This window comes from Streptomyces sp. 7R007 (genome assembly GCF_054850255.1).
Window position 1 is genome coordinate 1 of record NZ_JBTWMV010000012.1, and the last position, 56,739, is coordinate 56,739.

The 56,739-nt window shown below is 72.1% G+C and carries 49 protein-coding genes (1 of these 49 only partly in view); 21 read left to right on the forward strand and 28 right to left on the reverse strand.

The window, feature by feature from the left end; genetic code table 11:
- Positions 1-243 precede the first annotated feature (243 nt).
- Entirely contained in the window at positions 244-1,251 is a 1,008-nt protein-coding gene (locus ACYF6T_RS17615) for a stage II sporulation protein M (RefSeq protein WP_461697439.1), read from the reverse strand.
- A 127-nt stretch (positions 1,252-1,378) separates the two neighbouring features.
- On the opposite strand from ACYF6T_RS17615, the gene ACYF6T_RS17620 reads away from it, so the two are divergent.
- The gene (locus tag ACYF6T_RS17620) at positions 1,379-2,347 is read left to right on the forward strand and encodes an RDD family protein (protein WP_461697441.1); all 969 of its coding nucleotides are present in this window, start codon (positions 1,379-1,381) and stop codon (positions 2,345-2,347) included.
- A gap of 22 nt (positions 2,348-2,369) precedes the next feature.
- Here the strand turns inward: ACYF6T_RS17620 and ACYF6T_RS17625 are convergent, their stop codons facing one another.
- Both ACYF6T_RS17625 and ahcY read right to left on the reverse strand, forming a co-directional pair.
- A complete protein-coding gene (locus ACYF6T_RS17625) occupies positions 2,370-2,984 on the reverse strand; it encodes a hypothetical protein (RefSeq protein WP_461697442.1) in 615 nt (204 codons plus the stop codon).
- A 163-nt stretch (positions 2,985-3,147) separates the two neighbouring features.
- Positions 3,148-4,605, reverse strand: a complete 1,458-nt coding sequence (gene ahcY / locus ACYF6T_RS17630) for an adenosylhomocysteinase (RefSeq protein WP_461697444.1) — start codon at positions 4,603-4,605, stop codon at positions 3,148-3,150.
- 322 nt (positions 4,606-4,927) lie between these two features.
- Here ahcY and lepB point away from each other — a divergent pair, with 322 nt between their 5' ends.
- A complete protein-coding gene (lepB, locus tag ACYF6T_RS17635; protein ID WP_461697445.1) occupies positions 4,928-5,602 on the forward strand; it encodes a signal peptidase I in 675 nt (224 codons plus the stop codon).
- Positions 5,603-5,656: 54 nt separating this feature from the next.
- Here the strand turns inward: lepB and ACYF6T_RS17640 are convergent, their stop codons facing one another.
- The 7 genes from ACYF6T_RS17640 to ACYF6T_RS17670 all read right to left on the reverse strand — a co-directional run bounded on the left by ACYF6T_RS17640 (position 5,657) and on the right by ACYF6T_RS17670 (position 13,759).
- Complete coding sequence (locus ACYF6T_RS17640) at positions 5,657-6,637, reverse strand: cation diffusion facilitator family transporter (protein WP_461697446.1); 981 nt, start codon at positions 6,635-6,637, stop codon at positions 5,657-5,659.
- Positions 6,638-6,759: 122 nt separating this feature from the next.
- On the reverse strand, positions 6,760-7,911 hold the full coding sequence (gene manA / locus ACYF6T_RS17645; protein WP_461697448.1) for a mannose-6-phosphate isomerase, class I: 1,152 nt from the start codon (positions 7,909-7,911) through the stop codon (positions 6,760-6,762).
- A gap of 68 nt (positions 7,912-7,979) precedes the next feature.
- On the reverse strand, positions 7,980-9,107 hold the full coding sequence (locus ACYF6T_RS17650) for an SIS domain-containing protein (RefSeq protein WP_461697449.1): 1,128 nt from the start codon (positions 9,105-9,107) through the stop codon (positions 7,980-7,982).
- A gap of 204 nt (positions 9,108-9,311) precedes the next feature.
- The gene (locus ACYF6T_RS17655) at positions 9,312-9,482 is read right to left on the reverse strand and encodes a Trm112 family protein (RefSeq protein WP_007382472.1); all 171 of its coding nucleotides are present in this window, start codon (positions 9,480-9,482) and stop codon (positions 9,312-9,314) included.
- Between the two features lie 672 nt (positions 9,483-10,154).
- A complete protein-coding gene (locus ACYF6T_RS17660) occupies positions 10,155-11,519 on the reverse strand; it encodes a phosphomannomutase/phosphoglucomutase (RefSeq protein WP_461697456.1) in 1,365 nt (454 codons plus the stop codon).
- Between the two features lie 112 nt (positions 11,520-11,631).
- Entirely contained in the window at positions 11,632-13,248 is a 1,617-nt protein-coding gene (locus ACYF6T_RS17665) for an L-lactate permease (protein ID WP_461697801.1), read from the reverse strand.
- A gap of 133 nt (positions 13,249-13,381) precedes the next feature.
- Positions 13,382-13,759, reverse strand: coding sequence for a DUF3499 domain-containing protein (locus ACYF6T_RS17670; protein ID WP_461697458.1), 378 nt, complete (start codon positions 13,757-13,759; stop codon positions 13,382-13,384).
- A 332-nt stretch (positions 13,760-14,091) separates the two neighbouring features.
- Between ACYF6T_RS17670 and ACYF6T_RS17675 the strand changes: the two genes are divergently transcribed.
- Positions 14,092-14,541 carry a metallopeptidase family protein gene (locus ACYF6T_RS17675; RefSeq protein WP_461697803.1) on the forward strand — a complete coding sequence of 150 codons (450 nt, stop codon included), beginning with the start codon at positions 14,092-14,094 and terminating at the stop codon, positions 14,539-14,541.
- A gap of 62 nt (positions 14,542-14,603) precedes the next feature.
- On the opposite strand, the gene ACYF6T_RS17680 is transcribed toward ACYF6T_RS17675, so the two are convergent.
- The 3 genes from ACYF6T_RS17680 to ACYF6T_RS17690 form a co-directional block, all read right to left on the reverse strand.
- Complete coding sequence (locus tag ACYF6T_RS17680) at positions 14,604-16,115, reverse strand: DUF5719 family protein (protein ID WP_461697460.1); 1,512 nt, start codon at positions 16,113-16,115, stop codon at positions 14,604-14,606.
- The gene (locus ACYF6T_RS17685) at positions 16,112-19,762 is read right to left on the reverse strand and encodes a glycosyltransferase (protein ID WP_461697461.1); all 3,651 of its coding nucleotides are present in this window, start codon (positions 19,760-19,762) and stop codon (positions 16,112-16,114) included. The genes ACYF6T_RS17680 and ACYF6T_RS17685 overlap by 4 nt, the downstream gene beginning before the upstream one ends.
- A 162-nt stretch (positions 19,763-19,924) precedes the next feature.
- Positions 19,925-20,188 (reverse strand): WhiB family transcriptional regulator, encoded by a 264-nt coding sequence (locus ACYF6T_RS17690; protein WP_003975777.1) that lies wholly within the window; start codon positions 20,186-20,188, stop codon positions 19,925-19,927.
- Positions 20,189-20,837: 649 nt separating this feature from the next.
- Between ACYF6T_RS17690 and ACYF6T_RS17695 the strand changes: the two genes are divergently transcribed.
- Genes ACYF6T_RS17695 through ACYF6T_RS17710 form a run of 4 tightly spaced genes read left to right on the forward strand, consistent with a single transcriptional unit; the run spans position 20,838 to position 24,759 of the window.
- Positions 20,838-21,347: a cysteine dioxygenase gene (locus ACYF6T_RS17695; protein WP_461697509.1), complete on the forward strand. Its 510-nt coding sequence runs from the start codon at positions 20,838-20,840 to the stop codon at positions 21,345-21,347.
- A gap of 57 nt (positions 21,348-21,404) precedes the next feature.
- Positions 21,405-22,364, forward strand: a complete 960-nt coding sequence (cofD, locus tag ACYF6T_RS17700; protein ID WP_461697511.1) for a 2-phospho-L-lactate transferase — start codon at positions 21,405-21,407, stop codon at positions 22,362-22,364.
- Positions 22,361-23,695 (forward strand): coenzyme F420-0:L-glutamate ligase, encoded by a 1,335-nt coding sequence (locus tag ACYF6T_RS17705; protein WP_461697512.1) that lies wholly within the window; start codon positions 22,361-22,363, stop codon positions 23,693-23,695. Before cofD ends, ACYF6T_RS17705 begins: the two co-directional genes overlap by 4 nt.
- A 59-nt stretch (positions 23,696-23,754) precedes the next feature.
- Positions 23,755-24,759: a DNA-3-methyladenine glycosylase family protein gene (locus ACYF6T_RS17710; RefSeq protein WP_461697514.1), complete on the forward strand. Its 1,005-nt coding sequence runs from the start codon at positions 23,755-23,757 to the stop codon at positions 24,757-24,759.
- Positions 24,760-24,905: 146 nt separating this feature from the next.
- Here ACYF6T_RS17710 and manB read toward each other — a convergent pair whose 3' ends face one another.
- Complete coding sequence (manB, locus tag ACYF6T_RS17715) at positions 24,906-25,988, reverse strand: mannose-1-phosphate guanylyltransferase (protein ID WP_461697515.1); 1,083 nt, start codon at positions 25,986-25,988, stop codon at positions 24,906-24,908.
- A 132-nt stretch (positions 25,989-26,120) separates the two neighbouring features.
- On the reverse strand, positions 26,121-27,545 hold the full coding sequence (locus ACYF6T_RS17720) for a peptidoglycan recognition protein family protein (protein ID WP_461697517.1): 1,425 nt from the start codon (positions 27,543-27,545) through the stop codon (positions 26,121-26,123).
- A 128-nt stretch (positions 27,546-27,673) separates the two neighbouring features.
- On the opposite strand from ACYF6T_RS17720, the gene ACYF6T_RS17725 reads away from it, so the two are divergent.
- The 5 genes from ACYF6T_RS17725 (at position 27,674) to ACYF6T_RS17745 (ending at position 35,148) form a co-directional block, all read left to right on the forward strand.
- Positions 27,674-28,423 carry a TIGR03089 family protein gene (locus tag ACYF6T_RS17725; protein WP_461697518.1) on the forward strand — a complete coding sequence of 250 codons (750 nt, stop codon included), beginning with the start codon at positions 27,674-27,676 and terminating at the stop codon, positions 28,421-28,423.
- 110 nt (positions 28,424-28,533) lie between these two features.
- Complete coding sequence (locus ACYF6T_RS17730; RefSeq protein WP_461697520.1) at positions 28,534-29,670, forward strand: LCP family protein; 1,137 nt, start codon at positions 28,534-28,536, stop codon at positions 29,668-29,670.
- Between the two features lie 224 nt (positions 29,671-29,894).
- The gene (locus ACYF6T_RS17735; protein ID WP_461697522.1) at positions 29,895-31,637 is read left to right on the forward strand and encodes an LCP family protein; all 1,743 of its coding nucleotides are present in this window, start codon (positions 29,895-29,897) and stop codon (positions 31,635-31,637) included.
- Positions 31,638-31,785: 148 nt separating this feature from the next.
- The gene (locus tag ACYF6T_RS17740; RefSeq protein WP_461697524.1) at positions 31,786-33,384 is read left to right on the forward strand and encodes an LCP family protein; all 1,599 of its coding nucleotides are present in this window, start codon (positions 31,786-31,788) and stop codon (positions 33,382-33,384) included.
- A gap of 201 nt (positions 33,385-33,585) precedes the next feature.
- The gene (locus ACYF6T_RS17745; RefSeq protein ID WP_461697805.1) at positions 33,586-35,148 is read left to right on the forward strand and encodes an LCP family protein; all 1,563 of its coding nucleotides are present in this window, start codon (positions 33,586-33,588) and stop codon (positions 35,146-35,148) included.
- A gap of 28 nt (positions 35,149-35,176) precedes the next feature.
- Here ACYF6T_RS17745 and ACYF6T_RS17750 read toward each other — a convergent pair whose 3' ends face one another.
- On the reverse strand, positions 35,177-36,205 hold the full coding sequence (locus ACYF6T_RS17750; protein WP_461697526.1) for a glycosyltransferase family 2 protein: 1,029 nt from the start codon (positions 36,203-36,205) through the stop codon (positions 35,177-35,179).
- A 116-nt stretch (positions 36,206-36,321) separates the two neighbouring features.
- Here ACYF6T_RS17750 and ACYF6T_RS17755 point away from each other — a divergent pair, with 116 nt between their 5' ends.
- Both ACYF6T_RS17755 and ACYF6T_RS17760 read left to right on the forward strand, forming a co-directional pair.
- Positions 36,322-37,782 (forward strand): LCP family protein, encoded by a 1,461-nt coding sequence (locus ACYF6T_RS17755; protein ID WP_461697528.1) that lies wholly within the window; start codon positions 36,322-36,324, stop codon positions 37,780-37,782.
- Between the two features lie 172 nt (positions 37,783-37,954).
- Positions 37,955-38,317: a four-helix bundle copper-binding protein gene (locus ACYF6T_RS17760; protein WP_461697529.1), complete on the forward strand. Its 363-nt coding sequence runs from the start codon at positions 37,955-37,957 to the stop codon at positions 38,315-38,317.
- Positions 38,318-38,350: 33 nt separating this feature from the next.
- On the opposite strand, the gene ACYF6T_RS17765 is transcribed toward ACYF6T_RS17760, so the two are convergent.
- Both ACYF6T_RS17765 and ACYF6T_RS17770 read right to left on the reverse strand, forming a co-directional pair.
- A complete protein-coding gene (locus ACYF6T_RS17765) occupies positions 38,351-38,983 on the reverse strand; it encodes an HAD family hydrolase (protein WP_461697531.1) in 633 nt (210 codons plus the stop codon).
- Positions 38,976-40,274 carry an LCP family protein gene (locus ACYF6T_RS17770; RefSeq protein ID WP_461697533.1) on the reverse strand — a complete coding sequence of 433 codons (1,299 nt, stop codon included), beginning with the start codon at positions 40,272-40,274 and terminating at the stop codon, positions 38,976-38,978. The genes ACYF6T_RS17765 and ACYF6T_RS17770 overlap by 8 nt, the downstream gene beginning before the upstream one ends.
- A 119-nt stretch (positions 40,275-40,393) precedes the next feature.
- Between ACYF6T_RS17770 and ACYF6T_RS17775 the strand changes: the two genes are divergently transcribed.
- Entirely contained in the window at positions 40,394-40,951 is a 558-nt protein-coding gene (locus ACYF6T_RS17775) for an acyl-CoA thioesterase (RefSeq protein WP_461697534.1), read from the forward strand.
- A gap of 62 nt (positions 40,952-41,013) precedes the next feature.
- Here ACYF6T_RS17775 and ACYF6T_RS17780 read toward each other — a convergent pair whose 3' ends face one another.
- Positions 41,014-42,171 (reverse strand): acyl-CoA dehydrogenase, encoded by a 1,158-nt coding sequence (locus tag ACYF6T_RS17780; RefSeq protein WP_461697536.1) that lies wholly within the window; start codon positions 42,169-42,171, stop codon positions 41,014-41,016.
- Positions 42,172-42,344: 173 nt separating this feature from the next.
- Here ACYF6T_RS17780 and ACYF6T_RS17785 point away from each other — a divergent pair, with 173 nt between their 5' ends.
- Complete coding sequence (locus tag ACYF6T_RS17785) at positions 42,345-43,688, forward strand: UDP-glucose dehydrogenase family protein (RefSeq protein WP_461697537.1); 1,344 nt, start codon at positions 42,345-42,347, stop codon at positions 43,686-43,688.
- Positions 43,689-43,773: 85 nt separating this feature from the next.
- On the opposite strand, the gene ACYF6T_RS17790 is transcribed toward ACYF6T_RS17785, so the two are convergent.
- Positions 43,774-44,280 carry a CGNR zinc finger domain-containing protein gene (locus tag ACYF6T_RS17790; protein ID WP_461697539.1) on the reverse strand — a complete coding sequence of 169 codons (507 nt, stop codon included), beginning with the start codon at positions 44,278-44,280 and terminating at the stop codon, positions 43,774-43,776.
- 121 nt (positions 44,281-44,401) lie between these two features.
- Here ACYF6T_RS17790 and ACYF6T_RS17795 point away from each other — a divergent pair, with 121 nt between their 5' ends.
- Positions 44,402-44,761 carry a VOC family protein gene (locus ACYF6T_RS17795; protein ID WP_461697540.1) on the forward strand — a complete coding sequence of 120 codons (360 nt, stop codon included), beginning with the start codon at positions 44,402-44,404 and terminating at the stop codon, positions 44,759-44,761.
- Positions 44,762-44,786: 25 nt separating this feature from the next.
- Entirely contained in the window at positions 44,787-45,176 is a 390-nt protein-coding gene (locus tag ACYF6T_RS17800; protein WP_461697542.1) for a VOC family protein, read from the forward strand.
- A 1-nt stretch (position 45,177) separates the two neighbouring features.
- On the opposite strand, the gene ACYF6T_RS17805 is transcribed toward ACYF6T_RS17800, so the two are convergent.
- Both ACYF6T_RS17805 and ACYF6T_RS17810 read right to left on the reverse strand, forming a co-directional pair.
- On the reverse strand, positions 45,178-46,296 hold the full coding sequence (locus tag ACYF6T_RS17805; protein ID WP_461697543.1) for a dipeptidase: 1,119 nt from the start codon (positions 46,294-46,296) through the stop codon (positions 45,178-45,180).
- 155 nt (positions 46,297-46,451) lie between these two features.
- Positions 46,452-46,811, reverse strand: a complete 360-nt coding sequence (locus ACYF6T_RS17810) for a MerR family transcriptional regulator (RefSeq protein WP_461697545.1) — start codon at positions 46,809-46,811, stop codon at positions 46,452-46,454.
- Positions 46,812-46,864: 53 nt separating this feature from the next.
- Between ACYF6T_RS17810 and ACYF6T_RS17815 the strand changes: the two genes are divergently transcribed.
- Positions 46,865-47,992: an alkene reductase gene (locus ACYF6T_RS17815; RefSeq protein ID WP_461697547.1), complete on the forward strand. Its 1,128-nt coding sequence runs from the start codon at positions 46,865-46,867 to the stop codon at positions 47,990-47,992.
- Here the strand turns inward: ACYF6T_RS17815 and ACYF6T_RS17820 are convergent.
- From ACYF6T_RS17820 to ACYF6T_RS17830, 3 genes are read right to left on the reverse strand one after another with little or no spacing between them, the layout of a single operon-like run.
- Entirely contained in the window at positions 47,941-49,119 is a 1,179-nt protein-coding gene (locus ACYF6T_RS17820) for a dipeptidase (RefSeq protein WP_461697549.1), read from the reverse strand. The genes ACYF6T_RS17815 and ACYF6T_RS17820 overlap by 52 nt on opposite strands.
- A gap of 5 nt (positions 49,120-49,124) precedes the next feature.
- On the reverse strand, positions 49,125-49,649 hold the full coding sequence (gene purE / locus ACYF6T_RS17825) for a 5-(carboxyamino)imidazole ribonucleotide mutase (RefSeq protein WP_461697551.1): 525 nt from the start codon (positions 49,647-49,649) through the stop codon (positions 49,125-49,127).
- Positions 49,646-50,839 (reverse strand): 5-(carboxyamino)imidazole ribonucleotide synthase, encoded by a 1,194-nt coding sequence (locus ACYF6T_RS17830; RefSeq protein WP_461697552.1) that lies wholly within the window; start codon positions 50,837-50,839, stop codon positions 49,646-49,648. Before ACYF6T_RS17830 ends, purE begins: the two co-directional genes overlap by 4 nt.
- A 210-nt stretch (positions 50,840-51,049) precedes the next feature.
- Between ACYF6T_RS17830 and ACYF6T_RS17835 the strand changes: the two genes are divergently transcribed.
- On the forward strand, positions 51,050-51,577 hold the full coding sequence (locus ACYF6T_RS17835; RefSeq protein ID WP_461697807.1) for a GtrA family protein: 528 nt from the start codon (positions 51,050-51,052) through the stop codon (positions 51,575-51,577).
- A 21-nt stretch (positions 51,578-51,598) separates the two neighbouring features.
- On the opposite strand, the gene ACYF6T_RS17840 is transcribed toward ACYF6T_RS17835, so the two are convergent.
- Both ACYF6T_RS17840 and ACYF6T_RS17845 read right to left on the reverse strand, forming a co-directional pair.
- The gene (locus ACYF6T_RS17840; protein WP_461697553.1) at positions 51,599-52,870 is read right to left on the reverse strand and encodes an ATP-binding protein; all 1,272 of its coding nucleotides are present in this window, start codon (positions 52,868-52,870) and stop codon (positions 51,599-51,601) included.
- 45 nt (positions 52,871-52,915) lie between these two features.
- Complete coding sequence (locus ACYF6T_RS17845) at positions 52,916-53,593, reverse strand: response regulator transcription factor (protein WP_058928367.1); 678 nt, start codon at positions 53,591-53,593, stop codon at positions 52,916-52,918.
- Between the two features lie 310 nt (positions 53,594-53,903).
- Here ACYF6T_RS17845 and ACYF6T_RS17850 point away from each other — a divergent pair, with 310 nt between their 5' ends.
- Positions 53,904-55,400: an oligopeptide:H+ symporter gene (locus ACYF6T_RS17850; RefSeq protein ID WP_461697556.1), complete on the forward strand. Its 1,497-nt coding sequence runs from the start codon at positions 53,904-53,906 to the stop codon at positions 55,398-55,400.
- Between the two features lie 67 nt (positions 55,401-55,467).
- Here the strand turns inward: ACYF6T_RS17850 and ACYF6T_RS17855 are convergent, their stop codons facing one another.
- Positions 55,468-56,739: the 3' portion of a hypothetical protein gene (locus ACYF6T_RS17855; RefSeq protein WP_461697558.1), read on the reverse strand. It continues 51 nt past the right edge of the window; 1,272 of the gene's 1,323 nt are visible here — the last part of the coding sequence; the start codon falls outside the window, past its right edge — the gene reads right to left on this strand; the stop codon is at positions 55,468-55,470.

Here is a 56,739-nt window from a genome sequence, read left to right on the forward strand (position 1 = left end):
GGCGGTTCCGACTTTATCAGAAGTTTCGAGCCGGTCTGACCGGCCACTGTTTTCCGATTCATCGGGAAGGGCTTCTTCGAAATCAATGTTCCGAGAAGCGAGTAGATCCTCACTGCTGCCGACCAGATCGACGTATCGACGCGGTTCCAGGCAACTGCTCGAATCTACCTCCCCACCAGCTCCGTGTCAACGGCTCCCGTGGGGCGAAGAAGACAATAACAGCTCCGCGGGCGTGCCCGCACATCAGGCGGCCGTCGGCACCGTCGCGCTGCGCTCCGCCGCCTCGACGTCGCCGGTCTCGCCGGCGCGAGCCGCCCGGCCGCCCAGGACGAAGACGTAGGCGAGGAAGGTCAGCTCGGCCGCGATGCCGATGCCGATGCGGGCCCACGTGGGCAGGCCGGACGGGGTGACGAAGCCTTCGATGGCACCGGAGACGAAGAGGACCAGGGCGAGACCGATCGCCATGCCGATCGCGGCGCGCCCCTCCTCCGCCAGGGCTGTGCGTCGGGTGCGCGGGCCGGGGTCGATGAGGGTCCAGCCGAGCCGGAGACCGGTGCCGGCGGCTACGAAGACGGCGGTCAGTTCGAGCAGGCCGTGCGGGAGGACCAGGCCCAGGAAGGTGTCCAGTCGGCCTGCGGAGGACATCAGGCCGAAGCCGACCCCCAGGTTGAGCATGTTCTGGAAGAGGATCCACAGGACGGGAAGTCCCAGGAAGACGCCCAGGATGAGGCACTGTGCGGCGGCCCAGGCGTTGTTCGTCCAGACCTGCGCGGCGAAGGCCGCCGCGGGATGGCTGGAGTAGTACGTCTCGTACTCGCCACCGGGGCGGGTGAGCTCGCGCAGTTCGCTGGGGGCGGCGATGCTCGCCTGCACCTCGGGGTGGGTGCCGATCCACCAGCCGAGGAGGGCGCCGATCGCGGTGGAGATGAGCGCTGTGGGCACCCACCAGTGACGTGAGCGGTAGACCGCGGCCGGGAATCCGTACGCAAGGAAGCGGGTGACGTCTCTCCAGGAGGCGCGTCGGGTGCCTGTCACCGCACTACGCGCGCGTGCCACCAGTTGGCTGAGCCGTCCGGTCAGCTGGGGGTCGGGGGCGCTGGACTGGATGAGGGAGAGATGGGTGGCGGTGCGCTGGTAGAGGGCGACGAGTTCGTCGGCCTCGGCCCCGGTGAGGCGGCGCTGGCGGCCGAGCAGGGCTTCGAGGCGGTCCCACTCGGCTCGGTGGGCGGTGACGAAGACGTCGAGGTCCATCGGTCTGCCTGCTCCTGGGCTGTTCGTCGGCGACTCGTGGATGTCAGCTTGTCGTACTGGCGCGCGATGCGCCCTCAGCTTGGCAGACTGGCCGTTCTCGGGGCAGGCCAGGGAAAGGACGACGGGTGTGAGTGAGCTGGTGACGGGCGAGGCGGTGGCGTTGGAGCTGCGCCCCGCGAGGCTGCCCAGCCGGGCGCTGGCGGTCTTGCTGGATCTCGCCGTGGCCGTCGTCGTCTACATCGTCGTGACCCTCGGTCTGGTGGTGTCCACGGCCTCGCTGGACGAGGCGGCCCAGGTCGCGGTGTCGATCGCGGCGTTCGTGCTGGTGCTGGTGGGCGGGCCGATCGCGGTCGAGACGCTGAGCCGTGGCCGTTCGCTCGGGAAGATGGCGTGCGGGCTGCGGGTGGTACGGGACGACGGGGGGCCGATCCGGTTCCGGCACGCGCTGGTGCGCGGCGGGATCGGGGTGATCGAGATCCTGATGACGTTCGGGGTCGTGGCCTGTATCGCGTCCCTTGTCTCGGCGCGCGGGCGGCGGCTCGGTGACGTCTTCGCCGGGACTCTGGTCGTACGGGAACGGGTGCCCGTGGCCCGGACGGGCTTCCTGCCGCCGCCTCCGCCGTGGCTGGCCGGGCGGTTCTCGGAGCTCGATCTGTCGGCGGTTCCCGACGGGCTGTGGCTTGCCGTGCGCCAGTACCTGACGCGCATGCAGCAGCTGGACCCGCAGGTCGGCCAGGTCATGGCGGAACGTCTCGCCTCGGACCTCTCGGCGCGTACGGGGACTCCGGTGCCGCAGGGGGTGCCGCCGGCGGCGTATCTGGCGGCGGTGGTGCAGGAGCGGCAGGCGCGTGAGGTACGGCGGGCGTTCGCCAACGGTGCCGGTGCCGGGCATACCGCCGGGGCGGCTGACGCCCCTGCCCCTGCCCCTTCTCCCGCTCCCGCTGGTTGGCCAACGGCTCCGGCGACTCCGCCCGCGGCTCCTGCCGCCGTGCAGCGCCCGGTTCACCCGGCCGGGAACCGTCCCTCTCACGGCCCTTCCGCCGATGGTCGTTCCGCCGACGACCGTCCCGCCCACGGCTTCGTGCCACCCGCCTGACGCCTCGCGCCGCCTCGCCGGCTCAGGTGAAGACGGACGGTGGAGATTCGAGGTCCTCCAGCTCGATGCCGGGCGCCGCGAGCACCACGTCGCCGGCGATGTGCACGGTGTGCTGTTCGCCCGTGTCCAGGGCTGTGACCTGGTATTCGTCCACGGTCAGAGGGCCGTTGTCAGTGGCGTGTGCTTCGCTGTTCACCAAGGCCCAGGACTGGTCCACGGTGCGCGGGGCGAGGACGGGGTCCGTGAAGGCCACGAGGCGTACGCGGGTCGCTGATGCGGAGGGGGTGAGGCGTAGGAGACGGGTCGTGGCGACGAGGAACGCGGGGGATGTGCCGGTGAAGGCGTGGGCGCGCACGTTGCCTTCGGTGGCCTGACACCCCGTGGGGTCCGTACGGACCCAGGTGACGCCGTCCAGGGCGGCGCCGCGGACCTGCCAGCTCGCGGCGTGGAGTTCGAGGCGGATGGGGCGGCCGAGTTCGTCGAGGGCGAGGTCGACGGAGCCGCTGTGATCGCCCGCGGGGGTGGTCAGCTGGGAGACGTAGCGCCAGCCGGACGGGCCGGGGGCGCAGTGGAAGTGCTCTTCTGCGAGGGGGGTGTGATCGTGCGGATCGTGGAGCGAATAGCGGCCGCGGGGCATGGGGGTCCTGGGTCTTGACGGGCTGGTCCGGCCGCGGCGGCCAAAGGGGCAGGCCCCCGGCACGGGGGTGCGGGGGCCTGCCTCGGAGGACCTGCCGGGCGGACCTGCCGGTGAGGGGTGCGTCAGCGCACCGACGCACTCGTCACCGGCTGGATGGCGCCGCTCAGTAGCGGTAGTGGTCCGGCTTGTACGGGCCCTCGACGTCGACGCCGATGTACGCGGCCTGCTCGGGGCGCAGCTTGGTGAGCTTCACGCCGAGCGCGTCCAGGTGCAGGCGGGCGACCTTCTCGTCGAGGTGCTTGGGCAGCGTGTAGACGCCGATCGGGTACTCGGACTGCTTGGTGAACAGCTCGATCTGGGCCAGCGTCTGGTCCGCGAACGAGTTGGACATCACGAAGGACGGGTGGCCGGTCGCGTTGCCCAGGTTGAGCAGGCGGCCCTCGGACAGCACGATGATCTTCTTGCCGTCCGGGAAGGTCCAGGTGTGGACCTGCGGCTTGACCTCGTCCTTGACGATGCCGGGGACCTTGGCGAGGCCGGCCATGTCGATCTCGTTGTCGAAGTGGCCGATGTTGCCGACGATGGCCTGGTGCTTCATCTTGGCCATGTCGCTGGCCATGATGATGTCCTTGTTGCCGGTCGTGGTGATGAAGATGTCGGCCTTGTCGATGACCTCGTCGAGGGTCGTGACCTGGTAGCCGTCCATGGCCGCCTGGAGCGCGCAGATCGGGTCGATCTCGGTGACGATGACGCGGGCGCCCTGTCCGCGCAGGGACTCCGCGCAGCCCTTGCCCACGTCGCCGTAGCCGCAGACGACGGCGGTCTTGCCGCCGATGAGGACGTCGGTGGCGCGGTTGATGCCGTCGATCAGGGAGTGGCGGCAGCCGTACTTGTTGTCGAACTTCGACTTGGTGACGGCGTCGTTGACGTTGATCGCCGGGAAGAGGAGGGTGCCGTCGCGCTGCATCTCGTACAGGCGGTGGACGCCGGTCGTGGTCTCCTCGGTCACGCCGCGGATCTCGGACGCGAGCTGGGTCCACTTCTGCGGGGTCTCGGCCAGGGTGCGGGTGAGGAGCTCCAGGATGACCCGGTGCTCGTCGGACTCGGCGGTGTCGGGCGAGGGGACCTTGCCAGCCTTCTCGTACTCGACGCCCTTGTGGACGAGGAGGGTGGCGTCACCGCCGTCGTCCAGGATCATGTTCGGGCCGCCGGTGGGGCTGTCCGGCCAGGTCAGCGCCTGCTCGGTGCACCACCAGTACTCCTCCAGGGTCTCGCCCTTCCAGGCGAAGACCGGGACGCCCTGCGGGTTGTCGGGGGTGCCGTTCGGGCCGACGGCGATGGCGGCGGCCGCGTGGTCCTGGGTGGAGAAGATGTTGCAGGAGGCCCAGCGGACCTGCGCGCCGAGGGCGACGAGGGTCTCGATGAGCACGGCGGTCTGCACGGTCATGTGCAGGGAGCCGGTGACGCGGGCGCCGGCGAGGGGCTGCGCCTCGGCGTACTCCTTGCGGATCGCCATCAGGCCGGGCATCTCGTGCTCGGCGAGGGTGATCTCCTTGCGGCCGAACTCGGCCAGGGAGAGGTCGGCGACCTTGAAGTCCTGTCGGTTCTCGACAGTCGTCATTGCGAGCTGCTCCTCGGGGTTGGGGCGAGGTGGGTACGTCTGGTCTGCGCGGCGGCGGACACAGGGGTGCCCGAAAGAGGACACAGGCATGCCCGCGTGCGCGCAGCGCAGTCCGTCGGAGGCCCTCTCTCCCTCGGCCGGTCCGCGTCGGGACCGCCCGACCGCCATCAGCAGCGACGTCTGGCTCTGTTCCAAGCTACACCGGACGGCCCGGCCGCCCCCAGTCCGCCTCCGAACAGATCACGCCGATCGGAGCCCGCGAACCGGCACAGGTGGCTCACAGATACCCTCTGCGCCGGCGGACGGTCCGCGTGGGGAGGGAGTGGCGTTGAGCAGGTCGCGGAAGCTGGGGATCGCTGCGGGGGTGTCGGGGGCGCTGGGCCTGGCGCTGATGGTCGTGGCGCTGGTGAGTCTGTGGACGGGGTACCACGGGAGCACGGTGACCAGCGACAGCATGTCGCCGACGTACACGCAGGGGCGGCAGCTGGTGTACGAGCGGATGGACGGGAGCGGGGTGCGGCGGGGTGACGTGGTGCTGTACCGGGCGCCGGAGCGTTATCAGGGCGCGCTCGTCATGCAGCGTGTCATCGGGGTGGGCGGTGATCACGTCGTCTGCTGCACGGGGGAGGGCGACGACGAGCGGCTCGTCGTGAACGGCAAGCCTCTCGACGAGCCGTACCTCTCGGACGGCATCGCGGACGGAACGCAACGGCCCTACGACGTGACGGTGCCGAAGGGCAGGCTGTTCCTGCTCGGTGATCACCGGCTGAACTCGCGGGACTCGCGGTTCTTCCCCGACGACCACGAGGGGACGGTGCCGGTGAGCGCGGTCGAGGGCCGGGTGACCGACGACTACACGGTGCCGGTGCTGCTCGGTGTCGGCGCGCTGGTGGGGTTGCTGGCGGCGCTGACCGGGCTCGGGCTGGGGATCGCGGCGGTGGCGTTGCGCAAGCGGGTGGTGGTGCCGCCGCCTCCGCCGTGGGCCGTGCAGGTGTGACGACGGGCCTCGCCGAGCGTGTTCGGCGAGGCCCGTGGCAGTGCGTGGCGTGGCTCAGTGGCCGGCGGGGTGGGGGGCCGGGCCGCCGGGGGTGGCCTCGCGGTCGGGGCCCTTGGCGGCCTCGGCCTCGCTGTAGATGTCCGGTTCGAGGTAGATCACGCGGGCGATGGGGACGGCGGCGCGGATGCGGGCCTCGGCGGCGTTGATGGCGGCGGCGACCTCGGCGGCCGTGTCGTCGTGCTGGACGGCGATCTTGGCGGCGATGAGGAGTTCCTCGGGGCCGAGGTGCAGGGTGCGCATATGGATGATGCCGGTGACCGTGTCGCCGTCGACGATCGCGGCCTCGATCCGCTTGACCTCTTCCAGGCCCGCGGCCTCGCCGAGCAGCAGCGACTTGGTCTCGGCGGCGAGGACGAGCGCGATGGAGACGAGCAGCACACCGATGCAGACCGTGCCGATGCCGTCCCAGACGCCGTCGCCGGTGAGCAGGGCCAGGCCGACGCCGCCGAGGGCGAGGACGAGGCCGATGAGCGCGCCGAAGTCCTCCAGGAGGACGACCGGCAGCTCGGGTGCCTTGGCGCGGCGGATGAACTGCGACCAGGAGAGCTTGCCGCGCAGTTCGTTGGACTCCTTGATGGCCGTGCGGAAGGAGTAGCCTTCCATGAGGATGGCGAAGACGAGCACGCCCACCGGCCAGTACCAGTGCTCCAGCTCGTGCGGGTGGCGGATCTTCTCGTAGCCCTCGTAGATGGCGAACATGCCGCCGATCGAGAACAGGACGATGGAGACGAGGAAGGCGTAGATGTACCGCTCGCGGCCGTAGCCGAAGGGGTGTTGCGGCGTCGCCTCGCGTTCGGCCTTCTTGCCGCCGATGAGGAGCAGGAACTGGTTGCCGGAGTCGGCGAGCGAGTGCACGCCCTCGGCGAGCATCGACGAGGAGCCGCTGAACGCGAACGCCACGAACTTCGATGCCGCGATCGCGAGGTTGGCGCCGAGTGCCGCCACGATCGCCCTGGTGCCGCCTGACGCGCTCATGTGTCCGCGTTGTCCCTTCGCCTTCGTACGTGTACGCCGAACAGGCCTTTGCCCGTCCTTTGCCGGTGGGCCATTCTTGCAGCCCCGTCCCCGAACGGCTCGTCAGGTATCCACAGGCCCGGTCATACGATCACAGTGGCCCGGAAGAGCGTGCCCGTGCCGGACACCTCGGCCTTCTCGCCGGCGGGGACGAAGACCGACTGGCCGGGCGCCAGTTCGTGTTCCCCCGCCCGTACCGAACCGGCCGTGCACAGCAGGATCTGCGGGGTCTCGCGGGTGAGGTCGCGGGCCGGGCCGCCCTCGGGCAGGACGTGGCGCGAGAGCCGGAACTCGTCGATCGGGGTCTCGTAGACCTCCTCGCCTTCGAGGGACGCCTCCGGGCGCAGGACGCCGGGGTCGCTCGCCTCGAAGCGGACGACGCGCAGGAGTTCGGGGACGTCGACGTGCTTGGGGGTCAGGCCGCAGCGCAGGACGTTGTCCGAGTTGGCCATGATCTCGACGCCGAGGCCGCTGAGGTAGGCGTGCGGGATGCCGGCGCCCAGGAAGAGGGCCTCACCGGGTTGCAGGCGGACGTGGTTGAGGAGCATGGCGGCGAGGACGCCCGGGTCGCCCGGGTAGTGGTGGGCGATGTCGGCGTACGGCGTGTACGCGCCGCCCAGGCGGGTGCAGGCGGCCGCGGTCTCGGCGACCGTGGGGCGCATCTTCTCGGGGTCGGCGGTGAGGACCGCCGTCAGCACCTCGCGCAGGGCGGCGTCTTCGGGCCGGGCCCGCAGCAGGTCGACGTAGGGCTTGAGGGAGTCGATGCCGAGCCCTTCGAGCAGGTCGGCGGTCTCGCGTGGGTCGCGGAAGCCGCACAGGCCGTCGAACTCGGTGAGCGCGCAGATCAGTTCGGGCTTGTGGTTGGCGTCCTTGTAGTTGCGGTGCGGGGCGTCGACCGGGATGCCGCGGCGCTCCTCGTCGGCGTACCCCTCCTTCGCCTGCTCCAGGTTCGGGTGCACCTGGAGGGAGAGCGGGGCGCCGGCGGCGAGGATCTTGAGCAGGAACGGCAGCCGGGGGCCGAACCGGGCGACGGCCCGGGGTCCCAACTCCCTTTCGGGGTCCGCGTCGATGACGTCCACCAGGGTGCCGCGTCCGGTGCGCGAGGGGGCGCCGGGGTGGGCGCCCATCCACATCTCCGCCTGGGGCTCGCCGCTCGGTTCGACGCCGAGCAGCGCGGGGATGGCGGTGGTGGAACCCCAGGCGTAGGGGCGGATGGTGTTGTCGAGGCGGTCCATGGGGCTCTTTCTGCCGGTTCTCGTACGTGCGGGGTGCGCCTGCGGCCGTCGGGGCGCAGGCGTCCAGATCAGGCCCCCGAGGCGAGCGCCAGGTAAACGGCGGCGAAATCCGTGATGGCGATCAGTTCGGCGAGGGTCTCCAGCTCGCCGCCCTCCTCGGGCTCCAGCTCGCTGATCGGCGTGTCGTGGCTCAGGGCCAGGTCACGGGCGGCCGGGGCGGCGCTGAGGCCGCCGATCGGGCGGTCACGGAGGAGCACCACGCGTGCGTGCAGGGCGGGCGGCTCCTCCACGCGGTCGCGGAAGAAGTCGTCCGGGTCGGCGCTGGCGGCGAGCGGGCCCGCGAGAAGGGCGCTGTGCGCGGCGAGGGCCTCGGGGAGTTCGGCGACGACGGCGGGCGTGCCCGACAGCTCCGCCAGGGCGGCGGCGAAGCGGCGGCCCGCGGGGCCCGCGGAGGTGCCCTCGGTCCAGACGATCGGCAGCGCGTCGGCGAGTTCGGCGGCCAGCGTCTTGGCCGGGTTGCTGTAGGTCGCGATGGCCGGGCCACAGCGTTCGGCGACATGGTCGAGCCGGTCGGCGACCTTCTCCAGGGCGTCGGGCGTGGCGGTGAGCAGGCCGGTGCGGTCGAGGATGGCGAGCAGCGGGGTGAGCAGCGCCCACAGGACGCCGGGGGCGGAGGCGGCGAGCGGTTCGTCCTGCTCGTACGGGGCTGTCGCGAGCGGTACGAAGAGGCCGTAGGCGCCTGCGACGGCCTCCTTGAGGGGCGTGTGGGCGGGGGCGACGGCGACGACCGTGCAGCCTCGGCGGTAGGCGGCGTCGGCGAGCAGGGACAGGCCCGGTTCGGTGCCGTCCGGGGTGGCGATCAGCAGCAGGTCCACCGAGCCGACCCAGCCCGGGAGTTCCCAGCGCAGGGCGCCCGCGGCGGGGGCGACGCCGGTGGGGGCGAGGCGGGTGACGGGGCTGCCGGGGCCGGCGAGGGTGCCGAGGAGGTCGGCGACGCTGGTGGCGGCGGCGCCGGGGCCGGCGATGAGGACGGCGCGGGGGCGGCCGTCGGGCTTGAGGTCGTTGACGCCGGCCTCGGCGGCGTGGCGGGCGGCGGTGCGGACACGGGCGCCGGCTTCGGCGGCGCCGCGGAGCAGGCCGCGGTGGTCGGCCTCCGAGAGGGCCTCGGGGGTGTCGAGCAGCGATTCGTCGAGCATGGGCGGCAGCCTCCTCGATCGCCGGGGGCCTCTTGCCGGCGCGGTGTTGCGCCGTGTTGCGGCGTCCCGGGGGTGTTGTGTGCTCGCCTTTGTGCGCGCCCCGGATGCCTGGTGTTTGGGGGTGGGTGGATCTGGTGCGCCGGGGGCGGCGGGAGGGGGCGGCGGGCCTCGTCGGGTGCGGGGGTGGTGGGCTGGGCCGTTCGCTTACGCGGGGCGGCGGGCCTCGTCGACGAGGAGGACGGGGATGCCGTCGCGGACGGGGTATGCCAGGCCGCAGTCCTGACCGGTGCAGATCAGCTCGGTGTCCTGCTCCTTGAGGGGGGCGTGGCAGGCCGGGCAGGCGAGGATCTCCAGGAGGCCGGCTTCGAGCGGCATGGGGTGTCCTTTCGGGGTGGGTAGGGGTGGGTACGGGTGGGTGTGTCTTTGTGCGGATGTGCCTGGTCAGGGTACCGCCGTGGGGGGTGGGGTGTGGGGGTTGGGCTGCGGTGGGTGGGGGTGCCGCCGGTGGTTTCTCGCCCCCGCCGCCCCTACCCGTCCCATCCCAGGAGCTGCCGCCCCTTCGACCCCGCCCAGGGGGCTCCGCCCCCTGGACCCCCGTCGGCCCGAAGGTCCTCGTCCTCAAACGCCGGACGGGCTGAAAACAGCGGTCCGGCGACCAGATGGACCGTCTCACGGGCGGGTGGGGGTTGAGGACGGCACTGGCTCGCCCGCAGATGCCGGTACGGCGAAGAACGGCGACCAGCGCACCGACGGACAGCCCCGCTCACCGGGCCGCCCGCCCAGCCATACGCCGCGCTCGCCGACCACCCGCCCGGGCAAACCGCCCCGCTCACTCACCCATCCAGCCAGCCGACCCGCCGCCCAGCCACCCGACCGCCCAGTCCGCCGACCGCCCGACCGCCCGACCGCCCAACTACTCAGCCCGCCGACCACCCGCCCACTCAACCGACCAGCCGACCGTCACCCAACACCCGACCACCCAGCCGACCGTCACCCGACCGCTCAGCCACCCGACACCGAACAGCTCAGCCGACCGTCACCCACCCCTCAGCCCCGGATGATCGCCAATACCTCGTCCCGTACCTTCGTCATCGTTGCCTCGTCGCGGGCCTCTGCGTTGAGGCGTAGGAGGGGTTCCGTGTTGGAGGGGCGGACGTTGAACCACCAGTCGGGGGTGGAGACGGTGAGGCCGTCGAGGTCGTCGAGGTGGGTGTCGGGGGCCGAGGCGTAGGCCGCGCGGACGGCCGCCAGGCGGGCGGACTGGTCGGTCACCGTGGAGTTGATCTCGCCGGAGCCGACGTAGCGGTCGTACTGGGCGACCAGGGCCGAGAGGGAGCCGGGCTGGCCGCCGAGGGCCGCGAGGACGTGGAGGGCGGCCAGCATGCCCGTGTCGGCGTTCCAGAAGTCCTTGAAGTAGTAGTGCGCGGAGTGCTCGCCGCCGAAGATCGCGCCGGAGCGGGCCATCTCGGCCTTGATGAAGGAGTGGCCGACGCGGGTGCGCACCGGGGTGCCGCCGTGCTCGCGGACCACTTCGGGCACGGACCACGAGGTGATCAGGTTGTGGATGATCGCGCCCTTGCCGCCGTTGCGCGCCAGCTCCCGCGCCGCCACCAGCGCCGTGATCGCGGACGGCGAGACCGGGTCGCCGTGTTCGTCGACCACGAAGCAGCGGTCGGCGTCGCCGTCGAAGGCGAGGCCGAGGTCGGCGGACTCCTCCCGGACGCGCTGCTGCAGGTCGACCAGGTTCGCGGGGTCGAGGGGGTTGGCCTCGTGGTTGGGGAACGTGCCGTCCAGCTCGAAGTACATGGGCACGAGGGTCAGCGGCAGGTTCTCGAAGACCGTCGGCACGGTGTGGCCGCCCATGCCGTTGCCCGCGTCGGCCACGACCTTCAGGGGGCGGATGGAGGTCAGGTCGACGAGGGAGCGGAGGTAGGCCGCGTAGTCCGACAACGTGTTGCGCCGCGTGATCGTTCCCTGCCGCGGGGCCGGCGCGGGCGCGCCCGACTCCAGCCACTGCTCGGCCAGTTCGCGGATGCGTGCCAGGCCCGTGTCCTGGCCGACCGGCGCCGCGCCCGCCCGGCACAGCTTGATGCCGTTGTACTGGGCCGGGTTGTGCGAGGCCGTGAACATCGCGCCCGGCAGGCCGAGCGCCCCCGAGGCGTAGTACAGCTGGTCCGTCGAGCACAGCCCGATCTCGGTGACGTCGGCGCCCTGTCCGGCCGCCCCGCGCGCGAAGGCTCCGGCCAGGGACGGCGAGGAGGGCCGCATGTCGTGGCCGATCACGATCGCGTCGGCCTCGGTCACCTGGACGAAGGCCGCCCCGAAGAGCTCGGCGAGCGACTCGTCCCACTGGTCCGGGACCACTCCGCGTACGTCGTACGCCTTGACGATCTGTGTCAGATCAGCGCTCACGGCCAACCCTCCTGAATGTCCTGTCGGTCGCCTCAAACTACCCGTACCGACGGACAACGCGCCCAGGGGTCCCCAACCGGACTCGCAGCCGACCCACGGCCGTAACCTCAGGTCAGGGCAGCATCCAGTCCAGGACCGGCGAGCTCTGGCCGACCACGATGAGGCACATCACGAGCAGCAGGGCCAGGCTCCACGGCAGCACCTTGCGCAGCAGGTCCCCTTCCCGGCCCGCGAGGCCCACGGCCGCGCAGGCGATGGTGAGGTTCTGCGGCGAGATCATCTTGCCCAGGACGCCGCCGGAGCTGTTGGCCGCGGCCAGCAGGTCGGGTGGGAGGCCCGACTCCCGGGCCGCGCTGACCTGGAGCGCGCCGAAGAGCGCGTTGGCGGAGGTGTCCGAGCCGGAGACCGCCACGCCGAACCAGCCCAGGACGGGCGAGAGGAAGGCCAGCCCGCTCCCGGCCGCCGCCACGAAGTGGCCGATCGTCGCCGCCTGGCCGGAGAGGTTCATGACGTAGGCGAGGGCCAGGACGGACGTCACGGTCAGGATCGCGAACCTCAGCTCGTGCACCGTCGCGAGCCACTCCTTGACCGCCACGCGCGCGTGGACGCCGAGGACGACCGCCGTGCAGACGCCGGCGAGCAGCACGAGCGTGCCCCCGGTCGACACGACCGGCCAGGTGAAGACGTTGCCGCCGACCGGTTTGCCGTTCGGCGCGACGACGTCCAGGAAGGGCCAGTCGTACGTCCGTGTCGCCTTGGCCAGCCAGTCCTTGACCGCCGGGATCTGGGCGACGGAGAAGATCGCGACGATGAGCGCGTACGGGGCGTAGGCGCGCAGCACTTCACCGCGCGGGTCCTCCTCGTCCAGTTCCTCGCTGCGCGCGCCGGTCAGCACGGACACGCGGACGGCCTCCTCGGCGGGTACGCGCGCGTGCGGTACGGCGACCAGGGCGGCGGCGCCCGCCAGGGAGGCGGCGATGTCGGCGAGTTGGGCGGAGACGTAGTTGGAGGCGGCGAACTGGGCCGCGGCGAAGGCGACTCCGCACACCAGGGCGGGCACCCAGGTCTCGCGCAGCCCGCGCCGGCCGTCCACCAGGCCGACCAGGAGCAGCGGCACGACGAGGGCCAGCAGCGGCGTCTGACGGCCCACCACGGAGGCCACGTCGTCCAACGGCAGCCCCGTCACCTGCGCGAGCGTCACCACCGGCGTGCCCATCGCCCCGAAGGCGACCGGCGCGGTGTTGGCCACCAGGGAGACCACGGCGGCGCGCACCGGGTCGAAGCCGAGGGCGACGAGCATGACCGAGCAGATCGCGACGGGCGCGCCGAACCCGGCGAGCGCCTCCAGGAGCGCGCCGAAGCAGAAGGCGACCACGAGCGCCTGGATGCGCGGGTCGTCGGACAGCCGTCCGAAGGAGCGGCGCAGGATGTCGAAGTGGCGGGTGCGGACGGTCATCCGGTACACCCACAGGGCGTTGACGACGATCCACAGGATGGGGAACAGGCCGAACGCCGCGCCCTGGGCGGCACTGGAGGCCGTCTGGTCGAGCGGCATGCCGTACGCGAGCCAGGCGACCAGAGCGGCCGCCAGAAGGCCGGTCAGCCCCGCCCAGTAGGCCTTCAGGCGCACTCCGCCGAGCAGGACCAGGACGATGAGCAGGGGCAGAGCGGCGACCAGCGCGGACAGGCCGAGCGAGTCGGCGACGGGTTCGAGCTCCTGGACGTACACGGGCGCCTCCCCGGATTCCGGCATGCGGAAAGCGATTTCCCGCCGGTCACATCACCGGAATGGTCGTGTCCGCGACAAGGAGACGTCAATGGGCGCGCACCGGTGAGTGCGACACGAAGGAGGCCGCGGGCCCTCAGTTGTCGGGCGAGCGCAGCACCCGCAGATGCCCGCGGCGCGCGACCTCCATCGGGTCCGCGGTGCGCGGTCCCCCGCCGCCGGCCTCGGCCGCGCGCTCCTGCGGGCGGGCCGCCTCGCGGACCGCGTTGGCGAGCGCCTCCAGGTCGTCGCCGCTGGGGCGGGCCGGGGCGGAGCCGTCGAGCAGGCGGACGACCTCCCAGCCGCGCGGGGCGGTGAGGCGCTCGGAGTGCTCGGCGCACAGGTCGTAGCAGTGGGGTTCGGCGTAGGTGGCGAGCGGGCCGAGGACCGCGGTCGAGTCGGCGTAGACGTACGTCAGCGTCGCTACGGCGGGTCGGCCGCAAGCGGTGCGCGAACAACGACGTACAAGGCTCACGACGTTGGACGGTACCGCACTCTTGAGCGGGCCGCGACGACTCTCCCCCAGGTCACTCCACCGTGTCGTGCTGTGAATCGCCCCACACCTCCCTCCCGGCGCACCTCGCTGACCTGCGCGGACGGGCGTTCACAGGGCCCGGGGCGGCAGTCGGTCCGATCACCGGTCGGTACAAACCCCGTCATTTGCCTTGAGATCGCCGGTCTCGGAGGGATACGGAATCGAGCCCAACCTTGGCCGGAATGGTCATCCTGCGACACGCCGTACACAGCGGTACGGCGGCGCGGAGGGGCCGGGCGGCGGGCGCCGGCGGGGACTACCCTTCACCAGTGATGGACAACCCCGTACCGCCCCGTGCCGTCGGCCCCGGGCCCCGCCGACGTGACCGCCACGGGCGTGGCATGCGCGGCCCGATCGCGCCGCCCCAGGTGCCGCTCGCCGCGAGCCGTGCCGAGGCGTTCGCGGACCTGGTGCAGGACTCCGTGGAGCGTCTGGAGCGGCGGTGGCCGCAGCTCGCCGACATCGATTTCCTCGTCCTGGAGGTGCCCCGCCTGGACGGACCGGGCCAGAGCTGGAACGACGAGGCGGTCCCGCTCGGCGGCACGATCCCCGCGCGCGAGGGCCGCCGCGCGCACGTGGTCGTCTACCGGCGGCCCGTCGAGATCCGCACGAAGGGGCGCGACGAGCGGGCCGCGCTGGTGCACGAGGTCGTGGTCGAGCAGGTCGCCGAGCTGCTCGGGCTGACCCCGGAGACGGTGGATCCCCGCTACGGCGAGGACTGAGGCCGCCCAGCCGTCGCCGGGCCGCCCCCGTACGCGCCGAGCCGCCCGCCCCGGACCGCCCGCTACTTCTGCAGCACCGACAGGTCCTGCTCCGCCTCCGGCACCGACACCATCCCCCGGTCGTCCGGCAGGGTCTGGACCGTGAAGCCCGGGACACCGTCCTCCGTCGCCGCCAGGGTGCGGGCCGCGTAGACCGGACCGCCGGACAGCGGCTCCACGGTGAGGGCGTAGGTGCCCTTCAGGCCGGTCGGGACGGGGGCGTCGATGTCCTGGGTGGTGCCGGCCTTGATCGTGTACGTCTGGGAGACGGCCGTACCGCCCTCGTCGCCCGCCGACGCGGTGACCTTGACCTTGGCGGCCCGGGTCGGTGCCGTCAGGGAGAGCGTGGAGCCCTTGCCGCTGTTGTCGGCGGACGTCGCGCGCGTGTCCACCGGCGCGGTGGCCGGGATGAACGCCGTCTCCTGCTTGCCGCTCTTGCCCCGGACGACCTGGAGCGCGGCCACCACCGGAACGGACTCGTCGGTGGGGGTCAGGACCAGGGAGCCCGCCTCGCCGCGGGTGACGTCACCGAGGTCGACGGCGGTCGTCATGCCGGCCTTGACGTGCACCGTCTCGTTCCCGGCGGGCGTGATCAGCCCGGTGGGCGAGGCGAGCCGCACCTTGAGGTCGGCGTCCGCGTCGCCGGGCGTGAAGGCGATCAGCCGTACGGACGTGGCGTCCTTCGGGATGCCGGGCAGGACCAGGCTGCCCGCCGGGTCGGTGGAGGCGGCCAGCCAGTCGCCTCCCGCCTTGTCGTCCAGGGCCTGCACGGCGGCTCCCACGCGCCCGCTGCGCACGTTCACGTGCACCGTGAGGTCGGTCTGCTTCTCGTCGGTGAGCGTGGACAGCAGGATCGGCTCGCTGGAGTGCGGCTGGACCGTGATGCCCTCCCCCACCGTCGAGTCGAGGGCGCCGTCCTTGCCGTAGAGCCCGATGTCGACGACGGCGGCCGAGTCGTCGGGGTTGGTCAGATGCACGTAGTCGGTGCGGCCGGCGTCCGTGCTGGCGCCCGGGAACCAGAACTCGGTGTCGGGGGCCGTGCAGTTGACGCCCTGCAGACCGCGTCCCGTGCCCGCGGCGACCTCCGTGGTCTCCTGCACCGTCCAGCCGGGCGCGAACCTGCCCTCCGCGGTGCCGACGAGCGCCGGCGTGTCGGAGCCGGAGGCGTCACCCGTGGCGGGGGTGCCGGGCTCCTTGGGGGTGAGGATCGCCTTGGCGGTCTTCTTCTTGCCGCTCTTCTTGCTGCCCGCGGTGCCGCTCGTGGTGTCGTCCGACTGCTCGGTGGCCGCCTGCAGCCGGGCCGTTCCGCCGCTGTCCGTGCCCTTCGTGACGGGCGTGAACGACGTGTACGACGTGTCGGCGATGTCGGAGAGGCTGGGCGCCGGGCACAGCAGCGTGGTGCGCTCCACGGGCAGTTCGGCGGCCGTCCTGGCGGCGTTCGCGCCGGAGGCGCCCGGCGCGGTGAGCGAGGCGATGCCCGTGACGGCGGCGAGCGCGGCGGTGCCGGCGATCAGGGACAGGGTGGTGCGGTTCACTGCTGACTCCCGTCGGGGCGCTCAGGGGCGTGCGGGTGCGGCTGCTGCGTCGGGTCGTACGCGGGGTCGTAGCCCTGCTGCTGGTACGCCGACGGGTCGTACGCCGGGTCGTACGCCCCCTGGCTCGCGCCGCCGTACGCGTACGGGTCGTACTGGCCGCCCTGGTAGGGGTCGGCCTGGTACGTCTGGTCGTACGCGCCCGCCGGGTACTGCTGGGCGCCCTGGTACTGCTCGCCGTACTCGCCGCCGTACTGGGCGCCCGCGTACGTGGCCGGGTTCCACTCGTCGTACGCCTGCTGCTGCGGCACCGCTACGGGGACCTCCTCCTGCGCGGGAGACGGGAACTCCTCGCTCTGGCCGGCCTCTTCGGCCTCCGCCTGGGCGCGCAGGCGGCGGGCGCGGCGGCCCTCGCCGGCGACGGCCTGGGCGGGGATCGACGGCTCCTCGGGGAGGTCGTCGTCGACGTCGCGGCGGCGGCCGGGCAGGGCGAGGACGACGAGGACGAGGGCGAGGGCGCCCTGGGCCCACAGCCAGGCGGTGTGGGTGATCGGGTCGTCGTAGGTGACGTCCAGCCTGCCGCCGGAGGCGGGCAGTTCGAAGCCCTGGGCCCAGCCGTCGACGGTGGTGCGGGTGAGCGGCTTGCCGTCCAGGGTGGCCGTCCAGCCCTCGGCGACGGTGTCGGCGAGGCGCAGGACGCGGCCCGCGGAGCCCGCGGGGACGGTGGTGTGGATCTCCACGGGGCCGGCGGCGACGGGCTGCGCCGTGCCGGAGCCGGAGGCGGGGACGACGGTGGCGCGCGCGACCTCCTGGTCGACCCGCCACAGGGCGCTGCCGCCCTGCTGGCTGAGGCGGCTGAGGCCGGGCGTGGCGTCCAGCACGCGCGTGACCTCGCGCGGCGCGCCCTTGTGGACGAGGACGTAGCGGACGGCGAACTTGCCGAGCTGGTCGGCCTGGTCGGCGCCGGAGCCGGCGACGAGGTTGGCGACGACCTTGTCCAGCCGGGCGTTGTCGCCGTCGGCCGCGGCGATCTCGGCGTCGCCGAGGCGGGCGCCGGAGCCGCGTACGAGGGTGTAGCCGACGCGCGCGGCGGAGTCGCTGTCGAGGACGAGCGTGCGGGCCTGGTCGCGGGTGCCGCTCTCCTCGGCGACGAACGCGGGCACCTGCACGGGGTCGCGGCGCTCCAGCGGTCCGTCGGCGCCGCGGATCATCCAGCCGCCGGCGACGAGCAGCGGGCCCGCGGCCGAGGCGAACGCGATCAGCGCGGCCACCGGCTGGCGCCAGCCGAAGCTCTGCTCGGCGACACGCGCGCGTGCCCCGTCGGCGCCCATGACGGCGGCGCTCAGCAGGGCGATGCCGTAGACGAGGGTGGCCGGGCCCGCCCAGGTCGAGTGGTTGGAGAGCACCGCGAAGACGAGGCCCACGAGGGCGACCGCCCAGGCCGTCCGGATGCCGAACCGGCGCTCCGAGCGCAGCAGCGCGGCCAGGGCGGCCAGGACGATGCCGATGAGCATCAGTCCGTGCACCGTGCCGGGGCCGCCGGGGCTCGCGCCCAGCAGGTCGAGCGCGGAGGCCGCCGAGGAGCCGTACTCCAGCCCGGCCTCCTTGAAGAAGCCGAACGGCAGCAGGGTCAGCGACCAGGGCGCCAGCACCAGCAGCGGGGTGCCGAGCTGGGCCAGGAAGCGCAGGCCGTAGGCGGCGAGGTCGGCGCGGCGCAGGGCCAGGACGGCGAGGCCGAGGAGCAGCGCGACGGGCCACACGATCGGCGTGAACGCGGTGGTGACCGTCAGCAGCAGCGCGTACGCCCAGGTGGCGCGCCAACTGCCGCGGGCGCCGGAGGAGTTCGTGAGGCCGCCGGCGGCGACGCCCGCGCGCGCGAGGAGCGGCAGCAGCACGGCGAGGACGGCGGTGCCGATCCGGCCGCCGGCGAGCGCGCCGGTGGCGGCGGGCAGGAAGGCGTAGGCGACGGCCGCCCACGCGCGCAGGAGGCGGGATTCCACCAGCGGGCGGGAGGCGAAGTAGGCGGTGAAGCCGGCCAGCGGAACGGAGGCGACCAGCAGGACGGTGACCGCGAGTCCGGTCGAGCCGAACAGCACGGAGGCCAGCATCGCGACCATCGCCAGGTACGGCGGGGCGGACGGGGTGCCGCCGGTGCCGACCGCGTGCCAGGAGTCGAGGTAGCGCGACCACAGCTCGCCGGAGTCGGCCGGGGCGGGCAGCAGGGAGCCGCCCGCGAGCGCGCCGGAGCCGAGCAGGTCGCGGCAGGCGACCAGGGAGACGAACAGCAGCACCAGGAAGAGCATCGGGCCGGGCTTGCGGGCGATGCGCTTGAGGCGGGCGAACTGCTCGATCTCCAGGAAGTCGGCGTCGTCGCCGCCGGGTCCGGACTCCACCGCGCCGCCGTGCCGGCCGGCGCCCGTGGTGGCCTCGGCGTCGGAGCTGCTGAGGAAGCTGCCCGCGGCCTGTTCGACGGTGGCCCGCACGGTCGCGCCGGGCGGCGGGAACAGCGCCCGCAGCTCGCCCTTGTCGATCTGCGGGGTGCCGCGCCGGCGTCGGCCGGCGATGATCCGCTCGGGCCTGAGCAGCGTGCCCAGCAGGCCGCGGATCTCGTCGACGGCCTGTCCGGGGACCTTGCCGACGAGGTAGGCGACCGTGCGCAGCAGCGTGCCGACGACCAGGCGCACCAGCACCCAGGGCAGCACGGCCGTACGCGAGTTGACCAGCAGGGTGTAGACGGCGCCGGCCTTGTCGACCATGTGCGGGGAGGCGGCGCTGCGGCCCACGCAGTCGACGGTGCGGCGCTCGCGGGAGGCGGCCTCCGCGTGGCGTACGACCGCCTCGGGGGCGACGAGGACGCGGTGGCCGGCGGCGGTGGCGCGCCAGCACAGGTCGACGTCGTCGCGCATCAGGGGCAGCCGCTTGTCGAAGCCACCGAGCTGCTCGAAGACGTCCCGGCGGACCAGCATGCCGGCGGTGGACACCGACAGCACCGCGCGCACGTGGTCGTGCTGGCCCTGGTCCTGTTCACGGCGGTCCAGGCCGGTCCAGCGGCGGCCGGAGTGGGCGATGGTGACGCCGACCTCCAGCAGCTGCCGTCTGTCGTACCAGCCGCGCAGCTTGGGGCCGACGATAGCGACGTCGTCGCGGCCCAGTTCCAGTTCGTTCTCCACCACGCGCAGCAGTTCGGCCAGCGCACCGGGCTCGGGGGCGCAGTCGTCGTGCAGCAGCCACAGCCACTGGACCGGTTCGCCGTAGGGGAGCTCCGGCATGTCGTAGGCGTCGTCGCGCCACGTGCGCGTGACCGGGTCCCAGCCGCTGGGGCGCTTGAGGTAGGGCAGCTCGTCCGGGGTGAGCACCGGGGCGGTGCGGGCGGCCTCCTCGACGGCCTGGCCGAAGCCGGTGCGCCGGGCGAGGTGGAGCACGTGGTCGGCCCCGAGGGCGTCGGTGACCAGCTGGGCGGAGTCGTCCGCGCTGCCGGTGTCGGCGGCCATGACGGCCTGGACGGGGCGCTCCTGGCCGAGCAGCCCGGCGAGCGCGTCGGGCAGCCAGCGGGCGCCGTCGTGGGAGACCAGCACCGCGGTCACCACATGGCGCGGGAACTCGGGAGTGGCAGCGTGGTCGTGGGCTGCCGTATGGCTGTGGACGGACATCGAGGTACGGGCCCCGGTTCGATGGACTGCGGTGGACGTCTGCGTCCCCTGGGGGCGACGAGGCGTCTCGGACGAGCGACCACACTATCGGCTGGGCATGATGAGGGCCCGCCGCCTGTGGATAACCCACCTGCGACGGGCCGTTCATGACGGAGGTGCGCTCTAGACGGCGGCCTTCTTCAGTCTGCGGCGCTCGCGCTCGGACAGACCGCCCCAGATGCCGAACCGTTCGTCGTTGGCGAGGGCGTACTCAAGGCACTCGGAGCGGACCTCACAGGCGAGGCAGACCTTCTTGGCCTCGCGGGTGGAGCCGCCCTTCTCGGGAAAAAAGGACTCGGGGTCGGTCTGGGCGCACAGCGCGCGCTCCTGCCAGCCGAGTTCCTCGTCCGCGTCGTCGACCAGCAGTTGCTGCACCAGCTCGGTCATGTGCGCCCCTCGTCTGTCTTTCGCGTCCCCGTGATGTAGCCGTTACCGATTCCGGCTGAACGACACGAGTGAAATTACAAGTGTGCTGCTCCGGGCGAGTCAAGCCGAGATCTGCTATTGGGCCCCTTATTCACTCTGCGGAACCAAGGCCTTGCGGAAAGTGTTCAAATCGGCATAAACCTTGACATGCAGACGAGGCCCATCCGGGCCTCCCACCCCTATAGGAGTCTGTACGGGGAAGGACGCCCAGATGTTCGATCCCGTTCCACGCGCATCCCGAGGCGTCCCGGATCACGGTCGGATCACAGGAGCGCAACGGGGCCCGTGCGCCTGGTTGTGCGCCATGTGTCCCGGTACCCCCATGCACAAACCTTTCACCTGGCAGATGAACCGGATGAGGTGAAACACGTCCCACATACCGGGTGTCGAGTTGACAGTGCAGGTGTGAACCGCTGTCCTTGTGGGCATGCTCGCGAACTCGGCACTCACCTCGACCCGCACCGCCGGGTCCCACGGTGCTGCCCGCGCTCGCTGTAGCTGTCGCTGTTCCAGCTGTTGAGCCTGCCCGCTCCGGCTGACGACCGAGTCCTCCGCGGCTCTTCCGTCGTTCCCCTCTGACCCCCTTTCACTGAGGAACCACCGCACCCCTATGAACAGCGACAGCGACCTCCAGATCGCCGGCGACATCCTCGAAGTCCCGCACCTGCTGCAGCCCCCGCGCGAACACCCCGTGACCGTCGCCGAGTTCGTCGGCCTGGCCCGCTCCCTCGCCGCCGACCGCTCCCAGTGGGAGCACCTCGTGCGCTACGACGCCACCACGCGCTGGTACCACCGGCTGCGCACCGGGCCCGGCTACGAGGTCTGGCTGCTGTCCTGGGTGCCCGGGCAGGGCAGCGGGCTGCACGACCACGGCCGCTCCTCCGGCGTGCTGACCGTGCTGGAGGGCACGCTCACCGAACGCACCGCGCGGGGCACGCGCGCGCTCGGCGAGGGGGCGCAGCGGGTGTTCGCGCCGGGCTACGTGCACGAGGTCGTCAACGACACGCTGGAGCCGGCCATAAGCCTGCACGTCTACTACCCGGGCCTGACGGAGATGCCGATGCACACGGCTCAGCACTGCGAGGCGCGGCCGGTGACCGCCTCGGGCACGACCGCGTGACCGCCCGACGCGCGGCTGCCTGACGCGATGTCGTACCCGCCTGCAAGACTGAGACCCATGCGCATCGTGGTTCTGGCAGGCGGCATCGGCGGTGCCCGTTTCCTGCGCGGTCTGAAGCGGGCCGTGCCGGACGCGGAGATCACCGTCATCGGCAACACCGGGGACGACATCCACCTCTTCGGGCTGAAGGTCTGCCCGGACCTCGACACGGTGATGTACACCCTCGGCGGCGGCATCAACGAGGAGCAGGGCTGGGGCCGGGCCGACGAGACCTTCCACCTCAAGGAGGAGCTCGCGGCGTACGGCGTGGGCCCCGAGTGGTTCGGGCTCGGCGACCGGGACTTCGCCACGCACATCGTGCGGACCCAGATGCTCGGCGCCGGATATCCGCTGAGCGCGGTGACCGAGGCGCTGTGCGACCGGTGGAAGCCGGGCGTCCGGCTGATCCCCATGACCGACGACCGCGTCGAGACGCACGTGGCGATCGAGGCCGACGGCGAGCGCAAGGCGGTCCACTTCCAGGAGTACTGGGTGCGGCTGCGGGCCTCGGTGCCGGCCGAGGCGGTCGTGCCGGTCGGCGCGGAGCAGGCGAAGCCGGCACCGGGGGTGCTGGAGGCGATCGCGGAGGCGGACGTCGTCCTCTTCCCGCCGTCCAACCCGGTCGTGTCCGTGGGCACCATCCTCGCCGTGCCGGGCATCCGCGAGGCGATCGCCGAGGCCGGCGTGCCGGTGGTGGGCCTGTCCCCCATCGTCGGGGACGCGCCCGTGCGGGGCATGGCCGACAAGGTGCTCGCGGCGGTCGGCGTGGAGTCGAGCGCCGCGGCGGTGGCCGAGCACTACGGCTCGGGACTGCTGGACGGCTGGCTCGTCGACACGGTGGACGCCGGCGCCGTGGAGCGGGTGGAGGCGGCCGGCATCCGGTGCCGGGCGGTGCCGCTGATGATGACCGACCTCGACGCCACCGCGCAGATGGCCCGCGAGGCGCTCGCGCTGGCGGAGGAGGTGCGGGGCGCGTGAGCGGCGAGGACACGGGGGCGGCGGGCCGGGCGGACGGTCCCGGGTACCGGGTCTGGGCCGTCGACGGGATTCCCGAGGTGCAGCGGGGGGACGACCTCGCCAAGCTGATCGCCGACGCCGAGCCGGGGCTCGTCGACGGGGACGTGCTGCTCGTCACCTCGAAGATCGTCTCCAAGGCGGAGGGGCGGATCGTCGCGGCCGTCGACCGGGAGGCCGCCATCGACGCCGAGACCGTGCGCGTGGTGGCGCGGCGCGGGACGCTGCGGATCGTCGAGAACCGCCAGGGGCTGGTCATGGCCGCCGCCGGCGTCGACGCGTCCAACACCCCGTCGGGGACGGTGCTGTTGCTGCCCGAGGACCCGGACGCCTCGGCGCGCGCGATCCGGGACGGGCTGCGCGACGCCCTCGGTGTCGACGTCGGCGTCGTCGTCACCGACACCTTCGGGCGCCCCTGGCGCTCGGGGCTCACCGACGTCGCGATCGGCGCCGCCGGCGTGCGGGTGCTGGACGATCTGCGCGGCGGCACGGACGCGTACGGCAATGCGCTGAGCGCGACGGTCGTGGCCACGGCCGACGAGCTGGCCGCCGCCGGCGACCTGGTCAAGGGCAAGGCGGCCGGGAGGCCGGTCGCAGTCGTGCGCGGGCTGGCGCACCTGGTGGCCGACGAGCACGGGGAGGGGGCACGGGCCATGGTGCGCGGGGCACGCGACGACATGTTCCGGCTCGGGACGTCGGAGGCGGTACGGGAGGCGGTGGCCCAGCGCCGTACGGTACGGGCGTTCACCGACGAGCCCGTCGACCCCGGGGCCGTGCGGCGGGCGGTGGCGCTCGCGGTCACCGCGCCGGCGCCGCATCACACGACGCCGTGGCGGTTCGTGCTGCTGGAGTCGGCCGAGGCGCGCAGCCGGCTGCTGGACGCGATGCGGGAGGCGTGGATCGCGGATCTGCGGCGGGACGGCAAGAGCGAGGAGTCCATCGCCAGGCGGGTGCGGCGGGGGGACGTCCTGCGCAACGCGCCGTATCTGGTGGTGCCGTGTCTCGTCATGGACGGGTCGCACACGTACGGCGACCCGCGGCGGGACGGGGCCGAGCGGGAGATGTTCGTCGTCGCCGCCGGGGCCGGGGTGCAGAACTTCCTGGTCGCGCTGGCCGGGGAGCGCCTGGGCTCGGCGTGGGTGTCGTCGACGATGTTCTGCCGGGACGTGGTGCGCGAGGTGCTGGGGCTGCCGCAGGACTGGGATCCGATGGGGGCCGTGGCGGTCGGGCATCCGGCGGAGGAGCCGCGGCCCCGGCCGGACCGGGACGCGGACGCTTTCGTCGAGGTGCGGTGACGGGCGTGCTTCTGCGCCTACCCTCGTGAGGACACCCAGGGACCTCAAGGACGTCTTTCGTGGCAGGACGGTTTTCTCCGCGGCCCACTCGCACGACCGTGCGGGGCGGGCATGTCGCCGTGCCCGCGGGGATACCCCGGCAGGCCGCGGCGCCCGCGCGCGTGCGGACCGTCGTGCCGGAGGGGCCGCTCGATCTCGGGCTGGTGCTGGGGCCGCTGCGCCGCGGACCCGGCGATCCGACGTTCCGGGCCATGCCCGACGGGTCCGTGTGGCGGGCGAGCCTGACCCCCTGCGGGCCCGGGACCCTGCGGGTCTGCGCCGGCGGGGGTGCCGTCCGGGGTGAGGCCTGGGGGCCCGGGGCCGAGTGGCTGCTGGAGCAGTTGCCGCAGCTGCTGGGGGCGGCCGACGAACCGGAGGCGTTCGTGCCCCGGCACCGGGTGGTGGCCTCGGCGTGGCACCGCCGGCCGGGGTTGCGGCTGACGCGGACCGGGCTGGTGCTGGAGTCGTTGATCCCGTCGGTGCTGGAGCAGAAGGTCACCACCGACGAGGCGTACCGGGCGTGGCGCCTGCTGGTGCGCAAGTTCGGTGAACCGGCGCCGGGGCCCGCGGCCGGCGGGCGGCTGTGGGTGATGCCGGCGCCCCGGACCTGGGCGCTCGTTCCCTCCTGGGAGTGGCACCGGGCCGGCGTCGACAACAAACGGGCCGCCACGATCCTGCGGGCCGTCCGGGTGGCCGGGCGGCTGGAGGAGGCCGTGGGCATGTCACCGGAGAAGGCGCAGGCCCGTCTGGAGGTGGTGCCCGGCATCGGGCCCTGGACCTCCGCCGAGGTGGTCCAGCGCAGTCACGGCGCCGCGGACGCGGTGACCGTCGGGGACCTGCATCTGCCCGGCATCGTGGGCTGGGCGCTGGCCGGGGACCGGGACGCGGACGACGCCGCCATGCTGAAGCTGCTGGAGCCGTACGCGGGCCAGCGGCACCGGGCGGCCCGGTTCATCCTGCTCAGCGGCCACACACCGGCGAGACGGGCACCGAAGATGCCCCGCTTCGACATCGGCCGCCTCTGAACCCGGCCCATCCGGCGTCAAACCCGTTCCGGCCCGTCCGGCGTTCGAGGACGAGGCCGAAGGCCGACGGGGGCTTGGGGGCACAGCCCCCGGAGACGCGCACCCCACCACACCAGAGACGCACACCCCCACCGCCCCGCACCCGCCTACTGGTCCGAGGAGAACCGCACCGCCCCCGCCGGAATCCGCGCATCGCACCACACCCGCACGCCGTCCCGCAGTTCGTTGTCCGCACCGATGACCGCGCCGTCCCCAATGACCGTGCCGGTGAGGATCGACCGCTCCCCCACCCGGGCCCGCGTCCCGATGAGGGAGTCGGTGACGACGGCGCCGGGCTCGATGACGGCGCCCGGCAGGATCGTGGAGCCGGAGACCCGCGCGCCCTCGGCGACGAACGCGCCCTCGCCGACCACCGTGCCGTCCGTCAGCTTGGCGTCGGGGGCGACCGTGGCCGTGGGCAGGACGAGCCGGTCGCCGCAGCGGCCGGGGACCGCCGGGGAGGGGGCGCGGCCGAGGACGAGGTCCGCCGAACCCCGTACGAAGGCCGCCGGTGTGCCCAGGTCGAGCCAGTACGTCGAGTCGACCATGCCCTGGAGGTGGGCGCCGGCCGACAGCAGGCCGGGGAAGGTCTCGCGCTCGACGGAGACCGGACGGCCCGCCGGGATGGTGTCGATGAGGGAGCGGCGGAAGACGTACGCCCCCGCGTTGATCTGGTCGGTGACGATCTCCTCGGGCGTCTGGGGCTTCTCCAGGAACGCCAGCACCCGGCCCGTGTCGTCCGTGGGGACCAGGCCGTAGGCGCGGGGGTCGGTCACCTTCGTCAGGTGCAGGGTGACGTCGGCGCCCGTCGTCTCGTGGGTGCGCACCAGCCTGCGGATGTCGAGGCCGGTGAGGATGTCGCCGTTGAAGACCAGGACCGGGTCGTCGGGGGCGGAGTGCAGGCGGGCGGCGACGTTGCGGATCGCGCCGCCGGTGCCGAGGGGCTCCTCCTCGGTCACGTACTCGATGTGCAGGCCGAGCGACGAGCCGTCGCCGAAGTACGGTTCGAAGACGTCGGCGAGGTAGGAGGTGGCCAGCACGATGTGCTCGACGCCCGCCGCTCTCGCTCTCGCCAGCTGGTGGGTGAGGAAGGGGACCCCGGCGGCGCGGACCATGGGCTTGGGCGTGCGCACGGTGAGCGGGCGCAGCCGCGTGCCCTTGCCGCCGACCAGGAGGATCGCTTCTGTCACCTGTCGTCTCCGCTTCCTGCCGGGACCGGCCGAACTGTCTTTCGGCCGGTCAGTGTATGCAGAACGTGTGTACAGATGGTTGCGCGACGCCTTCGACGCCCCGGTGACGGGCGGTGGTTCCGCCGGCCGGCCCTATCGGCCCTGGTAGCGGGCCGCGGTCGAGCGGGCCGTGCCGAGTTTGCGGTAGAGCTGCCAGCCCGGGCACTCCGTGGAGTAGCCGTCGCGGTGGCCCGAGATGACGTTCAGTCGTACGTTCCTGCCCTTGCGGTAGAGATTGCCACCGCCGGACTTCAGATATGTCTTGCCGCGGGGGTTGCCGCCCCACAGGCCGAGCTTCCAGGCCGTGAGCCGGGCGATGGCCTTGAGGGCTGCGGCGGGCGGCTTGTGGGAGCCGAAGCTGCCGAGGACCGCGATCCCCATGCTGTTGGTGTTGAACCCGAGCGTGTGGGCGCCGAGGACCGGCTTGGCGACCCCTCCGGCCCGGCCCTCGTAGATGTTTCCGCACTTGTCGACGAGGAAGTTGTAGCCGATGTCGCGCCAGCCCATGCTCTTGACGTGGTAGCGGTAGATACCGCGGATGACGGAGTCGGCCTGCGAGCACTTGTACCCGTTGCCGGAGGCCGTGTGGTGCACGAAGGCCGCCTTCACCTTCTTCGTGTAGACGAACCCCTTCTCGCGCAGCTTCTCGTTGGCGCCCCAGCCGCGCCGGGTGATGATCCGCGGGCGCGGCCCGATGTACGGCTTGATCCGCTGAGTCTTCGTCAGCTCACCGCTTCCCAGGGTCCGCAGTTCCCGCACGGTGGCCGCCCGGTCGAGGGCGGGGATCTCGGTGGCGCCGAGCGGGGCGAGGTCGGCGTTGGCGGCGGACGCGGCGAGCGCCTCGGCCGACTCCGTGCCCTTGGGCACGCCGGCCTGGATGCCGTGCAGCGCGGGCGGCAGGGCCTCGCGGGTGCGGGGGTCGGCGCCGGGGTCGACGAGTTCGAGGCGCAGGCCGGTGGGGAGCGCGGGAGCGGAGGTGACGGTACGGGGGCCACGGGCGGTGTCCTCCGTACGGCGCTCCGCCGCGGCCCGCACCCGCACCTCCACGCCGTCCGAGTCGCCCACCCACAGCGGTGCGGTGGAGCCGCGCACATGCCCCGGCACGCGCTCGGCGGCGCCCGGGTCGGGCGCGTCGTCGTTGTGCGTCTCCACGTCCTGCCAGCCGGACCAGGCACCGGTGGCGGCGGCGCGGGTGCGGACCTGGACGCGGCCCTCCAGCGCGGTGTCCGGGTCGTCCCAGACGACGCCGACCAGGGAGAAGTGCCGTACGTCGCGGCGGGCGAGGCCCTGTTCGGGGGCGCCGGGGGCCGCGGAGCTGCCGCGGGAGCGGGCGAGCGGGGCGAGGGGCAGGGACTGGGTGCTGCCGGGGACGCCGTCCGGCTGAGCCTGCGTCAGCACGGGTCCCGCACCGCTCGACGCCGCCGGCGCGATCGTCACCGCGGCGGCGGGCGAAGTCGACGGAAGGGCGAGGGCGGCCGCACAGGTGACGCCGATCGAGGAAGCAAGGAATCCACGCATGCTTCGGATACTGGACATAGTCATACATACATGTCCATCCGAGAACTGACGGTCCGTCGGCTCCCGTTCCGCCGAACCGGTGGCCCCGCGCCGGGGTGCGCGGCGCCGCGCCGCGTACGCTGTCCCGGGTGAACGCCAGTGATCGCACCCCTGCCGACCTGCTGACTTCCGCGCTCGCCGCGGACCCCGGACGCCCCTTGGTGACGTTCTACGACGACGCCACCGGCGAGCGCGTCGAACTGTCCGTGGCGACCTTCGCCAATTGGGTGGCCAAGACCGCGAACCTCCTCCAGGGCGACCTGGCGGCCGCGCCGGGCGACCGGGTGGCCCTGCTGCTGCCCGCGCACTGGCAGACGGCGGTGTGGCTGCTGGCGTGTTCGTCGGTGGGGGTCGTGGCCGACGTGGGCGGGGATGCGGGGGCCGCGGACGTCGTGGTGAGCGGGCCGGACACGCTGGAGGCGGCGCGGGCCTGCCGCGGTGAGCGGGTCGCGCTCGCGCTCCGGCCGCTCGGCGGGCGGTTCCCGCAGGCTCCCGAGGGGTTCGTCGACTACGCCGTGGAGGTGCCCGGGCAGGGCGACCGGTTCGTGCCGTTCTCGCCGGTGGACCCCGAGGAGGCCGCGCTGATCGTGGCCGGGCGGGAGTTCAGCGGCGCGGAGGTCGTGGAGCGGGCCCGGGCGGAGGCGGCGGGACTGGGGCTGACGGGGCCCGGATGCCGCATCCTGTCGGGGCTGCCGTACGACACGTGGGACGGGCTGAACGCGGGGCTGTACGGGCCGCTCGCCACCGGGGGGTCGGTGGTGCTGTGCCGGAACCTCGCGGAGGGGGAGGTCCTGGACAGGCGGATCGAGAGTGAGCGGGTGACCGTCGTACGGCGGTGAGCGGGGGCTCACCCGTTTGGATCAGCCCGGCCCGCCATCCCGCGCCCTTCCCGTCATGGTCGTAAGCAGCACCTGTTCGTACAGCAGCACCTGTTCGTACGCCATGAGGGGTGGGTCGGCACGTGGACGGCAGCGGCGCCTCCGCCAGCGGCGTGGGGCTCAGGCGACGGCGCCGGCGCAGGTGGGTGCGCGGCGGCGGCACCGCCGTGGCCCTCGTCGTCCTGGGAGCCGTCGGCGCCGGCGCGGCCGCCTACGTGAAGCTGAGCGGGAACATCACCGCCGACGACGCGGCCGCCGCCGAACTGGCCCGGTACGAGAAGCAGCGGCCCACCTCGCTCGTCAAGGACGCGCAGAACATCCTGCTCATCGGGTCGGACTCGCGGGCGGGGGACGGCAACGCCCGCTACGGGCGGGACTCGGGCACCGAGCGGTCGGACACCACGATCCTGCTGCACCTGTCGGCCGGGCGGCACAGCGCCACGGCCGTGTCCCTGCCCCGCGACCTGATGGTGGACGTGCCCGACTGCCGGCGCCCGGACGGCAGCCGCAGCGAGCCGGTGTTCACCATGTTCAACCACGCCTTCCAGATCGGCGGTTCCGCCTGCACCATCCGGACCGTCGAGAAGCTCACGGACGTCCGCGTCGACCATCACGTCGTCGTGGACTTCCACGGGTTCAAGGAGATGGTCGACGCGGTCGACGGGGTGCGGATCTGCCTGCGCGAGCCCGTCCACGACAAGGCCGCCAAGCTGGACCTGCCCGCGGGGCGCGTGACGCTCGACGGCGAGCAGGCGCTCGGTTACGTACGGGCCCGCAAGTCCCTCGGGGACGGCAGCGACACCGACCGGATGGACCGCCAGCAGCGGTTCCTGGGGGCGCTCGTCAACAAGGTGCGGAGCAACGACGTACTGCTGAATCCGGTGAAGCTGTATCCGGTGCTGGACGCCGCCACTTCCTCCCTCACCACCGACCCGGATCTGGCGAATCTGCGCGGCCTGTACGAACTCGTGCGCGGAATGCGCGACATCCCCACCGAACGGGTGCAATTCCTGACCGTTCCACGGGAGTCGTACGTCTACGACTCCAATCGCGACCAACTGGTGGAACCGGCGGCGCAGAAACTCTTCGAACGGCTGCGCAGGGACGCCCCGGTGACGGTGACGGCGGCCGACGAATCCGTGCCGGCCGACGACGCTTCCGCGGCGCCCGCCTTCCGCGGCAATACGGCCGCGGAGGATCGATGTTAGGTAAATCACTCGCCAAAACACCGTACTGATGTCCGAGAAAAAGGGGCGAATTGACCAGTGTTGGGCGTCAAATTTGCCGGCGATGGCACCTGGCACTGAACTGTCCGGATAGTGTGAGCCGTCCGGTGCCCTCGGCCGTACCTAGGCTTGAGCACTGTGAGACCGAGACCCGAGCGCCTTGAAGGGGGGAAGGCGCCGCGCCCCGACGGAGGATTCGGACGACCGTGGACGCGACAGGCCGTGGGCGGGCGGAGGACATCGACCCCGCCGACCAGTGGGTGCTCAATCCGAACACCGGCGAATACGAACTGCGACTGACTCCTTCCGCACCGCAGTCGGCGGTCCCCGGCCCCCGCAGAGCCGCCTCCCGCACGGCGGGCGGCACTGCCGGCGCGGTGCGCAGCCGCACGGCCGCGCCGGACCGGCTCACCCCCGACACCGTGCCCTCCCCGCGCAGGCGCCGCGGCGCGCCCGAGGAGCCGCTGCCGGGGCGGCGCGGGCGCCGGCCGGTGAAGAAGAAGGGCAAGGCGAAGAAGGTCCTGCTGTGGACCGGCGGGACGATGGCCTTCGTGCTGGTGGCCGCCGCGGGCGGTGCCTACCTGTACATCAAGCACCTCAACGACAACATCCAGTCCGTCTCCGACGACGGCGCGAGCACCGGTGGCTTCAACAAGGGCAAGGCGATCAACATCCTGCTGATCGGCACCGACAAGCGCACCGGCAAGGGCAACACGAAGTACGGCGACGCCGGCAGCGTCGGCCACGCGGACACCACGATCCTGCTGCACGTCTCCAAGGACCGCTCCAACGCCACCGCGCTGAGCATCCCGCGTGACCTGATCACCGACGTCCCGGACTGCCCGACCACGCAGAAGGACGGCTCCACCAAGGTCATCGCGGGCACGGAGAACGTCCGCTTCAACACCAGCCTCGGCCAGGACGACCGTACGCCCAGCTGCACCATGCGCACCGTCACCGAGCTGACCGGGATCACGCCGGACGACTTCATCGTCGCCGACTTCAACGCGGTCAAGACGCTGACCACGGCGGTGGGCGGCGTCGACGTGTGTCTCGGCAAGGACATCAACGACCCCGACTCGCACCTGAACCTGAAGAAGGGCATGCAGCACATCGAGGGCGAGACCGCGCTCGCCTTCGTGCGCACCCGGCACGCGGTCGGCTTCGGCGGCGACCTGAGCCGGATCACGCTGCAGCAGCAGTTCCTCAGCGCACTCATGCGCAAGCTGAAGTCGAACTCGACGCTGACCAACCCGGCGAAGATGGTGAAGGTCGCCGAGGCGGCCACCAAGGCGCTCACGGTCGACGACAACCTCGACAGCATCGGCAAGCTGAAGGACCTCGGGCTGGAGCTGGGCAAGCTCAACCCGAAGAACCTCACGTTCACCACCGTGCCGGTGGTCGACAACCCGGCCGAGAAGGTGAAGGCGACCGTCGTCCTGAACGAGTCGACGGCGCCCCAGGTCTTCGACATGATCAAGAACGACGTGTCGTTCACCGCGGTCAAGAAGCAGAAGCAGAAGGAGGCGGCCGCCGTCGCCGCCCGCCTCAAGGGCACCAAGTCCGCCGCCTCGGAAGTGCGGGTGCGCATCCTCAACGGCGGCGCGGACGCCGGCAGCGCCCAGGCCGAGCTGAACTACCTGCAGAACGACGAGGGCGTGCTGAAGTCGGAGAACGCCGGCAACGCGGACGCCGCGCAGGCGAAGACGACGCTGGAGTACGCGCCCGACCAGGCCGACCAGGCCCGCCGGCTGGCGGACATCCTGGGCCTGTCCGGCTCGCAGATGAAGCCGGGCAAGAGCGTCACCAACTCGCAGGGCCTGCCCACCATGACCCTGACCCTGGGCAAGGACTTCAAGGGGGCCGGGGTCAAGTTCAACTCGTCCTCGGGGTCCGCCCCAGCGGGGGTGCAGAAGTCGACGGCCGACAAGGTCGAGTGCGCCAAGTAGTGACCTGAGGGGCCCGTCCCGCGTCTAACAGGACGCGGGCGGCCCGTTTTTCACGCCTGTCCCGCGTCCAACGTTTCATGGTCGTCGTGCGTCCAACAGGGGGGCAGGGCGCATCTGCTTCGTGGTGTGAGGGTGGGGAGGACGGGGAGTGGCGCACAGCAGTCTGGAAGGGGTACGGCCCCGGGGGGCCGACGAGGGGGCCGATCGTCCGGAGGGCGGCAGACACGGCGGCCGGCGGCCGCCGCGGCGGCGGGGGCGCCGGGTGCTGCGCTGGTCGGCGACCGTGCTGTCGGTGCTGATACTGGGCACCGCCGGCGCGGGCTACCTCTACTACCAGCACCTCAACGACAACATCCACAAGGGCGAGCGCAGCAGCGGCGACGCCAAGGCGCGCAAGAGCTCGCCGAACGCGGCCGGGCAGACCCCGCTGAACATCCTGCTGATCGGCTCCGACAGCCGTAACTCCGACGAGAACGTCAAGCTGGGCGGCGCAAAGTACGACCGCGGCAGCGCGCCCCGGGGCGACGTGCAGATGCTCATCCACCTGTCCGCGGACCGCAAGAGCGCCGCGATGGTCAGCATCCCGCGCGACACCCGGGTCGACATCCCCGAGTGCACCGACCCCGACACCGGGAAGACCTACCCGGCGACCAACACCATCATCAACGAGTCGCTGGCCCGCGGCGGCGCCGGCTGCACCCTGGCCACCTGGGAGAAGCTCACCGGCGTCTACATCGACCACTGGATGACGATCGACTTCGCGGGCGTGGTGCAGATGGCCGACGCGATCGGCGGCGTCGAGGTCTGCGTCAACCAGAACGTGTGGGACCACCCGACGGCCGCGGTGCCCGGCGGCTCCGGCCTGAAGCTGACCGCGGGCACGCACAAGGTCGAGGGCGAGCAGGCCCTGCAGTGGCTGCGCACCCGGCACGCCTGGGGCAGCGACCTGATGCGGGCCAGGGCCCAGCACATGTACCTCAACTCGATGATCCGGACGCTGAAGAAGCAGAACGTCTTCACCGACACCCCGCGGCTGATGGACCTGGCCGAGGCGGCCACCAAGTCGCTGACGGTCTCCGAGGAGATCGGCACCGTCAAGAAGCTCTACGACCTGGGCATGCAGCTCAAGGCGGTGCCCACGGACCGGGTCACCAGCATCACCATGCCCAACGTCGAGGACCCGCAGAACAAGGACCACGTCGTGCCGGACGGCGCCAACGCGGAGAAGGTCTGGGGGATGCTCCGCGACGACGTGTCCTTCGACAAGAACGGCAAGCAGGGCGCGGGGAAGAAGAAGACCACGAGCACCCCGGCCCGGGCGCCCTCCGTCGACGCGGGCGCGCTCGGCGTGCTGGTGCAGAACGCCACCCGCACCTCCACCGAGGCCGCGACCCCGCACCGGGCCGGCGCGGTGAGCGAGCTCCTCGTCGAGAAGGGCTACTCCAGGGCCGTGCCCGACGGCAGCGCCACGCTGTCCGAGGACAAGACGGTCGTACGGTATCCGAGCGCCGATCTGGAAGGGGACGCGCAGGCCGTCGCCAAGGCACTGGGCATTCCGCCGAGTGCCGTGAAGCGGTCCACGGACGTCTCCGGGGTCACGGTCGTCGTGGGATCCGACTGGCGCACCGGGACGACGTACCCGAAGCAGTCCGTGCCGTCGGCCGGGGACCTGCCCGCGGGCTCCGACGCCATCAACGGCTCGGACACCGGCCAGTGCATGGACGTGTACGCCCCCTACCGCTGGTAGCGGACCCCGGTTGACCTGGGCGAAACAGTCCCACAGCAAACTCTTATACGGTTCTTAACGAGCTGCCCGATGATGAGGCTCGCTCAGGTCCGAGGAGTCGTTCCCGACCCTGCGGACGCGGTAACGGCGGGGGCAGGGTGGGGAGGCGTGAAGGTGGCGCAGATCAGTGTGCCCGGAGAGGTGCCGGCGGTCGAGGAGACGATGCCGCTGACGCCGCAGCGGGGGCCGGGGAGCGGCGGCGGGCGGGGCGGACGCGGTCCGGACGAGCGCAGACGCCGCAGACGGCGGGCCCTGCGCTGGACGGCGCTGGTGCTGGCGGTGCTGATACTCGGGACCGCCGGCGCGGGCTACCTGTACTACCGGCACCTTAACGGCAACCTCAAGAAGGACGACCTCAACATCGGGGACGCCAAGGACCGGGCCGCGGCGTCGAAGGCGAACGCGGCCGGGCAGACCCCGCTGAACATCCTGCTGATCGGCTCCGACGCGCGCGACTCCGAGGAGAACCAGAAGCTCGGCGGCGCGAAGAGCACCTACAACACCGCCCCGCGCGCGGACGTCCAGATGCTGGTGCACGTGTCCGCGGACCGGACCAACATGTCGGTCGTCAGCATGCCGCGCGACACCCTGGTCGACATCCCCGCGTGCACGGACCCCGACACCGGCAAGAAGTACGCAGCCTCCACCTCCACCATGACCAACGCCTCGCTGGAGCGCGGCGGCCCCGGCTGCACGGTGGCGACCTGGGAGAAGCTCACCGACATCCACATCGACCACTTCATGATGGTCGACTTCTCCGGGGTGGTGTCCATGGCGGACGCCATCGGCGGCGTCCCGGTGTGCGTGGACGCCAACATCTACTCGCACACCTCCTCCGGCCACGGCTCGGGCCTGAAGCTGAAGAAGGGCACCACGTCCGTCAAGGGCAAGCAGGCGCTGCAGTGGCTGCGCACGCGCTACGGCTTCGAGGACGGCAGCGACATCGCGCGCACCAAGGCCCAGCACATGTACATGAACTCGATGGTCCGCCAGCTGCGCGCCAACGCCACGCTCTCCAACCCCGACAAGATGCTGAAGCTGGCCGAGACGGCCACCAAGGCGCTGACGGTGGACGACGGCCTGGGCACCGTGACCAAGCTCTACGACCTGAGCAAGCAGCTGAAGAAGGTCCCCACCAAGCGCATCACCATGACGACGATGCCGTGGGTGTACTCCTCCGACGGCAACCGGGTGCTGCCCAAGCCCACCGACGCGGCGAAGCTGTTCCGGCTGGTGCGCGAGGACATCGCGCTGGACGGCAAGGACAAGAAGAAGAAGTCCGCGTCGGCCACCGCCTCCGCGGACCCGGCCGCCGCCGACGACCAGATCGCCGTGCAGGTGCAGAACGGCACCAGGAGCAGCTCGCAGCTCGCCGTCACCGGCCGGGCCACCGCCGTCGCCAAGCTGCTCGTCGGCAAGGGCTTCACGCAGGCCGTCGCGGACGCCTCGACGATCCTGACCGAGGACACGACGGTCGTCCGCTACCCCAGCGCCGACCTCCAGGGCGACGCGAAGCGCGTGGCCAAGGCCCTCGGCATCCCCACCGCCCAGGTGGAGAAGTCGACGGACGTCAACGGCGTCACGCTGGTCGTCGGCGCGGACTGGCGCTCGGGGACGGCGTACCAGGCGGCGGACGACGACGACACGACCCCGGCCTCGGCGAACGCCCTGAACGGCGCCGACACCACGGCGTGCATGCACGTCGACCCGGACTACACCTGGTAGTCCGGGTCGCGCGGCGGCCGGCCGGTACTCAGCGCGAGCTGAGCACCGCCGGGCGCCGGGAGGCGATGACCCGCCTGGCGAGGGACTTCGGGCTGGTCAGGAAGCCCCAGCCCCAGCACATGTGCATGGTGGCGAGGGCCACCGGGATCTGCAGCCGCGCCTTCAGCGGCAGCCCCTTGCCGGCCGGGATCGAGCCGAGGGCGATGGCCGCCAGGTAGCCGCCGGGAACCACGAAGCCCCACGGCGTCAGCAGCGCGCCCACCACGACGCCGGCCGCGATGGCGCACAGCGCCGTCGGCGGGGCGAGGTAGCGCAGGTTGATGGAGCCCTCGTGGTAGCGGGCGACGACGTGCCGCCAACGGCCGTAGTCCTTGTACTGCTTGGCCAGCGCCTTCACGCTCGGCCGCGGCCGGTACGACACCCGCAGCTCCGGCGAGAACCAGATCAGCCCGCCGGCCTCGCGGATGCGGAAGTTCAGCTCCCAGTCCTGGGCGCGGATGAACTCCTCGTTGTATCCGCCCTGTTGCTCCAGGGCCTCGCGGCGGAAGACGCCGAGGTAGACCGTCTCGGCGGGCCCCGCCTCGCCGCCGGTGTGGAAGGCGGCGTTGCCCACGCCGATCTTCGAGGTCATCGCCGCCGCGACGGCGTGCTCCCAGTCGTTCTCGCCCTCGGCGTGCATGATGCCGCCGACGTTCATCGCGCCGGTCTCCTCCAGCAGCCGTACGGCGGTGGCGATGTAGTTCGGCGAGAGCATGCCGTGGCCGTCGACGCGGACGACGATGGGATGGCGGGAGGCCTTGATCGCCGCGTTGAGGGCGGCGGGGGTGCGGCCGGTCGGGTTCGGGACGGTGTGTACGCGCGGGTCTTCCCGGACGAGCTCGGCGGCGATCTCGTCCGTGCGGTCCGTGGACGGACCGAGGGCGATCACGACCTCCATCTCGCCGGCGTACTCCTGCGCGAGGATCGCTTGGACGGCTCCGCGCAGATGCCGCTCCTCGTCGAGGACGGGCATGATCACAGAAACGGCGGGAGGCCGCACGTCGGGGTTGGCGTTCATCGCCCGTTACGTTACCGCGAACGGGGGACACGGTTGCGCGCCGCCGAGGGCGGTAGATCGTATCGACCTACGGTGCTCACGGATCCCACGTACGGCCGTCGCCCGGAGGTGTCCCCTTGCCCACGCCGCCTCGGTCCGCCGCACCCGCCCGTCCGCAGCGCCGCACCCAGCCGCCCCGCACCCCGCAGCAGCGCGGCCCCCGGCCCCCCGTCCGGCCGAAACGGCCGCGCTGGGCCATGCGGGCGGTGACGACGCTGTCCGTCGTCGTCCTCGCCTCGGCCGGCATCGGGCACGCGGTGGTCACCAGCCTCGACGCGGACATCGCCCGGGTCGACCCCTTCAAGGACATGAAGAACCGCCCCCGCGCGGGCCACGGCACGAACGTCCTGCTGGTCGGCACGGACGGCCGCGACCAGATCACCGAGCAGGAGCGGCACCGCTTCCACCTGGGCGGGGCGCCCTGCCACTGCACCGACACGATCATGATCGTGCACATCTCGGAGGACCGGGAGCGGGCCAGCGTGGTCAGCCTGCCGCGCGACTCCTACGCCGAGGTGCCGAACGCCGACGGCAAGGGCACCCACCCGGTCAAGCTCAACGCGGCGTACGCGGAGGGCGGCCCCCACCTGACCGTGCGCACGGTCGAGAACATGACCCACGTGAAGATCGACCACTACCTGGAGGTCGACTTCACCAGCTTCATGAAGACGGTCGACGTGCTGGGCGGGGTGAGGATCTGCACCGCCGCGCCCCTGAAGGACACCTACACCGGCCTGGACCTGCCCGCCGGCACCCACACCCTGATGGGCGGCCAGGCCCTGCAGTACGTCCGCGCCCGCCACGTCGACGGCGCCTCCGACCTGGGTCGCATGAAACGCCAGCAGCGCTTCCTGGCCGCCCTCGTCGAGCGGGCCACCTCCTCCGGCATCCTGCTCAACCCGATGAAGTTCCGGGACGTGACCCGGGCCGTGCTGGGCTCGGTCCGGGCCGACAAGGGCTTCGGCACCGACGAGCTGCTGGACCTCGGCCGGGCGATGCGGAACTTCTCCCCCTCCTCCTCGGAGTTCACCACCGTCCCCATCGGCCGGATGGGCTTCATGGTCAAGGGCGTCGGCTCGACCCTGAAGTGGGACACCGCCCGGGCCGACCGCCTCTTCGCCAATCTGCGCGACGACAGGCCGCTCACCGTGCACCGGCCGCGCCCCAAGGCGGTCACGGTGGAGGTGCCCCCGCAGCAGATCCGCGTCCAGGTGGAGAACGGCACGGCGATGGCGGGCCTGGGCCGGCGGGTGGACGCGGCGCTGGCGGCCACGGGCTTCCAGACCACCCGGCAGCCGGCGAACGCCCCCGACCGCTCCGTGCAGCGCACGGTCGTCGCCTACGACCCCCGCTGGGACCGCTCCGCCCGCTCGCTCGCCGCCGCCCTGCCCGGCAGCGAGCTGCGGCCGGTGAAGGGGCTGGGGCCGACGCTGAAGGTGATCGCGGGCGCCGACTTCCGGGACGTGCGCAAGGTGCGGGCGGAGGAGCCGCCGAACCAGTCGGCCGTGGTGACGGGCGACCAGGTGCTGTGCTCGTGACGGGTCGCTCGTGACGTACCGCTCGTGACGTGCGAATGACCCCGAGCCGCGAGATGTGTGGGTATTCGGTGCGGATTGTTGGCGTCCGTCCGATGGCGCCCGGTGCCGGGCGGGCGTAGGACGGAGGGGCACGGGGCCTGTCCCGGGCCCCTGACCTTCCCCTGGAGGAGCCATGACCCAGACCGGACCCGCGAGCGCCATGAGCAAGCAGATGCAGGACTGCGTCGAGGCCTGCATGTCCTGCCACAGCATGTGCGAGGAGACCATGAGCTCCTGCATGCAGATGGGCGGTCAGGCCCAGATGCAGATCATGCGCGCGCTCATCGACTGCTCCGAGATGACCCGCATGTGCGCCGACATGATGATGCGCCGCTCGCCGATGGCGGCCGAGATGTGCGCGCTGTGCGCCAGGGCCTGCGACATGTGCGCCGAGGCGTGTATGTCCATGCCGGACGACGCGCAGATGATGCGCTGCGCGGAGGCGTGTCGCCGCTGTGCGGAGACCTGCCGGGCGATGGCGGGCGCCACCATGTGACGAGCGTCCGACCGCGCCGTCGCGGGCCGGCGCTCACCCGAACAGCGGCTCCAGCGCCCGCTGGAGATCCGCCGGCCCGCGGAAGTGCACCGCCCGCATGCCGAGCCCGGCCGCCGCGGCCACGTTCTCCTCGTTGTCGTCGACGAACAGGCACCGCTCGGGACGTACGCCCGCCAGGTCCGCCGCCAGCCGGAAGATGCGCGGGTCCGGCTTGGCCAGGCCCACCCGGGCGCTGTTGACGACGTGGTCGGCGAGGTCGCCGAGGCCGAGGGAGTCGAGGTCGGACTCCAGCTCCAGGGTCGCGTTGGAGACGAGCACCAGCGGCACCCGCACCCGGGCGCGCCGGAGCAGGGCCGTCACCTCGTCGTCGGCGTGGAAGGGCGACTCCAGCAGCGCGCGGGCCAGGTCGAACGCCGTCTGCGGCTCGGCCACCAGTCCGGCGAGGCCCTCCGCGATCGCCTCCGCCCACTCCTGGGAGGTGAGCTCGCCCCGCACCAGCGGCGCGGCCGCCTCCGGCGCGAACGCCACCTTCCTGGTGGTGCCCTCGGCGATCCCCGCGACGCGCTCCAGCGCCTCCAGGCGGGAGGAGTCGAAGGACCGGATCACATTGTCGACGTCACACAGAACCGCCCCGAAGGGCGGTCTGCCGTTGCTGGGGTCAGTCACCCGACACCGTGACCTTCTCGTCGTTGTTGAGCTCGTTCACCAGCGTCTTCACCTTCGCCTTGTCCCAGACGAGGTTGCCGCCGGTGGAGCCGGAGATGGGCATGTTCATCGAGGTGCCGTCGCCGCCGCTGACGCCCTTCATCGCCCAGAACATGGAGGCCAGGTCCCACAGGCTCATGTCCTTGTCGACGGTGAGGGAGTCCAGGCCCGCGCTCATCGTCGGGTACAGCTTGAAGGGGTTGAGGACGGTCGACGGGGTGGCGACCTGGTGGGCGAGGGCGGAGAGGAACTTCTGCTGGTTCTTGGTGCGCTGCAGGTCGGAGGCGGCGAAGGCGTGCCGGGTGCGGACGAAGGCCAGCGCCTGCTCGCCGTTCAGCTTCTGCTTGCCGGCCTTGAAGTCGGCGCCCGAGTACTTGTCCTTGAAGCCCTTGTCGATGTCGATGGTGACACCGCCGACCGCGTCCACGATGTTGGCGAAGCCGGCGAAGCCGATCTCCACGTAGTGGTCGATGTGCAGGCCCATGTTGTACTCGACCGTGCGCACCAGCAGCGTCGGCCCGTCCTCGGCGTAGGCCGCGTTCAGCTTGGTCTGCCGGCCGGTGCCCTGGTAGGTCTTGCCGGAGGTGGAGCCCTTGTACGTCGGGATCGTCACGTTCGAGTCGCGGGGCAGGGAGATCAGCGTGTCGCCGTTGTCGCCGACGTGCAGGATCATCATCGAGTCGGTGCGCTTGCCCTCGGCGGAGCCGGTGTGCAGCTCCTTCTTCTGCGCGTCGGACAGGCCGGCGCGGCTGTCGGAGCCGACGATCAGGTAGTTGGTGCCGTCGCCCGCGGCGGGCCGGTCGATGACCGTGGACAGGTCGACGTCCCGGTGCAGCTTGGAGTCGGCCCAGAAGTAGGTGGCCACCGACGTCACGACCAGCACGCTCACGACGGTGATCGCCGTCCACTTGATCCGCCGGCGCCAGTTCGGGCGCGGCCGGTAGCGCTGGAGCTCCGGGTCGGCGTCGTTGTCGTTGGGCACGAAGCCGCCGCCGCGCCGGCCGCCACCGCCGTAGACCTGGCCGGTGTTGTAGCCGCTGTCGTAGCCGTCGTGGCCCTGGCCGTCGACGTACGACGGCTGCTGCGGGGGCACCCCGCCCCCGTACTGCGGCTGCGCGGGCGGGTACCCGCCACCGGACGGTCCGCGCCGGACCTGCCGCATCACGCGGGCGCCTTCGGGCTGTGCGCTCGCGCTGCCGCGTCCGTACCGGCTGCGGTCCTCGTCGGACCATCCCTCGGGCCAATCATTCATGGGGCCCAGTGTGCAGGGACCGACTGTGTCTCTTACAAGGGTCGTAGAAAAATCAGGGCACGGCTGTTGCGAACCCAACACAAAGTCCGCCGATGTCCGGTCGGCATAAGGTGGAGGCCATGACAGATCAGGCCCCCGCCGTGGATGCGGACACTCCGGAGATCCCGGGCAAGCCCACCTCGGCGTCCCGCACCACCCTCAGCCACATCATGACCCACAACGACACCAACCTGCTGGGCACGGTGCACGGCGGTGTGATCATGAAGCTGGTCGACGACGCGGCGGGCGCCGTGGCCGGCCGGCACAGCGGCGGGCCCGCGGTCACCGCGTCCATGGACGAGATGGCGTTTCTGGAGCCGGTCCGCGTCGGCGACCTGGTCCACGTCAAGGCGCAGGTCAACTGGACCGGCCGCACCTCCATGGAGGTCGGCGTCCGGGTCCTGGCCGAGCGCTGGAACGAGTCGGCCCCGCCGACCCACGTCGGCTCCGCCTACCTGGTCTTCGCGGCCGTCGACGCCGACGGCAAGCCCCGCGCGGTGCCGCCGGTGATCCCCGAGACGGAGCAGGACAAGCGCCGCTGCCAGGAGGCCCAGATCCGCCGCACCCACCGCCTGGCCCGCCGCCGGGCGATCATGGAGCTGCGCAGGAAGCGGGCGGCGGAGGGGTTCGAGGACTGAGCTCGCGGCCCCCGGCCGGAGAAGGACCGGGGGCCGCGAGCGCCGGGCGAGGGCGGGCCGGGTTACGGCAGGTTGCGCGCCATGACGATGCGCTGGACCTGGTTGGTGCCCTCGTAGATCTGCGTGATCTTCGCGTCGCGCATCATGCGCTCCACCGGGTAGTCACGGGTGTAGCCGTAGCCGCCGAGGAGCTGGACAGCGTCCGTGGTGACCTCCATCGCCACGTCCGAGGCGAAGCACTTGGCCGCCGCGCCCTGGAAGGTCAGGTCGGCGTCGCCGCGCTCGGAGGCCGCCGCGGCCTGGTAGGTGAGGGCGCGGGCGGCCGAGATCTTCATGGCCATGTCGGCGAGCATGAACTGGATGCCCTGGAAGTCGGCGATCGGCTTGCCGAACTGCTTGCGCTCCTGGACGTAGCCCTTGGCGTAGTCGAGGGCGCCCTGCGCGACGCCGAGCGCCTGGGCCGCGATGGTGATGCGGGTGTGGTCCAGGGTCTTCATCGCCGTGGCGAAGCCGGTGCCCTCTTCGCCGATCATGCGGTCGGCGGGGATGCGGACGTTGTCGAGGTAGACCTCGCGGGTCGGGGAGCCCTTGATGCCGAGCTTCTTCTCGGGGGCGCCGAAGGAGACGCCCTCGTCGGACTTCTCCACCACGAACGCCGAGATGCCCTTGGAGCGCTTGGCGGGGTCGGTGACCGCCATGACCGTGTAGTACTCGGAGACGCCCGCGTTGGTGATCCAGCGCTTGACGCCGTTGAGGACCCAGTGGTCGCCGTCGCGGACCGCCCTGGTCTTCATGCCGGCCGCGTCCGAGCCGGCGTCCGGCTCGGAGAGGCAGTACGAGAACATCGCGTCGCCCTTGGCGAGCGGGGTCATGTACTTCTTCTTCAGCTCCTCGGAGCCGGAGAGGATCACCGGGAGCGAGCCCAGCTTGTTGACCGCCGGGATCAGGGAGGAGGAGACGCAGACGCGGGCCACCTCCTCGATCACGATGACCGTGGCGAGGGCGTCGGCGCCCGCGCCGCCGTACTCCTCGGGCACGTGCACGGCGTGCAGGTCGTTCGCGACGAGGGCGTCCAGGGCCTCCTGCGGGAAGCGGGCCTCCTCGTCCACCGCGGCGGCGTACGGCGCGATCTTCGCCTCGGCCAGCGAACGGATGGCGTCGCGGAGCATGTCGTGCTCCTCGGACGGGCGGTACAGGTCGAAGTCAGCCGATCCGGCCAAGGTGTCTCACGCTCCAACGCTAATTACCGTTAAGTAACTCAAATTTTAGGGGTCTGCCCACGCCAGTGATACGTGAGCTTGGTGACAGCGGGAAACCCTGCCCGTCGAGGGGCCCGGCTATGCTCGGCTCCGGATCAACGTCCTCCCCCGTCCGACCCCTTCTGGAGCACCCCATGGCCCTCAAGATCACCGTGATCGGCACCGGTTATCTCGGCGCCACGCACGCCGCGGCCATGGCCGAGCTGGGGTTCGAGGTGCTGGGCCTCGACGTCGTCCCCGAGAAGATCGAGATGCTCCAGCGGGGCGAGGTCCCGATGTACGAGCCGGGGCTCGATGAGCTGCTGCGCCGGCACGTCGCCGGGATCGAGGGGTCGAGCGGGCGGCTGCGGTTCACCATGGACTTCGCGGAGGTGGCGGACTTCGGCGACGTGCACTTCGTGTGCGTGAACACGCCGCAGCGGCACGGGGAGTACGCGGCCGACATGTCCTACGTCGAGTCGGCGGTCCGGTCGCTGGCCCCGCACCTGCGGCGGCCCGCGCTCGTCGTCGGCAAGTCCACCGTGCCGGTCGGCACCGCGGACCGGCTCGCCGCCTACCTCGCCGAGAACGCGCCGGCGGGCGAGGACGCCGAGCTCGCCTGGAACCCGGAGTTCCTGCGGGAGGGGTTCGCCGTCCAGGACACCCTGCGTCCCGACCGGATCGTGGCCGGCGTGCGCAGCGAGCGGGCGGAGAAGCTGCTGCGCGAGGTGTACGCGACGCCGCTCGCCGAGGGCACGCCGTTCATCGTCACCGACTTCCCGACCGCCGAGCTGGTCAAGACGTCCGCGAACTCCTTCCTCGCCACCAAGATCTCGTTCATCAACGCGATGGCGGAGGTGTGCGAGGCCGCGGGCGGCGACGTGGCCAAGCTGGCGGAGGCCATCGGCCACGACGACCGGATCGGCAGGAAGTTCCTGCGGGCCGGCATCGGCTTCGGCGGCGGCTGTCTGCCCAAGGACATCCGGGCGTTCATGGCGCGCGCCGGCGAGCTGGGCGCCGACCAGGCGCTGACGTTCCTGCGCGAGATCGACTCCATCAACATGCGCCAGCGCGGGCAGATGGTGGAGCTGGCCCGGCAGGCGCTGGGCGGCGGGCCCTTCCTGGGCAAGCGGGTCGCGGTGCTCGGCGCCACCTTCAAGCCCGACTCCGACGACGTGCGCGACTCCCCCGCGCTCAACGTCGCCGGGCAGATCCACCTCCAGGGCGGCCAGGTGACCGTGTACGACCCGAAGGGCATGGCCAACGCCCGCAAAGTCTTCCCGACGCTCGGCTACGCCGACACGGCGCTCGACGCGGTGCGCGGCGCCGACGTCGTCCTGCACCTGACGGAGTGGCGCGAGTTCCGCGAACTGGACCCGGCGGCGCTCGGCGAGGTCGCGGCGGCCCGCGTGGTCCTCGACGGCCGCAACGCCCTGGACCCGGTCCTGTGGCGCAAGGCGGGCTGGACGTACCGGGCGATGGGCCGGCCCACCGCCTGACACACCGGACGGACGACGCCGGTTCGGCCGAGGCTCAGTCGGCCGAACCGGCGTCTTGTTGCATTCTGCACCACCGGTCGCCGGCTCACGGCCCCTTCGCCCGGTAGCGCCGCATCTTCGCCCGGGCCCCGCACACCTGCATCGAGCACCAGCGGCCGCGTCCGGCGGGGCTGCGGTCGTAGTACGCCCAGTGGCAGGTGTCGGCCTCGCAGGCCTTCAGCCGCGTCCAGGTGCCGTCCACCAGGGCCTGGGCGACGGCGGCGGCGACCCGGGAGGCGAGAGGGCGGGCGTCGGCGGGGGCGAGGGCGGCCGAGCCGTCCGCCGGGTCGACGCGCACCCGCAGGGGCGCGCCGGCCAGCAGCTCGTCCAGCGGCGTGACGGGGGCGTGCGGCGGGTGGCCGGCGTGGGCGAGCAGCGCGGCGCGCAGTGACTCGCGCAGTTCGCGGGCCGCCGGGACCTCGGCCTCGGTGAGCCCGAAGGGCGCGCGGCCGTCGGCCGTGTCGAGCGCGTCGGCTCCGGACTCGATGTCCAGGGTGTTCACCAGGGACTCGACCAGGGCCAGGCTCCCCGGGGCGGCCGATCTCTCGCTCATGGCTGCACGCTACCTTCCGCGATTCCCCTTGCGACGTTACCTCCAATGGGGCAGCATGCAGTAACCGTTACTGGTTGACCGCAGCTACAGGTAACAGCTCTCGCCACCACAGGAGGAAGTCATGGCTCTCGCCAAGCTCGGCGCCGTCGTCCTGGACTGTCCCGACCCCCGCGCGCTCGCCGGGTTCTACGCCGAGGTGCTGGGCGGCACCGTCGAGGTGGACGGCGACTGGGCGGACCTGACCACGTCCGACGGCCGGGCGCTCGCCTTCCAGGCCGCCCCCGGTTTCGTACCGCCCGCGTGGCCCGCGCCCGACCACTCGCAGCAGTTCCATCTGGACCTGACCGTCGAGGACCTGGACGCGGCCGAGAAGGGCGTGCTGGCGCTCGGCGCGAAGCCGCTGGACGCCGACGACCGCTCGCGCACCTGGCGTGTGTACGCCGACCCCGCGGGGCACCCGTTCTGCCTCTGCGCCTGCTGAGCGTCCGCAAGAACAGGAGGGTGCCATGCCCGTGGCCCGATACCGCTCCGTCGTGATCGACTGCCCCGACCCGCACGCGCTCGCCGATTTCTACGCCCGGGTGGCCGGCGGCACCCCGCGGGCCGAGGACGACGACTGGGTCGTGCTCCAGGTCCCGGACGGCCCACGGCTCGCCTTCCAGCGGGCGCCCGGGTTCACCCCACCGGAGTGGCCGCGCGCGGACCGCAACTCCCAGCAGTTCCACCTCGACTTCGACGCGGGTTCGACGTGGGAGGAGCTGGACGCGGCGCACGAGAAGGTGCTGGCGCTGGGGGCCCGTCCGCTGGACCTGGAGGACCGGGAGAAGAAGGACTTCCAGGTGTACGCCGATCCGGCGGGGCATCCGTTCTGCCTGTGCCGGATCGAGCAGGCGTAGCTCACCCGTCCAGTTCGGCGATGGTCGCCGTCGAGGCCTCCCGGCGCTGCTGGGCCGCGCGGGCGGTGAAGTCGGCGCCGCGCAGCACGCGCTGGACGTTGCCCCAGGTGAGCAGGGCGATGTCGGCCTCCGCCCAGTCGCGGCGCAGCAGCTCCGCGATGAGGTGCGGGTAGCAGGAGGCGTCGGCGAGGTCCTGGGGGTGGGCGGCCCCGGAGTCGTAGGTGCCCGACAGGGCGACGCACTCCGGGCCCGCGAGCTCGCGCACGCGGTCGAGGTGGTCGGCCACGTCCCGGACGTTCGGGCCGGTCTGCTCGGCGGTGAGCGGCACCATGCACAGGCCCCTGGCCTCGCCCAGCTCGGCCAGCAGCCCGTCGGGGAGGTTGGCCGGGTGGGGGCGCAGGGCGCGGGCGGCCGAGCGGGTGAACAGGACCGGCGCCTTGGAGACCGCGAAGGCCCGGCGGATGGTGTCCTCGGAGGCGCCGGAGAGGTCGGCGAGGACGCCGAGCCGGTTCATCTCGCGGACCACCTCCTCACCGAACCGGGTCAGCCCCGCCTCGCTCGCCCAGCCGGCGCCGGACAGCGTCAGGACGCGCAGGCCCAGGGCGTGCAGGGAGCGCAGGATGCCGAGGGAGTCGCCCAGGGCGGCGGCGGTGGCCGGGCCGAGCAGGACGGCGACGCGACCGCAGTTGCGGGCGTCGGTGACCTGACCGGCGGTGCAGGTCAGCCGCAGGCCCTCCGGGTGGGCGTGGGCCACGGTCTTGACCAGGTCCAGCTGCTCCAGCGTCGCCCCCACCGCCCGGTCCCCGGCCAGCCCCTCGGGCAGGTGCAGCGACCAGAACAGCGCGCCGACGTGGCCCTCGCGCAGCCGCGGCACGTCCGTGGCGACCGCGCTCTCCCCGAGCTCCAGGTCGTACCAGGGCAGGTGCCGAAGGGCCCAGGGCAGCCCGCTGTAGCCGTCGGCGACCGGGTGGGCGGCGAGGATGGCGTGGGCGCGCTCCAGCGGGGCGGTGTCCGGGTCGGAGACGGGGGTGTACGGCCCGGCGGCGCCGAAGGGGTCGGGCAGGGCGTCGAGCGCGCCGACCTCGGCCGTCGGGTGCAGTTCGTCCTGGAGGTCTGCCATGGCGGGCTCCGTACGTCGTGGTCGTCCCGAAGGGGAGGTCCTGTCGTCAGGGGTCGCCGGGCAGCGGACGGGGAGGTGCCGACAGGGCCTACGGTCACCGTCGCACGGAGCCGGGAGGGCTTCCTGGTGGGTGGGGCGTTCGGGGGTCGGCCGGTTCAGCGATCGCGGGCGGACTCGATGACCTCGTCGAGGGTCTCCCGGGAGCGCACCAGATCGGCGATCATGCGGTCGATGCGGTCGCGTTCCGCCGTCAGGTCGGCGACCAGCTTCGGCGTGGCGATGGCCGAGGGTCCCCCGTCGGCGTCCCGCATGCAGGGCAGCAGTTGGGCGATACGGCTGCTGTGCAGGCCGGCCGCGAACAGTTCCTGGATGCGGATGACCCGGTCGACGGCGGCCTCCGGGTAGTCCCGGTGCCCGCCGGACGTGCGCCCGGCGGCGAGCAGCCCCTGGGTCTCGTAGTACCGCAGCGACCGTTCACTGACGCCGGTGCGCCGGGCGAGTTCGCCGATCCGCATGCCCACCCCCAGGACTTGAACCTGACATCAGTGTCAGGTTCTAGCTTACGGCCATGACGACGACACCGGACTTCCTGGCTCCGGCCCGACTCGGCCGGCTCGCGCTCCCCCACCACCTGGTCATGGCCCCGCTCACCCGCAACCGCGCGGAGGCCGACGGCACCCCCACCCCGCTCATGGCCACGCACTACGCCCAGCGCGCCTCCGCCGGTCTGATCATCGGCGAGGCCTCGACGCCGAACGCGGTCGGGCAGACGTACCCGAACATCACCGCGATCCACACCGACCGGCACGTCGAGGGCTGGCGGCGGGTCACCGAGGCGGTGCGGGCGGCCGGCGGACGGATGTTCCTGCAACTCCAGCACGGCGGACGGGTCAGTCACCCGGCGACCACCGGGCTGCACCCCGTCGCGCCCTCCCCCGTCGCCCTGCCGGAGACGATCTTCACCCCGCACGGGCACCGGCCGGCCGTCGTGCCGCGGGAGATGACCGCCGACGACATCCGCGCCACCGCCGCCGACTTCGCCGCGGCCGCCCGCCGGGCCGTCGCCGCCGGGTTCGAGGGGGTCGAGGTGCACTCGGCGAACGGGCATCTGCTGCACCAGTTCCTGGCGGGCAACACCAACCGCAGGACGGACGGGTACGGCGGGCCGCCCGAGCGGCGGGTGCGGTTCACGGTCGAGGTGGCCGACGCGATCGGCGCCGACCGGGTGGGCGTGCGGATCTCCCCCGGCGGCACGGTCAACGGCATCGAGGAGACCGACACCGACGCCCTCTACGCCGCGCTGGTGGCCCGCCTCAAGGACCTGGGCCTCGCCTACCTGCACCTGGTGCACGCCGACCCGGCCGCCGAGTGGTACCGGCGCATCCGCGCCGACTGGCCCGGCACCCTGATCGGCAACCCGGTCCTGCCCGGCCTCACCACCGGGGCCGTCACCCGGGCCGCCGAGGACATGCTGGCCGCCGGCGCGGACCTGGTCGCACTGGGGCGGCCGTTCCTCGCCAACGCGGACCTGGTGGAGCGGCTGCGGCGGGGCGCCCCGCTGAACCCCGTGCGCGAGCGGTACCTGATGTACGTGGGCGGGGCGGACGGCTACACCGACTACCCCGCCCTGGACGACCGGACGGCTCAGCCGTCGAGCGAGTCGATCGTGGCGTTGGACGGCGAGCGCGTCGCCTGAAGCCCGCGCGCCACGTCCTCCGCCGCGCCCAGCACGCGCACCGCGTTCTGCCAGGTCAGCTTGGCGAGGTCGGCCCGCGACCAGCCGCGGTCGAGGAGCTCGGCGACCAGGTTCGGGTAGCCGGAGACGTCGTCGAGACCGTCGGGGGTGAAGGCGGTGCCGTCGTAGTCGCCGCCGATGCCCAGGTGGTCGATGCCGGCCGCCTCCCGCATGTGGTCGAGGTGGTCGGCGACCGTCGAGACGGTGGCGACCGGGCGCGGGGTGCGCTCCTCGAAGGCGCGGTGCAGCCTCATCGCCTCGGGGCTGGTGTCGAGGGGATGGAAACCGTGGGCGCGCAGGTTCTCGTCGGCCGCCGCCGTCCAGTCCACCGCCGCCTGGAGCACGAACTTCGGCACGAACGTCACCATCGCCACGCCGCCGTTGGCCGGCAGGCGTTCGAGGACGTCGTCCGGGATGTTGCGGGGGTGGTCGCACACGGCGCGGGCCGAGGAGTGGGAGAAGATCACCGGGGCGCTGGTGGCGTCCAGCGCGTCCCGCATGGTCGTCGCGGCCACGTGCGAGAGGTCGACGAGCATGCCCAGGCGGTTCATCTCCCGCACCACCTCGCGGCCGAACGCGGTCAGGCCCCCGGCCTTCGGCACGTCCGTCGCCGAGTCCGCCCAGTCCACGTTGTCGTTGTGGGTGAGCGTCATGTAGCGGACGCCGAGCGCGTACAGGCCGCGCAGGGTGCCGAGCGAGTTGGCGATGGAGTGGCCGCCCTCGGCGCCCATGAGGGAGGCGATACGGCCGTCCCGCCGCGCCGCCTCCAGGTCGGCGGCCGTCCGCGCGGGCGCCAGGTCCGCCGGGTAGCGGGCCAGCAGCTGCCGTACGCAGTCGATCTGCTCCAGCGTCGCCGGCACCGGGTCGGGCAGGTCCGCGGGGACGTACACCGACCAGTACTGGGCGCCGACCCCGCCCGCGCGCAGCCGCGGCAGGTCGGTGTGCAGGCGGGCGCTCTGGTGGGCGGCGATGTCCAGGGCGTCGAGGTCGTAGCGGGCCTGCTCGCGCAGCGCCCACGGCAGGTCGTTGTGACCGTCGACGACCGGGAACTCGCGCAGGAGGTCACGGGCGTCGTCGAGCGAGGCCATCCGCGTCACTTCCCGAAGCCGAAGCCGTTGCCCGCGCCCTCGACCTTGGAGCGCAGCCGCTTGCCCTTCTCGGTGGCCTGGTCGTTGAGGTCCTGCTGGAAGTCCCGCATCTTCTGCAGCAGCTCCTCGTCGTGCGCGGCGAGGATGCGGGCGGCCAGCAGGCCGGCGTTGCGCGCGCCGGCGACCGAGACCGTGGCCACGGGCACGCCGGCCGGCATCTGCACGATGGAGAGCAGGGAGTCCATGCCGTCGAGGTACTTCAGCGGCACGGGCACGCCGATGACCGGCAGCGGGGTGACGGAGGCGAGCATGCCCGGCAGGTGGGCGGCGCCGCCCGCGCCCGCGATGATCACCTTCAGGCCCCGCTCGGCCGCCTGCTCGCCGTACGTGACCATCTCGCGCGGCATGCGGTGCGCGGAGACGACGTCGACCTCGTAGCCGATCTCGAACTCGTCGAGGGCCTTGGCGGCGGCCTCCATGACGGGCCAGTCGGAGTCCGACCCCATGACGATGCCTACGACTGGGCTCATTCGGTGATCGTGCCTCTCAGGTAGCCGGCTGCGTGGCGGGCGCGCTCCAGCACGTCGGCCAGGTCGTCGCCGTAGGTGTTGACGTGGCCGACCTTGCGGCCGGGCTTCACGTCCTTGCCGTACATGTGGATCTTGAGCTGGGGGTCGCGGGCCATGCAGTGCAGGTACGCGGAGTACATGTCCGGGAAGTCGCCGCCCAGGACGTTGACCATGACCGTCCACGGCGCGCGGGGGCGCGGGTCGCCGAGCGGGAGGTCGAGGACGGCGCGGACGTGGTTGGCGAACTGGGAGGTGATCGCGCCGTCCATCGACCAGTGGCCGGAGTTGTGCGGGCGCATCGCGAGCTCGTTGACGAGGATGCGGCCGTCGCGGGTCTGGAACAGCTCGACGGCGAGGTGGCCGACGACGCCCAGCTCCTTGGCGATGGTCAGCGCCATCTCCTCGGCCCGCAGCGCGAGGGACTCGTCGAGGTCGGGGGCCGGGGCGATGACCGTGTCGCACACGCCGTCGACCTGCCGGGACTCCACGACGGGGTACGCCACCGCCTGGCCGTGCGGGGAGCGGACGACGTTCGCCGCGAGCTCCCGTACGTAGTCGACCTTCTCCTCGGCGAGCACGGGTACGCCGGCGCGGAACGGGTCCGCGGCCTCCTCGGCGCTGTCGACCACCCACACGCCCTTGCCGTCGTAGCCGCCGCGGACGGTCTTGAGCACGACGGGGAAGCCGCCCGCCCGTCGCCCGCCACCACCCTCGCCGGAGGGCACTTCGGGCCCGCCCCTTTCGAGCTCCGCCGCGAAGGCCGCCACGTCGGCCGGATCGCTCACGATCCGGTGCCGGGGGCAGGGGATGCCGAGCGCGTCGAGCCGTGCCCGCATCACGCCCTTGTCCTGGGCGTGCACGAGCGCGTCGGGGCCGGGGCGCACGGGGATGCCGTCCGCCTCCAGGGCCCGCAGATGCTCGGTGGGCACGTGTTCGTGATCGAAGGTGATCACGTCGCAGCCCCGCGCGAACGCGCGCAGCGTGTCGAGGTCGCGATAGTCGCCCACGACGACATCGCCGACGACCTGCGCCGCGGAATCCTGAGGGGTGTCACTGAGAAGCTTGAACCTGATGCCCAACGGGATGCCCGCCTCGTGTGTCATACGAGCGAGCTGGCCCCCGCCGACCATGCCGACTACCGGGAACGTCACGCCCCTAGGGTATCGGCCGCGCCGGCACGGTCGTTTTCCGGCCGTTCCCCGGATCTCTTACCGGCCTTTTCCCCCGCCTTTCCGCACCTCTTCCCCACCTCTTGTCCCAGGGGTGAGCTCACCCACAGCTTTTCGTGAAGGGGGGTGGTTAGCATGGCTGAGTTGACGAAACCCGTCTCCACACCGACCCGAACGGGGGCCTTCAGGACCATGGAACAGGGTTCCACCGGGCTGCGAAGGCTCGCCCACGAGATCGCCAAGTTCGGCGCGGTGGGCGTCGTGGGGACGGTGGTGAACTTCGGCGTCTCCAACCTGCTGTGGCATCTGACCAGCCTGCAGGCCGTGCGCGCCAACGTGATCGCCACCGTCGTCGCCATCGCCTGCAACTACGTGGGCTTCCGCTACTTCACCTACCGGGACCGCGACAAGGGCGCGCGCACCCGGGAGATGACGCTGTTCCTCGCGTTCAGCCTGGTCGGCCTGGTGATCGAGAACGGCATCCTGTACGCCGCCATCTACGGCTTCGGCTGGGAGAGCGCGCTGGAGCGCAACGTCTTCAAGGTCGTCGGCATCGGCGTCGCGACGCTGTTCCGCTTCTGGTCCTACCGCACCTGGGTCTTCCGGACCCTGCCGAAGGCGGAGGCGGCGATCGTGAGCGCGGAGTCGATCCTGGAGGAGGCGGCCGTGGAGGCCAAGGCGGCGGTGAAGCGGTCGAAGGCCCAGCAGCGCGTGAGCTGACCCGCCGCTTCGGTCCCCCGTTCAGCGGACCGTCGGCTCCTCGTCGGCCGGCTTCTTCGACGGCGGCGTACGCGACAGGAACAGCCCGAACACCGGCGGCTTCGTCTGGAGCATCTCCAGCCGTCCGCCGTCCGCCTCCGCGAGGTCACGGGCGACCGCGAGACCGATGCCCGTCGAGTTGCGGCCGCTGATCGTGCGCTCGAAGATCCGCGCCCCGAGGTCGGCCGGCACCCCCGGCCCCTCGTCGGTCACCTCCACCACGGCCTGGTTGCCGGTGACGCGGGTGCGCAGCGCCACCGTGCCGCCGCCGTGCATGAGCGAGTTCTCGATCAGCGCCGCCAGCACCTGTGCGACCGCGCCCGGGGTGCCGACCGCCCGCAGATGCCGTTTGCCGGAGCTGACGATGGCCCGGCCGGCGCTGCGGTAGGCGGGCCGCCACTCGGCGAGCTGCTGCTGGATGACCTCGTCGAGGTCGAAGGAGACCGCGTTGCCGGTGCGCGGGTCGCGGGAGTTGGTCAGCAGCCGCTCCACGACGTCGGTCAGCCGCTCGACCTGGGTGAGCGCGACGTTGGCCTCCTCCTTCACCGTGTCCGGGTCGTCGGTGAGGGTGATCTCCTCCAGGCGCATGGACAGCGCGGTCAGCGGCGTGCGCAGCTGGTGGGAGGCGTCGGCGGCCAGCCGCCGCTCGGCGGTCAGCATCCGCCCGATGCGCTCGGCGGAGGAGTCGAGGACGTCGGCGACCCGGTCCAGCTCGGGGACGCCGTAGCGCTTGTGGCGCGGGCGGGGGTCGCCGGAGCCCAGCCGCTCGGCGGTCTCGGCGAGGTCGGTGAGCGGGGAGGCGAGCCGGTTGGCCTGGCGGATCGCCAGCAGCACGGCGGCGACGACCGCGAGCAGGGCGACCAGGCCGATGATCAGCAGCGTGCGGCCGACCTCCCGGGTCACCGTGGAGCGCGGTTCCTCGACGAGGACGCTCTCGCCCTCCTCGCCCTTGGCGTGCCCGCGGATGACCTGGCCCTCGGGCCGCTTGCCGACCTCGATGGCCGGCTGCCCCGGGATCCGGATCACGGCGTACCGCTCCCCGGTGACCTGCCCCTTCAGCACGTCCGCGCTGACGGTCCCGGCGCCGATGAGCCGGCTGTCCACGATGCTCGCCAGCCGCTGCGCCTCGGAACTCACGCGTTCCTGGGCGCTGTTGCTGATGGTCCGGGTCTCGACGATGACGAGCGAGACACCGAAGACGGCGATGACGACCAGCACGACGGCGAGCGTGGACTGGATCAGACGGCGACGCACAAACCCCTCCGGGCAGCTTCAACGGGGCGCAACGCGCGTAGCCGGCTAGCTCTTCTCGAACCGGAAGCCGACCCCGCGCACGGTGGCGATGTACCGGGGGTTCGCCGCGTCGTCACCCAGCTTCTTGCGCAGCCACGAGATGTGCATGTCGAGCGTCTTGGTCGACGACCACCAGGTGGTGTCCCACACCTCGCGCATCAGCTGGTCGCGCGTCACCACCCGCCCGGCGTCCCGCACCAGCACCCTCAGCAGGTCGAACTCCTTGGCGGTGAGCTGCAGCTCCTCGTCCCCCATCCACGCCCGGTGCGACTCCACGTCGATCCGCACCCCGTGCGTCGCCGGCGGCTGCGCCGGCTCGGCCGCACCGCGCCGCAGCAGCGCCCGCACCCGGGCGAGCAGTTCGGCGAGGCGGAACGGCTTGGTGACGTAGTCGTCCGCGCCCGCGTCGAGGCCGACGACGGTGTCCACCTCGTCGGCACGCGCGGTCAGGATGAGGATCGGCACGGTGTGGCCCTCGGCGCGCAGCCGGCGGGCCACCTCCAGACCGTCCATGCCGGGCAGCCCGAGGTCCAGCACGACCAGGTCGACGCCGCCCTGCATTCCGGCGTCGAGCGCGGTGGGTCCGTCCTCGCGCACCTCGACCTCGTAACCTTCCCGGCGCAGTGCGCGGGCCAGCGGCTCCGAGATGGACGCATCGTCCTCGGCGAGCAGTACACGGGTCATGAGGTGATGGTAGTCCGCCCCGCACCTGACCTGGGGTGTGATCGGAAGCAGTGATTCTTACCTTTGGGCGCCACCGGGCCGAACCTGTGTCTCTACGGTGCGATCTTGATGGAGACCTTCGAAAGAGTGGCTATGGTTCCATGGTCACCTGTGATTCATCTCTCAAGTCCTTCCATTTCCGGCAGTGTCCTGCCGTATGGTGATTCCACGCCTGTAGCACCGCGGGGACCTTCGGCGACGACTTGACGCTGAAGGTCTCTTTTGTGTGCGTCAAACGTGTGCGGCGATCCCCCACCAGCAAGGAACGACCATGGCGTCCAGCCTTACGAAGGACTCGGTGACTCCGGGCATCCCCGGGACCGGCAAGACCTTCTTCGGCCACCCCCGCGGACTGGCCACCCTGTTCATGACCGAGATGTGGGAGCGCTTCTCCTACTACGGCATGAGGGCCCTGCTGCCGCTGTACCTGGTGGCACCCGGCGGGCTGCACCTGAGCGCGGCCACCGCCACCGCGATCTACTCGGTGTACGTGTCCCTCGTGTACCTGCTCGCCCTGCCGGGCGGCTGGGTCGCCGACCGGATCCTCGGTCCCCGCAGGACGGTCGCCGTCGCGGGCACGGTCATCATGCTCGGTCACCTCACCCTGGCCCTGCCGAGCGCCGGGACGTTCTTCGCCGGCCTCGGCCTGGTGGCGATCGGCTCCGGTCTGCTGAAGGCCAACATCTCCACGATGGTCGGCCACCTCTACGCCGGTCCCGAGGACCCGCGCCGCGACGGTGGCTTCACCGTCTTCTACATCGGCATCAACCTCGGCGCGTTCGCGGCCCCGCTGGTGATCGGCACGGTCGGCGAGAACGTCAACTGGCACCTGGGCTTCGCGCTCGCCGCGCTCGGGATGGCGCTGGGTCTGGCCCAGTTCCTGCTCGGCAGCCGGCACCTGGACGCCCGCTCGGACGTCGTGCCCACCCCGCTGTCCGCCGCCGAGAAGACGTCCACGCTGCGCAAGTCGGCCCTGTGGGCGGCCGTGGCGGTCGTCTTCTACGCGGTCGTCGGCTTCTCCGGCCACTACACGCTGAACTGGCTGCTGGTCCCGATCACCCTGGCCGGTCTGGTCATCCCGGTGATGGTCATCGCCCGCATCAAGCGGGACAAGGAGCTGGACCGGGCCGACCAGGCGAAGATGTCCGCGTACATCTGGTTCTTCATCGCCGCGGCCGTGTTCTGGATGATCTACGACCAGGGCGGCTCGACGGTCTCCCTGTTCGCCGAGGCGTCCGCGAAGAACACGGTCTTCGGCTGGGAGTTCCCGGTCTCCTGGTACCAGTCGGTCAACCCGGTCATGATCATGGCGTTCGCGCCGGTCTTCGCCTGGGCCTGGCTGGCCCTGGCGCGGCGCGGCAAGGAGCCGAGCACCGCGGTGAAGTTCGCGCTGGGCCTGGTGCTGATCGGCGCCTCGTTCTTCCTGTTCCTCGCGCCGCTGGCGATCGCCGACGGCGGGCACAAGGCCGCCGCGCTGTGGCTGGTCGGCATCTACTTCGTGCAGACCGTCGGTGAGCTGACGCTGTCGCCGGTGGGTCTGTCGGTGACCACGAAGATGGCGCCGGCGAAGTACGCCTCGCAGATGATGGGCGTGTGGTTCCTGGCCGTCACCGCCGGTGACGCGACGACGGGCCTGCTGTCCATCGCCGGGGTCGACCTCAACAAGACCGGGATCGTGGCGCTGCAGGCGGTGCTGGCCGTGGTCGCCGGCGCGGCGGTGTGGATGTACCGCAAGAGGGTCGGGGAACTCATGGGCGACGTGCGCTGACCCGCCGCTCCAGGAGCGCTTCCGAGGGCCACCTCGTCTCGTACGACGACGAGGTGGCCCTTCGGCGTCACCGGGTCCGGCGTCCCGGCATGAACGTGAAGACTCCCGCGCCCAGCAGCACCGCGGTGCCGGCCACCAGGCCCAGCGCCTTCAGCGCGCCGTGGTCGCCGGAGCCGGTCTCGGCGAGGCCGCCGCCGCTCGACGACGACGTACCGCCCGAGGCGGACGACGAACCGCCCGACGCCCCGCTCGCCTGCTCGGTCGTGTCCAGGGTGAGGGAGACGGCCGTCCTGTCCGGCGTGCAGGTCGTCGTCGTGCCGAGGGCCTTGATCGTCAGGACGCCCGGCGAGAGGGTGGACTGCCCGCTCGCGCCCGGCTTGTAGGTGCCGGTGAGGTCGGGGATCTCGATCGGGTCGCCCGACTTGATGGGCTGTGTGTTGGTGGGCCCCTCCACGTGCACCGTGCCCTTGTCGGCGCCGCCGAGGACGACCTCCATGGACGGCTTGACCGAGTCGGCGGGGATGTCGGCCGGGCTGTCCATCACCGACTTCTTGAACTGCACGGTGAGGTCGAAACTGCCGCCGTTCTTCTCGGCGTTGATCTGGATGGGCGAGGTCGCCTTCTTCTCGCCGATCGGGGACTGGCAGGTGTAGGGGACGTCGACCTCCTTGCCGGTGAAGCTGGTCTGGCCGTCCCCGGTGCCGTCACTGGCGGACGCCGACGCGGAGGCCGACGCCGACTGCGAGGCCGAGTCCGTCGGCTCGGGCGACGTGCTCGTACTGGCGCCGGCACTCGTACTCGCGCTCGCGCTGGACGAGCTCCCGTCCCCCGGCTCCACCTCGATCGTCGCCGCCTTCTGCACGGTCTCGGTCGGCGTGCAGGTCGTGTTCGTCGACATGGCGTTGACGACGTACGCGTCCGGTGTCAGCGTCACCTCGCCGGGTGCCGTCAGCTTCAGCGTGCCCTTCATGTCGGACAGCACCATGGCGCCGCCCTTGGGGATCGCCGGGTTCTGCCGCGGGCCCTGCATCGCGATGTCCGCGCTCTGCGCGCCGGCCGCCTTGAGGGTGCCGGACGGCTGCACGGAGTCGGCGGGCAGGTCGATGATGTCGGGGTTCTTGGAGGCGGCCTGGACGAACTTCCACACGATGTCCACGGTGTCGCCGACCTTCGCCGTGGCCGGCGCGGTGATGTCGACCTTCGTGGTGCCGTCGACGGGGTCGATGCCCGCGGGCGGCACGCAGTGGGTCGCGAACGACACCTCGGCGGCCTGCGCGGCACCGGCGGTCAGGCCCAGCAGGGCGGCCGCGCCGCCGACGACCAGGGCGGCGGCGCCCGC

What these genes read in the sequence shown, in the direction of transcription:
- ACYF6T_RS17815 (WP_461697547.1), top strand. Translation starts at nt 46,865, where the DNA reads ATGACGACGACACCGGACTTCCTGGCTCCGGCCCGACTCGGCCGGCTC.
- ACYF6T_RS17785 (WP_461697537.1), top strand. Translation starts at nt 42,345, where the DNA reads ATGGCCCTCAAGATCACCGTGATCGGCACCGGTTATCTCGGCGCCACG.
- manA (WP_461697448.1), bottom strand. Translation starts at nt 7,911, where the DNA reads ATGGACCGCCTCGACAACACCATCCGCCCCTACGCCTGGGGTTCCACC.
- ACYF6T_RS17750 (WP_461697526.1), bottom strand. Translation starts at nt 36,205, where the DNA reads ATGAACGCCAACCCCGACGTGCGGCCTCCCGCCGTTTCTGTGATCATG.
- ACYF6T_RS17625 (WP_461697442.1), bottom strand. Translation starts at nt 2,984, where the DNA reads ATGCCCCGCGGCCGCTATTCGCTCCACGATCCGCACGATCACACCCCC.
- ACYF6T_RS17745 (WP_461697805.1), top strand. Translation starts at nt 33,586, where the DNA reads ATGCCGCTGACGCCGCAGCGGGGGCCGGGGAGCGGCGGCGGGCGGGGC.
- ACYF6T_RS17805 (WP_461697543.1), bottom strand. Translation starts at nt 46,296, where the DNA reads ATGGCAGACCTCCAGGACGAACTGCACCCGACGGCCGAGGTCGGCGCG.
- ACYF6T_RS17835 (WP_461697807.1), top strand. Translation starts at nt 51,050, where the DNA reads ATGGAACAGGGTTCCACCGGGCTGCGAAGGCTCGCCCACGAGATCGCC.
- ACYF6T_RS17615 (WP_461697439.1), bottom strand. Translation starts at nt 1,251, where the DNA reads ATGGACCTCGACGTCTTCGTCACCGCCCACCGAGCCGAGTGGGACCGC.
- ACYF6T_RS17790 (WP_461697539.1), bottom strand. Translation starts at nt 44,280, where the DNA reads ATGAGCGAGAGATCGGCCGCCCCGGGGAGCCTGGCCCTGGTCGAGTCC.
- ahcY (WP_461697444.1), bottom strand. Translation starts at nt 4,605, where the DNA reads ATGACGACTGTCGAGAACCGACAGGACTTCAAGGTCGCCGACCTCTCC.
- ACYF6T_RS17760 (WP_461697529.1), top strand. Translation starts at nt 37,955, where the DNA reads ATGACCCAGACCGGACCCGCGAGCGCCATGAGCAAGCAGATGCAGGAC.
- ACYF6T_RS17800 (WP_461697542.1), top strand. Translation starts at nt 44,787, where the DNA reads ATGCCCGTGGCCCGATACCGCTCCGTCGTGATCGACTGCCCCGACCCG.
- ACYF6T_RS17640 (WP_461697446.1), bottom strand. Translation starts at nt 6,637, where the DNA reads ATGAGCGCGTCAGGCGGCACCAGGGCGATCGTGGCGGCACTCGGCGCC.
- ACYF6T_RS17690 (WP_003975777.1), bottom strand. Translation starts at nt 20,188, where the DNA reads ATGACCGAGCTGGTGCAGCAACTGCTGGTCGACGACGCGGACGAGGAA.
- cofD (WP_461697511.1), top strand. Translation starts at nt 21,405, where the DNA reads ATGCGCATCGTGGTTCTGGCAGGCGGCATCGGCGGTGCCCGTTTCCTG.
- ACYF6T_RS17675 (WP_461697803.1), top strand. Translation starts at nt 14,092, where the DNA reads ATGGACAACCCCGTACCGCCCCGTGCCGTCGGCCCCGGGCCCCGCCGA.
- ACYF6T_RS17720 (WP_461697517.1), bottom strand. Translation starts at nt 27,545, where the DNA reads ATGCGTGGATTCCTTGCTTCCTCGATCGGCGTCACCTGTGCGGCCGCC.
- ACYF6T_RS17650 (WP_461697449.1), bottom strand. Translation starts at nt 9,107, where the DNA reads ATGCTCGACGAATCGCTGCTCGACACCCCCGAGGCCCTCTCGGAGGCC.
- ACYF6T_RS17820 (WP_461697549.1), bottom strand. Translation starts at nt 49,119, where the DNA reads ATGGCCTCGCTCGACGACGCCCGTGACCTCCTGCGCGAGTTCCCGGTC.
- ACYF6T_RS17685 (WP_461697461.1), bottom strand. Translation starts at nt 19,762, where the DNA reads ATGTCCGTCCACAGCCATACGGCAGCCCACGACCACGCTGCCACTCCC.
- ACYF6T_RS17810 (WP_461697545.1), bottom strand. Translation starts at nt 46,811, where the DNA reads ATGCGGATCGGCGAACTCGCCCGGCGCACCGGCGTCAGTGAACGGTCG.
- ACYF6T_RS17770 (WP_461697533.1), bottom strand. Translation starts at nt 40,274, where the DNA reads ATGAATGATTGGCCCGAGGGATGGTCCGACGAGGACCGCAGCCGGTAC.
- ACYF6T_RS17845 (WP_058928367.1), bottom strand. Translation starts at nt 53,593, where the DNA reads ATGACCCGTGTACTGCTCGCCGAGGACGATGCGTCCATCTCGGAGCCG.
- ACYF6T_RS17775 (WP_461697534.1), top strand. Translation starts at nt 40,394, where the DNA reads ATGACAGATCAGGCCCCCGCCGTGGATGCGGACACTCCGGAGATCCCG.
- ACYF6T_RS17795 (WP_461697540.1), top strand. Translation starts at nt 44,402, where the DNA reads ATGGCTCTCGCCAAGCTCGGCGCCGTCGTCCTGGACTGTCCCGACCCC.
- ACYF6T_RS17695 (WP_461697509.1), top strand. Translation starts at nt 20,838, where the DNA reads ATGAACAGCGACAGCGACCTCCAGATCGCCGGCGACATCCTCGAAGTC.
- ACYF6T_RS17655 (WP_007382472.1), bottom strand. Translation starts at nt 9,482, where the DNA reads ATGCCGCTCGAAGCCGGCCTCCTGGAGATCCTCGCCTGCCCGGCCTGC.
- ACYF6T_RS17850 (WP_461697556.1), top strand. Translation starts at nt 53,904, where the DNA reads ATGGCGTCCAGCCTTACGAAGGACTCGGTGACTCCGGGCATCCCCGGG.
- purE (WP_461697551.1), bottom strand. Translation starts at nt 49,649, where the DNA reads ATGAGCCCAGTCGTAGGCATCGTCATGGGGTCGGACTCCGACTGGCCC.